Annotated in this window: 43 protein-coding genes (2 of these 43 only partly in view); 28 read left to right on the forward strand and 15 right to left on the reverse strand. The window is 69.4% G+C overall.

What is annotated here, in order from left to right; all coding sequences use genetic code 11:
* The 7 genes from ACZYVJ_RS00660 to ACZYVJ_RS00690 form a co-directional block, all read left to right on the forward strand.
* On the forward strand, nt 1-516 hold the end of the coding sequence (locus ACZYVJ_RS00660) for an argininosuccinate synthase (RefSeq protein WP_463829231.1). It extends 705 nt beyond the left edge of the window; 516 of the gene's 1,221 nt are visible here — the last part of the coding sequence; its start codon lies off the left edge, out of view; it ends in the stop codon at nt 514-516.
* The gene (gene argH, locus ACZYVJ_RS00665) at nt 513-1,931 is read left to right on the forward strand and encodes an argininosuccinate lyase (protein ID WP_463829232.1); all 1,419 of its coding nucleotides are present in this window, start codon (nt 513-515) and stop codon (nt 1,929-1,931) included. Before ACZYVJ_RS00660 ends, argH begins: the two co-directional genes overlap by 4 nt.
* Nucleotides 1,932-2,042: 111 nt before the next feature.
* A complete protein-coding gene (locus tag ACZYVJ_RS00670) occupies nt 2,043-3,104 on the forward strand; it encodes a type III polyketide synthase (RefSeq protein WP_463829233.1) in 1,062 nt (353 codons plus the stop codon).
* A 97-nt stretch (nt 3,105-3,201) separates the two neighbouring features.
* Nucleotides 3,202-9,594 carry an SDR family NAD(P)-dependent oxidoreductase gene (locus ACZYVJ_RS00675; RefSeq protein WP_463829234.1) on the forward strand — a complete coding sequence of 2,131 codons (6,393 nt, stop codon included), beginning with the start codon at nt 3,202-3,204 and terminating at the stop codon, nt 9,592-9,594.
* 19 nt (nt 9,595-9,613) lie between these two features.
* Entirely contained in the window at nt 9,614-15,970 is a 6,357-nt protein-coding gene (locus ACZYVJ_RS00680; RefSeq protein WP_463829235.1) for an SDR family NAD(P)-dependent oxidoreductase, read from the forward strand.
* Nucleotides 15,971-15,972: 2 nt separating this feature from the next.
* Entirely contained in the window at nt 15,973-19,074 is a 3,102-nt protein-coding gene (locus ACZYVJ_RS00685; RefSeq protein WP_463829236.1) for a type I polyketide synthase, read from the forward strand.
* Nucleotides 19,075-19,231: 157 nt separating this feature from the next.
* Nucleotides 19,232-20,293 carry a type III polyketide synthase gene (locus ACZYVJ_RS00690; protein ID WP_463829237.1) on the forward strand — a complete coding sequence of 354 codons (1,062 nt, stop codon included), beginning with the start codon at nt 19,232-19,234 and terminating at the stop codon, nt 20,291-20,293.
* Between the two features lie 38 nt (nt 20,294-20,331).
* On the opposite strand, the gene ACZYVJ_RS00695 is transcribed toward ACZYVJ_RS00690, so the two are convergent.
* The 9 genes from ACZYVJ_RS00695 to ACZYVJ_RS00735 form a co-directional block, all read right to left on the reverse strand.
* Nucleotides 20,332-22,116: an ABC-F family ATP-binding cassette domain-containing protein gene (locus ACZYVJ_RS00695; RefSeq protein ID WP_463829238.1), complete on the reverse strand. Its 1,785-nt coding sequence runs from the start codon at nt 22,114-22,116 to the stop codon at nt 20,332-20,334.
* Between the two features lie 22 nt (nt 22,117-22,138).
* Complete coding sequence (locus ACZYVJ_RS00700; protein WP_463829239.1) at nt 22,139-22,825, reverse strand: PAS and ANTAR domain-containing protein; 687 nt, start codon at nt 22,823-22,825, stop codon at nt 22,139-22,141.
* 102 nt (nt 22,826-22,927) lie between these two features.
* Nucleotides 22,928-24,034: an enolase C-terminal domain-like protein gene (locus ACZYVJ_RS00705; RefSeq protein WP_463829241.1), complete on the reverse strand. Its 1,107-nt coding sequence runs from the start codon at nt 24,032-24,034 to the stop codon at nt 22,928-22,930.
* Entirely contained in the window at nt 24,031-25,047 is a 1,017-nt protein-coding gene (locus ACZYVJ_RS00710; protein WP_463829242.1) for an SDR family oxidoreductase, read from the reverse strand. Before ACZYVJ_RS00710 ends, ACZYVJ_RS00705 begins: the two co-directional genes overlap by 4 nt.
* 31 nt (nt 25,048-25,078) lie before the next feature.
* A complete protein-coding gene (locus ACZYVJ_RS00715) occupies nt 25,079-26,869 on the reverse strand; it encodes a glycoside hydrolase family 15 protein (RefSeq protein WP_463829243.1) in 1,791 nt (596 codons plus the stop codon).
* Nucleotides 26,862-28,559 (reverse strand): GMC family oxidoreductase, encoded by a 1,698-nt coding sequence (locus ACZYVJ_RS00720; RefSeq protein ID WP_463829244.1) that lies wholly within the window; start codon nt 28,557-28,559, stop codon nt 26,862-26,864. Before ACZYVJ_RS00720 ends, ACZYVJ_RS00715 begins: the two co-directional genes overlap by 8 nt.
* Nucleotides 28,559-29,305: a gluconate 2-dehydrogenase subunit 3 family protein gene (locus ACZYVJ_RS00725; protein ID WP_463829245.1), complete on the reverse strand. Its 747-nt coding sequence runs from the start codon at nt 29,303-29,305 to the stop codon at nt 28,559-28,561. Before ACZYVJ_RS00725 ends, ACZYVJ_RS00720 begins: the two co-directional genes overlap by 1 nt.
* An 18-nt stretch (nt 29,306-29,323) precedes the next feature.
* Nucleotides 29,324-29,830: a hypothetical protein gene (locus ACZYVJ_RS00730; protein WP_463832780.1), complete on the reverse strand. Its 507-nt coding sequence runs from the start codon at nt 29,828-29,830 to the stop codon at nt 29,324-29,326.
* A gap of 406 nt (nt 29,831-30,236) precedes the next feature.
* Complete coding sequence (locus tag ACZYVJ_RS00735) at nt 30,237-31,082, reverse strand: SDR family NAD(P)-dependent oxidoreductase (protein ID WP_463829246.1); 846 nt, start codon at nt 31,080-31,082, stop codon at nt 30,237-30,239.
* A gap of 305 nt (nt 31,083-31,387) precedes the next feature.
* Here ACZYVJ_RS00735 and ACZYVJ_RS00740 point away from each other — a divergent pair, with 305 nt between their 5' ends.
* The gene (locus ACZYVJ_RS00740; protein WP_463832781.1) at nt 31,388-32,926 is read left to right on the forward strand and encodes an adenylate/guanylate cyclase domain-containing protein; all 1,539 of its coding nucleotides are present in this window, start codon (nt 31,388-31,390) and stop codon (nt 32,924-32,926) included.
* A gap of 232 nt (nt 32,927-33,158) precedes the next feature.
* Here the strand turns inward: ACZYVJ_RS00740 and ACZYVJ_RS00745 are convergent, their stop codons facing one another.
* Entirely contained in the window at nt 33,159-33,944 is a 786-nt protein-coding gene (locus ACZYVJ_RS00745) for an alpha/beta hydrolase (protein ID WP_463829247.1), read from the reverse strand.
* 9 nt (nt 33,945-33,953) lie between these two features.
* Between ACZYVJ_RS00745 and ACZYVJ_RS00750 the strand changes: the two genes are divergently transcribed.
* From ACZYVJ_RS00750 to ACZYVJ_RS00760, 3 genes are read left to right on the forward strand one after another with little or no spacing between them, the layout of a single operon-like run.
* A complete protein-coding gene (locus ACZYVJ_RS00750; protein WP_463829248.1) occupies nt 33,954-34,136 on the forward strand; it encodes a hypothetical protein in 183 nt (60 codons plus the stop codon).
* Between the two features lie 56 nt (nt 34,137-34,192).
* Nucleotides 34,193-37,219 (forward strand): acyl-CoA synthetase, encoded by a 3,027-nt coding sequence (locus tag ACZYVJ_RS00755; protein WP_463829249.1) that lies wholly within the window; start codon nt 34,193-34,195, stop codon nt 37,217-37,219.
* Nucleotides 37,216-37,431: a Trm112 family protein gene (locus tag ACZYVJ_RS00760; protein WP_463829250.1), complete on the forward strand. Its 216-nt coding sequence runs from the start codon at nt 37,216-37,218 to the stop codon at nt 37,429-37,431. The genes ACZYVJ_RS00755 and ACZYVJ_RS00760 overlap by 4 nt, the downstream gene beginning before the upstream one ends.
* Here ACZYVJ_RS00760 and ACZYVJ_RS00765 read toward each other — a convergent pair.
* The 4 genes from ACZYVJ_RS00765 to ACZYVJ_RS00780 all read right to left on the reverse strand — a co-directional run bounded on the left by ACZYVJ_RS00765 (nt 37,397) and on the right by ACZYVJ_RS00780 (nt 40,909).
* Nucleotides 37,397-38,020, reverse strand: a complete 624-nt coding sequence (locus ACZYVJ_RS00765; RefSeq protein ID WP_463829251.1) for a TetR/AcrR family transcriptional regulator — start codon at nt 38,018-38,020, stop codon at nt 37,397-37,399. The two genes, ACZYVJ_RS00760 and ACZYVJ_RS00765, sit on opposite strands and share 35 nt — an antisense overlap.
* A gap of 16 nt (nt 38,021-38,036) precedes the next feature.
* Nucleotides 38,037-38,855: an ABC transporter permease gene (locus tag ACZYVJ_RS00770; protein WP_463829253.1), complete on the reverse strand. Its 819-nt coding sequence runs from the start codon at nt 38,853-38,855 to the stop codon at nt 38,037-38,039.
* Nucleotides 38,789-39,553, reverse strand: a complete 765-nt coding sequence (locus ACZYVJ_RS00775) for an ABC transporter ATP-binding protein (RefSeq protein WP_463829254.1) — start codon at nt 39,551-39,553, stop codon at nt 38,789-38,791. The genes ACZYVJ_RS00770 and ACZYVJ_RS00775 overlap by 67 nt, the downstream gene beginning before the upstream one ends.
* Nucleotides 39,554-39,631: 78 nt before the next feature.
* Complete coding sequence (locus ACZYVJ_RS00780) at nt 39,632-40,909, reverse strand: ammonium transporter (protein ID WP_463829255.1); 1,278 nt, start codon at nt 40,907-40,909, stop codon at nt 39,632-39,634.
* A gap of 108 nt (nt 40,910-41,017) precedes the next feature.
* Between ACZYVJ_RS00780 and ACZYVJ_RS00785 the strand changes: the two genes are divergently transcribed.
* The 14 genes from ACZYVJ_RS00785 (at nt 41,018) to xerD (ending at nt 54,690) form a co-directional block, all read left to right on the forward strand.
* On the forward strand, nt 41,018-41,662 hold the full coding sequence (locus tag ACZYVJ_RS00785; RefSeq protein WP_463829256.1) for a DNA-3-methyladenine glycosylase: 645 nt from the start codon (nt 41,018-41,020) through the stop codon (nt 41,660-41,662).
* Nucleotides 41,663-41,695: 33 nt separating this feature from the next.
* Nucleotides 41,696-42,967: a tyrosine--tRNA ligase gene (gene tyrS / locus ACZYVJ_RS00790; RefSeq protein WP_463829257.1), complete on the forward strand. Its 1,272-nt coding sequence runs from the start codon at nt 41,696-41,698 to the stop codon at nt 42,965-42,967.
* A 99-nt stretch (nt 42,968-43,066) separates the two neighbouring features.
* Nucleotides 43,067-43,429 carry a DUF732 domain-containing protein gene (locus tag ACZYVJ_RS00795; RefSeq protein WP_459971908.1) on the forward strand — a complete coding sequence of 121 codons (363 nt, stop codon included), beginning with the start codon at nt 43,067-43,069 and terminating at the stop codon, nt 43,427-43,429.
* Between the two features lie 28 nt (nt 43,430-43,457).
* Nucleotides 43,458-44,258: a tetratricopeptide repeat protein gene (locus ACZYVJ_RS00800; RefSeq protein ID WP_463829258.1), complete on the forward strand. Its 801-nt coding sequence runs from the start codon at nt 43,458-43,460 to the stop codon at nt 44,256-44,258.
* Entirely contained in the window at nt 44,258-45,292 is a 1,035-nt protein-coding gene (locus ACZYVJ_RS00805; RefSeq protein ID WP_463829260.1) for an HAD-IIA family hydrolase, read from the forward strand. The genes ACZYVJ_RS00800 and ACZYVJ_RS00805 overlap by 1 nt, the downstream gene beginning before the upstream one ends.
* 23 nt (nt 45,293-45,315) lie before the next feature.
* Nucleotides 45,316-45,501, forward strand: a complete 186-nt coding sequence (locus tag ACZYVJ_RS00810) for a hypothetical protein (protein WP_463829261.1) — start codon at nt 45,316-45,318, stop codon at nt 45,499-45,501.
* A gap of 8 nt (nt 45,502-45,509) precedes the next feature.
* Nucleotides 45,510-46,319 (forward strand): TlyA family RNA methyltransferase, encoded by an 810-nt coding sequence (locus ACZYVJ_RS00815; RefSeq protein ID WP_463829262.1) that lies wholly within the window; start codon nt 45,510-45,512, stop codon nt 46,317-46,319.
* On the forward strand, nt 46,316-47,245 hold the full coding sequence (locus ACZYVJ_RS00820; RefSeq protein WP_463829263.1) for an NAD kinase: 930 nt from the start codon (nt 46,316-46,318) through the stop codon (nt 47,243-47,245). Before ACZYVJ_RS00815 ends, ACZYVJ_RS00820 begins: the two co-directional genes overlap by 4 nt.
* Before the next feature lie 25 nt (nt 47,246-47,270).
* On the forward strand, nt 47,271-49,022 hold the full coding sequence (gene recN, locus ACZYVJ_RS00825) for a DNA repair protein RecN (RefSeq protein ID WP_463829264.1): 1,752 nt from the start codon (nt 47,271-47,273) through the stop codon (nt 49,020-49,022).
* Nucleotides 49,023-49,135: 113 nt separating this feature from the next.
* The gene (gene steA / locus ACZYVJ_RS00830) at nt 49,136-50,317 is read left to right on the forward strand and encodes a putative cytokinetic ring protein SteA (RefSeq protein WP_463829265.1); all 1,182 of its coding nucleotides are present in this window, start codon (nt 49,136-49,138) and stop codon (nt 50,315-50,317) included.
* Nucleotides 50,318-51,262: a copper transporter gene (locus ACZYVJ_RS00835; RefSeq protein WP_463829266.1), complete on the forward strand. Its 945-nt coding sequence runs from the start codon at nt 50,318-50,320 to the stop codon at nt 51,260-51,262. It abuts the gene before it with no gap.
* A 122-nt stretch (nt 51,263-51,384) separates the two neighbouring features.
* On the forward strand, nt 51,385-53,136 hold the full coding sequence (locus ACZYVJ_RS00840; RefSeq protein ID WP_463829267.1) for a CTP synthase: 1,752 nt from the start codon (nt 51,385-51,387) through the stop codon (nt 53,134-53,136).
* Complete coding sequence (locus ACZYVJ_RS00845; RefSeq protein ID WP_463829268.1) at nt 53,129-53,752, forward strand: NUDIX domain-containing protein; 624 nt, start codon at nt 53,129-53,131, stop codon at nt 53,750-53,752. The genes ACZYVJ_RS00840 and ACZYVJ_RS00845 overlap by 8 nt, the downstream gene beginning before the upstream one ends.
* Nucleotides 53,749-54,690 carry a site-specific tyrosine recombinase XerD gene (gene xerD / locus ACZYVJ_RS00850; protein ID WP_463829269.1) on the forward strand — a complete coding sequence of 314 codons (942 nt, stop codon included), beginning with the start codon at nt 53,749-53,751 and terminating at the stop codon, nt 54,688-54,690. The genes ACZYVJ_RS00845 and xerD overlap by 4 nt, the downstream gene beginning before the upstream one ends.
* A gap of 27 nt (nt 54,691-54,717) precedes the next feature.
* On the opposite strand, the gene ACZYVJ_RS00855 is transcribed toward xerD, so the two are convergent.
* Nucleotides 54,718-55,473 (reverse strand): O-methyltransferase, encoded by a 756-nt coding sequence (locus ACZYVJ_RS00855; protein WP_463829270.1) that lies wholly within the window; start codon nt 55,471-55,473, stop codon nt 54,718-54,720.
* A gap of 237 nt (nt 55,474-55,710) precedes the next feature.
* Here ACZYVJ_RS00855 and ACZYVJ_RS00860 point away from each other — a divergent pair, with 237 nt between their 5' ends.
* The 3 genes in view from ACZYVJ_RS00860 to scpB are tightly spaced (at most 52 nt apart) and all read left to right on the forward strand, a layout consistent with a single transcriptional unit that may run on beyond the window.
* Complete coding sequence (locus tag ACZYVJ_RS00860) at nt 55,711-56,574, forward strand: ParA family protein (protein ID WP_007775939.1); 864 nt, start codon at nt 55,711-55,713, stop codon at nt 56,572-56,574.
* The gene (locus ACZYVJ_RS00865; protein ID WP_463829271.1) at nt 56,571-57,398 is read left to right on the forward strand and encodes a segregation/condensation protein A; all 828 of its coding nucleotides are present in this window, start codon (nt 56,571-56,573) and stop codon (nt 57,396-57,398) included. The genes ACZYVJ_RS00860 and ACZYVJ_RS00865 overlap by 4 nt, the downstream gene beginning before the upstream one ends.
* Nucleotides 57,399-57,450: 52 nt before the next feature.
* A protein-coding gene (gene scpB / locus ACZYVJ_RS00870; RefSeq protein WP_463829272.1) for an SMC-Scp complex subunit ScpB crosses the window boundary here: on the forward strand, nt 57,451-57,671 show its beginning. 487 nt of this gene lie beyond the right edge of the window; only the first 221 of its 708 coding nucleotides appear in the window; it begins with the start codon at nt 57,451-57,453; its stop codon lies off the right edge, out of view.

Raw genomic sequence — 57,671 nt, forward strand, 5'->3', positions numbered from 1 at the left:
TCGGTGCTTGGCGCCATCGAGGAACTCAACACGCGCGCCGGCGCCCAGGGCGTCGGCCGCCTCGACGTCGTCGAGGACCGGCTGGTGGGCATCAAGAGCCGCGAGATCTACGAGGCGCCCGGCGCCATGGTGCTCATCACCGCGCACACCGAGCTCGAACACGTCACGCTGGAGCGGGAATTGGGCCGGTTCAAGCGGCACACCGACCAGCGGTGGGCCGAGCTGGTCTATGACGGGCTGTGGTACTCGCCGCTCAAGGACGCGCTGGAAAGCTTCGTCGCCAAGACCCAGGAACACGTGACGGGTGAAGTGCGAATGGTGTTGCACGGCGGCCACATTGCGGTCAACGGCCGGCGCAGCGCGGAATCCCTGTACGACTTCAACCTGGCCACCTACGACGAGGGCGACAGCTTCGACCAGTCGGCCGCCAAGGGTTTCGTCTACGTACACGGGCTGTCGTCGAAGATCGCGTCCCGCCGGGACCAGAACTTCGACAAGGGCCCGGCCGAGGCGTGAGCACTCGCGAGGGGTCCCTGTGGGGCGGGCGGTTCGCCGACGGCCCGTCGGATGCGCTGGCCGCACTGAGCAAGTCCACCCACTTCGACTGGGTGCTGGCCCCCTACGACATCGTCGCCTCGCGGGCCCACACCGTGATCCTGTTCCGGGCCGGGTTGCTGAACGAGGAGCAGCGCGACGGGCTGCTGGCCGGTTTGGATCAGCTCGCCGAGGACGTCGCCGACGGCAGCTTCGCGCCGCTGGTCACTGACGAGGACGTGCACGGGGCGCTGGAACGCGGCCTGATCGACCGGGTCGGGCCCGACCTGGGCGGGCGGCTGCGGGCCGGTCGATCGCGCAACGACCAGGTGGCCACCCTGTTCCGGATGTGGCTGCGCGACGCGGTGCGCCGGGTCGCCGCCGGGGCGCTGGACGTCGTCGGCGCGCTGGCGGCCCAGGCCGCCGCCCACCCGAACGCCATCATGCCGGGCAAGACCCATATGCAGTCCGCGCAGCCGGTGCTGCTGGCCCACCACCTGCTGGCGCACGCCCACCCGCTGCTGCGCGACGTCGACCGGATCGTGGACTTCGACCGGCGCGCTGGGGTGTCCCCCTACGGGTCGGGCGCGCTGGCCGGCTCGTCGCTGGGCCTGGACCCCGACGCGATCGCCGCGGAGCTCGGTTTCGCCGCCGCGGCCGAGAACTCCATCGACGCGACCGCGTCCCGGGATTTCGCGGCGGAGGCCGCCTTCGTGTTCGCCATGATCGGGGTCGACCTGTCCCGGCTGGCCGAGGACGTCATCCTGTGGAGCTCGACGGAATTCGGCTACGTCACCCTGCACGATTCGTGGTCGACCGGCAGCTCGATCATGCCGCAGAAGAAGAACCCCGACATCGCCGAGCTGGCGCGCGGCAAGTCCGGCCGACTGATCGGGAACCTGACCGGCCTACTGGCCACGCTGAAGGCCCAGCCGCTCGCCTACAACCGTGACCTGCAGGAAGACAAGGAACCGGTGTTCGACTCGGTGGCCCAGCTGGAGCTGGTGCTGCCCGCGATGGCCGGCCTGGTGGGCAGCCTGACCTTCGACGTCGAGCGGATGGCCGCGCTGGCCCCGGCTGGCTACACCCTGGCCACCGACATCGCCGAATGGCTGGTGCGCCAGGGGGTGCCGTTCCGGTCCGCGCACGAGGCCGCCGGCGCAGCGGTGCGCGCCGCCGAGCAGCGGGCGGTCGGGCTCGACGAGCTGACCGACGACGAATTGGCCGCCATCAGCCCCGATCTCACGCCAGCGGTCCGTGAGGTCCTGACGATCGAGGGCTCGGTGTCCTCGCGCGATGCGCGGGGCGGCACCGCGCCGGTGCGGGTCGCCGAGCAGATCGAAACCGTCCTGGCCAGCGCCGATCGGCTCAAGAGCCGACTGGGCGGCGGCGGCTGAGATGCGGTTGTTTTCCCTGACGGCCGGGGACGTGCAGACTAGACTTCGGGCTCAAAGCGATCCGGTTGAACGCTACGGACCGGGTCCTCGTCACCAAGGGGTGGGAGAACAATGAGCGTCGTCGCGGGCGTCTTCGGTGCGTTACCTCCGCACCGATACTCCCAGCGCGAACTCACCGACTTCTTCGTCAGCATCCCGGAGTTCGAGGGCTACGAGGACATCGTCCGGCAGCTGCATATCAGCGCCAAAGTCAACAGCCGTCACCTGGTGCTGCCGGTGGAGCAATACCCCGCGCTGACCGACTTCGGCATGGCGAACCGGATCTTCACCGAGCACGCCGTGAAGCTGGGCTGCGAAGCGCTGTCCGGCGCGCTCGACGAGGCGGGTCTGCGGCCACGGGACGTCGACGTGCTCATCACCACCACCGTCACCGGCCTGACCGTGCCGTCCGTGGACGCCCGGATCGCCGCGCAGCTCGGCCTGCGCGACGACGTGCGACGGGTGCCGCTGTTCGGCCTCGGCTGCGTGGCCGGCGCCGCGGGAGTGGCCCGCGTGAACGACTACCTGCGCGGCGCACCGGACGCCGTGGCCGCCCTGCTCTCCGTCGAGCTGTGCTCGTTGACCTATCCCGGATACACGCCGTCGCTGGCCGGCATGGTCGGCAGCGCCCTGTTCGCCGACGGGGCCGGGGCGGTGGTGGCCGTCGGGGAGCGGCGCGCCGAACAACTGGCCGCCGGCGGCCCCACCATCGTGGACTCGCGCAGCCACCTGTACCCCGATTCGCTGCGCACCATGGGGTTCGACGTGGGCGCCACCGGCTTCGAGCTGGTGCTGTCCAAGGATGTCGCGGCCGTCGTCGAGCAGTACATCGAAGCCGACGTCACCCAGTTCCTGCAGGCGCACGGCCTGACCACGGCGGACATCGGCGCCTTCGTGAGTCACCCCGGCGGCCCGAAGGTCATCGAGGCGATCAACGCGGCGCTCAGCCTCCCGCCCGAGGCCCTCGAACTCACCTGGCGTTCACTCGGCGAGATCGGCAACCTCTCGTCGGCGTCGGTGCTGCATGTGCTGCGCGACACCATGGCCAAACCGCCGCCGAGTGGAAGCCCCGGTCTGATGCTCGCGATGGGTCCAGGATTCTGTTCCGAACTGGTGTTGTTGCGTTGGCACTGATCGCGCCGGCGCGCTCCCGTTCCCACGGTAAGGCGTCGGCTTTTTGGGCTTGAATTTGCGGAGGTATCGCTGTGAGTGACACGAGAGGCCGCCTTCGATGAACGGCAACACCGAAGAGCTGATCAAGGCTCTTCGCCAGTCGCTGAAAGACAACGAGCGGCTCAAGCGCGAGAACCGCGAGTACCTGGCCGCCGCGACCGAACCGGTAGCGGTGGTCGGCATGGCCTGCCGATATCCGGGCGGCGTGAATTCGCCAGAGGCTTTGTGGCAGATGGTGGTTGAGGGCCGAGATGTCGTCTCGGAGTTCCCCGCGGACCGCGGCTGGAACCTGACCGGTCTGTTCGATGCGGATCCCGACGCCGTGGGCAAGTCCTACGCGCGGTGCGGCGGGTTCCTCTCGGATGTCGGCGATTTCGATGCCGCGTTCTTCGGGATCGCCCCCAGCGAGGCGCTGGCCATGGACCCGCAACAGCGTCTGCTGCTCGAGGTGTCCTGGGAGGCGTTGGAGCGGGCCGGGATTGACCCCGCCACCCTGCGCGGCTCGGCGACCGGTGTGTTCGCCGGGATATTCCACGGCTCCTACGGGGGGCAGGGGCGGGTGCCGGGACACCTTGAGCGATACGGCCTGCGCGGTTCGACGCTCAGTGTCGCCTCGGGCCGGGTGGCCTATTCGCTGGGGTTCGAAGGCCCGGCCGTCTCGGTGGACACCGCGTGTTCGTCGTCGCTGGTGGCCCTGCACCTGGCGGCGCAGTCGTTGCGTTCCGGCGAGTGCGACCTCGCGCTGGCGGGCGGCGTGACCGTGATGGCAACGCCGGCGATGTTCATCGAGTTCAGCCGGCAGCGCGCGCTGGCCGCCGACGGACGGTGCAAGGCGTACGCGGGTGCCGCCGACGGCACCGGGTTCTCCGAAGGCGTCGGAGTGCTGGTGCTGGAAAGGCTGGCCGATGCCCGGCGGCACGGGCATCCGGTGCTCGCCGTGGTGCGCGGATCCGCGGTGAATCAGGACGGCGCTTCCAACGGCCTGGCGACGCCCAACGGGCCGTCGCAGCAACGGGTGATCCGGGCGGCGCTGGCCAGTGCGCGGCTGGGCACGGCCGATGTCGATCTTGTCGAGGGTCACGGCACCGGCACGATGCTCGGGGATCCCATTGAGGCGCAAGCGGTTCTGGCGACCTACGGGCAGGATCGCCCGGCGGATCAGCCGCTGTGGCTGGGTTCGATCAAGTCGAACATGGGTCACACCTCGGCCGCCGCGGGTGCCGGCGGAGTGATCAAGATGGTGCAGGCGGTCCGCCACGGGGTGATGCCCAAAACGTTGCACGTGGATGAGCCGACGCCGCATGTGGATTGGAGCGCGGGGGCTGTGTCGCTGCTGACCGAGCAGCGGCCCTGGCCGACGGTGGACCGGCCGCGCCGCGCCGGAGTCTCGTCCTTCGGCATCAGCGGCACCAACGCGCACGTCATCGTGGAGCAATACGTCGCGGAGCCAGAAACCGCCACCCGCCCAGGCGATGACGTGGTGGTGCCGTGGGTACTCTCGGCCCGCTCGGGCGAGGCGCTGGCGAACCAGGCGGCGCGGCTGCTGTCCCGGGTGAAGGCCGATCCCGGTGTGCGGGTGCTGGATGTGGGCTGGTCGCTGGTCGCGACGCGGTCGCGCTTCGAGCACCGCGCGGTGATCGTGGGTGCCGACGGCGCGCAATTGCTGCGTGGGCTGACGGCGCTGGCGGCCGGTGAGCAGGCTGCGGGCCTGGTGGTGGGCCGCGCGCAGCCGGCAGGCAAGACGGTGTTCGTGTTCCCCGGGCAGGGTTCGCAATGGGCCGGCATGGGTGCGGAATTGCTAGACAGCTCACCGGTGTTCGCCGAGCACCTGCAACGCTGCGATACGGCTCTCGCCGAATACGTCGATTGGTCTCTGATCGACGTGATCCGCGGCGTCCCCGGCGCACCCGGGTTGGACCGGGTGGACGTGGTGCAGCCGGCGCTGTGGGCGGTGATGGTGTCGCTGGCCGAATTGTGGCGCTCGGTGGGCGTGACGCCCGATGCGGTGATCGGCCATTCGCAGGGCGAAATCGCGGCGGCCTATGTCGCCGGGGCGCTGTCGCTACAGGACGCCGCCCGGGTGGTCGCGCTGCGCAGCCGGCTGCTGGTGCAGTTGTCGGGCCGGGGCGGCATGGTCTCGCTGGCGTGCAGCCTGCCGCGCGCCGAGCAGCTGATCGCCGCCTGGGGCGAACGACTGAACATCGCCACCGTCAACGGCGTTGCGGCGGTGGTGGTTTCCGGCGAGGTGGATGCTCTGGCCGAACTGATGCAGCGGTGTGAAACCGACAACGTCCGGGCCCGCAAGATCGACGTCGACTACGCGTCGCATTCGGCACAGGTGGACGCGATCCGCAATTCCCTGGCCGACGCGCTGCTCGGCCTCGCGCCGCGGTCGTCGGCGGTCGCCTTCTTCTCCACGGTCACCGGTGAGCTGATGGACACCGCGGGGCTCAACGCCGACTACTGGTTCCAAAGCATCCGCCACACCGTGCAATTCGAAAAGGCGGTACGCAGCGCGTGCGACGCCGGCTACCAGGCGTTCATCGAATCCAGCCCACATCCCGTGCTCATGGCCGCCATCGAAGAAACCATGCCCGACAGCGAGCGGGCGTGCGTCATCCCGTCGCTGGGCCGCGAGGACGGCGGCCTCGACCGGTTCTGGCTCTCGGTCGCCCAGGCCCACGTCGCGGGTGTGGCCGTGGACTGGCGCGCCGCGATGGCCGGCCTCGGTGGCCGGGCCGTCGACCTGCCGACGTACGGGTTTGTCCGGCAACGCTTTTGGCTACCGGGCGGGTCGACGGGCTCGCAAGACGTCGCCACGCTGGGCCTGGCCCCGGCCGAGCACGGGTTGCTCGGTGCGGTGGTGCCGCGGCCCGATTCCGGCGGCGTCGTGCTGACCGGCCGGTTGTCGACGGCGGCCCACCCGTGGCTGGCCGATCACGCGGTGGGCGAGACGGTGCTGTTCCCCGGGGCCGGATTCGTCGAGTTGGCCATCCGGGCCGGCGACGAGGTCGGCTGTGGGGTACTCGACGAGCTGACCTTGTCGGCCCCGTTGCTGCTGCCCCCGGCCGGGGGCGTGCAGGTGCAGCTGGTGGTGGGCGCGCCCGACGAGTCGGGGTCGCGGCGGTTGTCGGTGTATTCCGCCGGCGCCGAACCGGATTCGGAGTGGGTGTTGCACGCCGAGGGGCTGTTGCGGCCGGGCACCGTCACGCCGGGCGCGGACTTCTCGATCTGGCCGCCCGCGGGGGCGAACGCGGTGGACATCACCGGCGCCTACGCCCGGCTGGCGCAGCGGGGCTACCACTACGGCGGCGCCTTCCGGGGTCTGCGGGCCATGTGGCAGCGCGGGGACGAGCTGTTCGCCGAGATCGCCGTCCCCGACGACGCCGGAAACCTGGACGGCGGCTTCGGAGTACATCCCGTGCTCCTGGATGCCGCGTTGCACGCGATCGGCGTCGCCGCCGAGCAGGACCAGACCGTGTTGCCGTTCTCGTGGCAGGGTGTGTCGCTGCACGCCTCGGGTGCGTCGCGGGCGCGGGTCCGGATCGCGCCGGCGGGCGCCGGGTCGGTGTCGGTGGAACTGGCTGACGGAGCCGGACTTCCGGTGCTCTCGGTGCGATCGTTGGCCATGCGCCCGGTCTCGGCCGAGCAGTTGACGGCGGCTCCCGCGCAGCGCTCCGAGGGATTGCTCGACGTGACGTGGTCGCCGATCGCACTGGGCGCCGGCGAGGGGAGCGCCGAGGCCACGCTGTGGGAGCTGGGTGATCATGGCGGCGACGTGGTGAAGGCGGTGCATGCCGCGGCCGCCGAGATTCTCGCGGCGCTGCAATCGTGGCTGCGCGACGAAAACGCCGGGGTCCTGGCGGTGCAGACCCGCGGGGCCGTCGCCCTTGCCGGCGAAGACGTTTCGGACCTGGCCGGCGCGGCGGTGTGGGGCCTGGTGCGATCGGCGCAGGCCGAGCACCCCGGCCGGATGGTGCTGATCGACTCCGATGGCTCCGCCGACGCCGCCGCGGTGATCGCCTGCGGCGAGCCGCAAGTGGTGGTTCGCCAGGGCGTGGCGTATGCGGCGCGGCTGCGGCCGGTGCGGATGGACTCCGCCGTCGGGTTGCCCTCCGCCGGTTGGCGGTTGGATGCCGGTGGTGCGGGCACGCTGCAGGACCTGGTCGTGAGTCCTTGCCCGCGCACCGAATTGACCGGCGGGCAGGTGCGGGTGTCGGTGGCCGCGGTAGGCGTCAACTTCCGCGATGTCCTGGTGGCCCTGGGGATGTATCCCGGCGGCGGCCGGCTCGGCGCCGAGGGCTCCGGCGTGGTCGTCGAGGTGGGACCCGACGTGACCGGCCTGGCCGTCGGTGACACGGTGATGGGACTGCTCGGGGTCGTCGGTTCCGAGGCCGTGGTGGATCACCGGCTTGTGACACCGGTGCCGCCGGGCATGCCGCTGGTGGCGGCCGCGGGTGTGCCGGTGGTGTTCCTGACGGCGCTGTACGGGCTGTCGGTCTTGGCCGGGCTGCGCGCCGGCGAGCGGGTCTTGGTGCACACCGCCACCGGCGGGGTGGGCATGGCCGCGGTGCAGCTGGCCAGGTACTGGGGCGCCGAGGTGTTCGTCACCGCCAGCCGTGGTAAGTGGGACACCTTGCGCGCGATGGGATTCGACGACGATCACATCGGCGATTCGCGCACGACGGAGTTCGAGGCGAAATTCGCGAGGCTTGTGGCGGCAGGCGGCGGTGCCGGGTTCGACGTCGTGCTCAACTCGCTGGCCGGTGAGTTCACCGACGCGTCGTTGCGGCTGCTGGCTCCCGGCGGGCGGTTCATCGAGATGGGCAAGACCGACGTGCGCGATCCGCAGGACATCGCCGACGAGTATCGGGGCGCGGTGTATCGGTCATTCGACCTGCTGGAGGCCGGCCCCGACCGCACCGCGGCCATGCTGGCCGAGATCGTGGGGCTGCTGGCCAAAGGAGTGTTGAAACCGTTGCCGCTGAAGACGTTTGATGTCCGCTGCGCCTCGGCGGCCTATCGGTACGTCAGCCAGGCGCGCCACATCGGCAAGGTCGCGCTCACCGTCCCGTCGGGCCCAGGCGAAGTGCTCAGCGGCTGCGGCGGGGGCCTGGCGGGCGCCAGCGTGGTGATCACCGGTGGTACCGGCATGGCCGGTTCGGCACTGGCCCGACACCTCGTCGACCGTTACCGGGTGGCGCACGTGGTGCTGGTGAGCCGGACCGGCGCCCGGTCCGCCGGGGTCGCCGATCTGGTGGCCGGGCTGCAGGAGGCCGGTGCGCAGGTGTCGGTGGTGGCCTGCGATGTCGCCGATCCCGAAGCGGCATCGGCGATGCTGGCCCAGATACCGGCGCAGTACCCGCTGCGCGGAATCGTTCACGCCGCGGGCATTCTCGACGACGGGCTGATCTCGTCGCTGACCCCGGATCGGGTGGACGCGGTCCTGCGCGCCAAGGTGGACGGTGCATGGAACCTGCACGAGCTCACCCGGCACCTGGATCTCTCGGCGTTCGTGGTGTTTTCGTCGATGGCCGGGATCGTGGGAACCCCGGGTCAGGCCAACTACGCGGCCGCCAACAGTTTCCTCGACGGGCTGGCCGCCTATCGGCGCGCCCACGCGCTTGCCGGCCTGTCGCTGGCCTGGGGCCTGTGGGAGCAGGCCTCGGCGATGACGGCACACCTCGGGGATCGCGACAAGGCCCGGATGAGCAGGATCGGGCTGGCGCCGTTGTCCACCGCCCAGGCGCTGGCGGCGTTCGACGCCGCGATGCTGGTCGACGCCCCGGTGCTGGTGGCCGCCCGGGTGGACCGGGCCGCCCTGTCCGACAACATCGCCGCGCTGCCCCCGCTGCTCCGGGAGCTCGTCGCCGGCCCGACCCGGCGCGTCATCGACGACACGGACGTCGCCGTCTCGACGACCGGGCTGTCGGCGCGCCTGCACGGGCTGACCGCCGAGGCGCGACAGCGCGAGCTGGTCGACCTGGTGTGCGGCAACGCGGCGATGGTGCTGGGCGTGCCCAACCCGGCGGACATCGACGCCGGCCGCGCCTTCCAGGAACTCGGGTTCGATTCGCTGACCGCGGTCGAACTGCGTAACCGGCTCAAAAACGCCACGGGCCTTACCCTTTCGCCGACGCTGATATTCGACTACCCGACACCCACCGTGCTGGCCGCGCACCTGGACACCCAACTGGCCGGCACCGCCGGTGCCGAGGGCCAGCCGAACCTGATGGGTCGCTTCAACGACATCACCCGCGAACTACAGGCGCTGCTCGGCGCGCCCACCTGGAATGCCGACGACAAATCGATGCTGCGGGCCCGCATTCACAACCTGCTCGCCGCGCTCCCGCCGGGCGAACTCTCCGATGCCGAACATCTCGACGATGACCTCGACGCCGCCACCGAAAGCCAACTCTTTGCGATCCTCGATGAAGAACTCGGCCGCTGACACCCCGCAAGGAGCAACGATGCCGGGCACCACGCAACACGTCGACTACCTGAAACGCCTCACGGCGGATCTCAGGCGGACCCGGCGGCGTGTGGCGGAACTGGAGGGCCAACTCTCCGAGACCGTCGCCGTGGTGGGCATGGCGTGTCGCTATGCCGGTGGCGTCGAATCGCCAGAAGACCTGTGGCAACTCGTGATCGACGGCCGCGACACGGTGTCGGACTTCCCGGCCGACCGCGGCTGGGACGTCGAGGGGTTGTACGACCCCGACCCCGATGCCAAGGGAAAGATGTACACCCGGCAGGGCAGCTTCCTGCAGGATGCGGGTGACTTCGACGCCGGATTCTTCGGCATCGGGCCCAGCGAGGCGCTGGCCATGGACCCCCAGCAACGAATGATGCTGGAGATCTGCTGGGAAGCGTTGGAGCGGGCCGGCATTGACCCCTTCGCGCTACGCGGCTCGGCGACCGGCGTGTTCGCCGGGGTGATCCACGCCGGCTATGGCGGCGAGGTGAAGGGCGAGCTCGAGGGCTACGGACTGACCGGCTCGACGCTGAGCGTGACCTCGGGCCGGGTGTCCTATGTGCTGGGCCTGGAAGGCCCGGCGGTGTCGGTGGATACCGCGTGTTCGTCGTCGTTGGTCTCCATGCACCTGGCCGCGCAGTCGCTGCGGTCCGGCGAATGCGATCTGGCGCTGGCCGGCGGGGTCACCGTGATGGCCACCCCCGCCGCCTTCGTCGAGTTCAGCCGTCAGCGCGCGCTGGCCCCCGATGGTCGCTGCAAGGTGTATGCCGGTGCGGCGGACGGGACTTCGTGGTCGGAGGGCGCGGGCGTCCTGGTGCTGGAGCGGCTGGCCGATGCGCGGCGCCTGGGGCATCCCGTGCTGGCGGTGCTGCGCGGCACGGCGGTCAATCAGGACGGCGCGTCGAACGGGTTGACCGCGCCCAATGGGCCGTCGCAGCAGCGGGTGATCCGGGCGGCGCTGGCGAACGCCGGGCTGACGGCCGCCGACGTCGATGTCGTGGAGGGCCATGGGACGGGGACGGTGCTCGGGGACCCTATCGAGGCCCAGGCCCTGCTGGCGACCTACGGTCAGGATCGCCCGGCGGACCGGCCGCTGTGGTTGGGGTCCATCAAATCCAACATCGGGCACACCTCGGCCGCGGCGGGGGTGGCCGGGGTGATCAAGATGGTGCAAGCGATCCGGCACGGGGTGATGCCCAAGACCCTGCACGTGGATATCCCGTCGCCGCACGTGGATTGGTCGGCCGGTGCGGTGTCGCTGTTGACCGAGCCGCAGCCGTGGCCGGATCACGGCGGGATACGGCGGGCGGGTGTCTCGTCGTTCGGGATCAGCGGCACCAACGCGCACGTGATCGTCGAGCAGGCCCCCGCGCAACTCGACGGCGGAGCCGAACCGGTTGCGGGGCCGTCGAGCCCGGTGATCCCGTGGGTGATCTCGGCCCGGTCGCCCGAGGCGTTGGCCGGTCAGGCCCAGCGGCTGCGGGACCGGCTGAGCGCCGACGCGGGTGTGCGGGCGGTGGACGTGGGGTGGTCGCTGGCGACCACCCGGGCGGCCTTCGAGCACCGCGCGGTGCTGGTCGGCGCGGATCGTACGGCCTTGACGGCGGGGTTGGCGGCGCTGGCGTCCGAGCGGCCGGACCCGGGCGTGCTGGTCGGCCGGACCCGGTCGGTGGGCAAGCGGGTGTTCGTCTTTCCCGGCCAGGGCTCGCAGTCGCTCGGGATGGGCGCCGAGCTCTACGAGCGGTTTCCCGTGTTCGCCCAGGCTTTCGACGAGGCGGTCGCGGCGGTGGACGCTCACGCTCGGCTGCCGCTGCGCGAGGTGATGTGGGGTACCGACCCGGAGTTGTTGCAGAGCACGGAGTTCGCCCAGCCGGCGTTGTTCGTCGTAGAGATCGCGCTGGCCGCGTTGTGGCAATCCTTCGGTGTGACACCGGATGTGGTGATCGGTCATTCGGTGGGCGAGATCGCCGCCGCCTTCGTGGCCGGCGCGCTGTCGATGCCCGACGCGGCGCGGCTGGTGGCGGCGCGCGGCCGGCTGATGGCCGGGCTGGCGGCCGGCGGGGTGATGGTCGCGGTGAGCGCGACCGAGGCCGAGGTGGCCCCCTTGCTGAACGGAGCTGTGAGCATCGCGGCGGTCAACGGCCCGCAATCGCTGGTGCTCTCCGGCGAGCGGGCCGCGGTGGGGGCGGTCGCGGACCGGCTGGTCGCCGGCGGCGCGAGGGTGCACCGGCTGGCTGTCTCACACGCGTTTCACTCGCCGTTGATGGAGCCGATGATGGGGGAGTTCGCGTCGGTGGCCGCCGAGGTTTCGGCGGGTCAGCCGCGGATCGCCCTGGTGTCCAATCTGACCGGGCAACTGGCCGGTCCCGACTATGGGTCCGTCGAGTACTGGGTCGACCATGTGCGCAAGCCGGTGCGATTCGTCGACGGTGTGCAGCTGGCCGAATCGTTGGGTGCCGGTGTGTTCCTGGAGGTGGGTCCGGGCGCGGCGTTGACGTCCGCGGTGGAGCAATCTCTGACGACCGACCGGGCGACCTCGGTGGTGACCATTGCCAAGGGCCGCCCCGAAGTGGACGCGCTGCTGCGGGCGGCGGGGCAGCTGTTCACGGCCGGTGCCGACGTGCGGTGGGCCGCTGCGTTCACCGACGCCCGCCGCGTCGAGTTGCCCACGTATGCCTTTGTGCGGCGCCGGTTTTGGCTGTCCAGCGATTCGGTGGGTTCGGCCAACATCACCAGCCTGGGTCTGGCCGAGGCCGAGCACGCGCTGCTGGGCGCGGTGGTGGACCGGCCGGATTCCGGCGGTGTGGTGTTGACGGGCCGGCTTTCGGTTGCGGCCCAGCCATGGCTGGCCGACCACGCGGTGGCCGGCACGGTGCTGTTTCCGGGAGCCGGCTTCGTGGAGTTGGCGTTGCGGGCCGGCGACGAGGTCGGCTGCTCGGTGATCGAGGAGTTGACGCTGTCGGCGCCGCTGGTGGTCCCGCCCGCCGGGGTGGTGCACGTTCAGGTCGTGGTGGCCGCGGCCGGCGACGCGGGAACACGCCCGGTCGCGGTGTATTCGCGCGCCGCCCAATCAGATTGGGTGCTGCACGCCGAGGGCGTGTTGAGCGACGGTGCGCCCGCACCGGCCATCGACCTGTCGGTGTGGCCGCCGCTGGGTGCGGACGCGGTGGACGTGACCGGCGCGTACGACGACCTGGCGGGACGCGGCTACGGGTACGGGCCGTCCTTTCGGGGGCTTCGGGCCGTATGGCTACGGGGTAACGAGACTTTCGCCGAAGTGGAGCTTCCACAACAGGCTGGGGTGTCGACCGGTGGGTTCGGCATCCATCCGGTGATCCTGGATGCGGCGCTGCATGCGCTCGGCGTGGCCGACGAGCGGATCGAGACCGTCTTGCCGTTCTCGTGGCAAGGAGTGAGCCTGAACGCTGCCGGCGCGTCGCGGGTCCGGGTACGGCTGGCACCGGTCGGCGTCGGCGCCGTCTCGGTCGAACTCGCCGACTCCTCCGGGCTGCCCGTCCTGTCGGTGCGCGAGCTGGTGACGCGCGCCGTGTCGGCCGATCAGCTGACCTCGGCCGTGGCGGCCCGCTCCGGTAGCGGTGAGCTGCTCGACGTGGTGTGGTCACCGGTCTCGTTGCCCGGCAACGACGTTGGCGACGACGTCACGGTCTGGGAGTCGCCGCCCACCGACTCGGGCGCGGTCACCTCGGTCTACCGGGCCATCCACGAGGCCCTGGGTGTGCTGCAATCCTGGCTGACGGGCGAGGCGGCCGGGGTCCTGGTGGTGTTGACCCGCGGGGCGGTGGGGCTGGCGGGCGAGGACGTCGCGGACCTGGCCGGCGCCGCGGTGTGGGGGCTGACGCGCTCGGCGCAGGCCGAGCACCCCGGACGCGTGGTGCTGGTCGATACCGACGGAACGCTCGATGTCGCAACGGTGATCGGCTGTGGCGAGCCGCAATTGGTGGTGCGCGACGGCGTGGCCTACAGCGCCCGCCTGAAACCGGCCGACGAGCGACCGCTGCTGCGGCTGCCCGACCCGCCGTCGGTGTGGCGGCTGGCCGCCGGCGATGCCGGGACGCTCGAGGAATTGGCGGTGCAGGAGTACCCGCCGGCGGCGCTGGAGGCCGGTCAGGTGCGGGTGAGCGTCGCCGCCGCCGGGGTGAACTTCCGCGATGTGTTGGTGGCGCTGGGCATGTATCCGGGTGCCGCGCAGCTGGGCGCCGAGGGCGCGGGCATCGTCACCGAACTCGGCGCCGGCGTGACGGATGTGGCCGTCGGGGACGCGGTGATGGGGATCTTCGGCCTCGCCGGCTCCGAGGCCACCGTCGATCGCCGGTTGGTGACCCGGGTGCCGCGGGGGTGGTCGATGGCGCAGGCCGCGGCGGTGCCGGTGGTGTTCTTGACGGCCTATTACGGGCTGTCGGTGCTGGCCGGCCTGCGCGCCGGGCAGCGCGTGCTGGTGCATGCCGCCACCGGCGGTGTGGGCATGGCCGCGGTACAGCTGGCGCGGCATTGGGGTGCGGAGGTGTTCGCGACCGCCAGCCGCGGCAAGTGGGACACCCTGCGCGCCATGGGATTCGACGATGCGCACATCGCGGATTCCCGCACCCTGGATTTCGAGCGCAAATTCGCCGGCGGCATGGACGTGGTGCTCAATTCCCTGGCGGGCGAGTTCAACGACGCGTCCCTACGGCTGCTGGGGCCCGGCGGCCGCTTCATCGAGATGGGCAAGACCGATCTGCGTGACCCGGATGCCGTCGCGGCGGCCCATCGCGGGGTGACGTACCGCGCGTTCGACCTGATGGAGGCCGGCCCCGACCGCATCGCCGAAATGTTGGCGGAATTGATGGAGCTTTTCGCCGGAGGTGTCCTTACGCCGTTGCCGGTCAAGGCATTCGACGCCCGCGGCGCCGCCGACGCCTATCGGTTTGTCAGCCAGGCCCGCCACATCGGCAAGGTCGTGCTCACCCTGCCGGACGGGCCCGCCGGGCTGGCCGGCGGCACCGCGCTGATCACCGGCGGCACCGGCATGGCGGGCTCGGCGGTGGCGCGCCACCTCGTCGAGCGACACCGGGTGCCGCACGTGCTGCTGGTCAGCCGCAGCGGTGAACGCGCCGACGGCATGGCCGAGCTGGTCGCCGAACTGCGCGAAAAGGGCGCCTCGGTGTCCGTGGCGGCCTGCGATGTGGGCGACCGGGATGCCGTCGCGGCGTTGCTGACCCGAGTGCCCGCGCAGTACCCGTTGCGCTCGGTGTTCCACGCGGCGGGCGTGCTCGACGACGCGGTGATCGCCTCCCTGACGCCCGAGCGCATCGACACGGTGTTACGAGCCAAGGTGGACGGAGCCTGGAATCTGCACGAGCTGACCAAGGGGCTGAATCTATCGGCGTTCGTGGCGTTTTCGTCGATGGCGGGCATCGTGGGTGCGCCGGGCCAGGGTAACTATGCGGCGGCCAACAGCTTCCTCGACGCGCTGGCGGCGAACCGCCGAGCTGATGGGTTGCCGGGATTGTCGGTGGCGTGGGGGATGTGGGAAGAGACCTCCACCATGACCCAGCACCTCGGCGAGCGTGACAAGGCCAGGATGAGCCGGGCCGGGCTGAGCGCGTTGTCCACTCGGCAGGCGCTCGAGCTGTTGGATAGGGCTTTGCTGGCCGAACACCCGATGGTGGTGGGCACCCGGCTGGACCGGGCAGCGCTGGCGCACCACAGTGACACGTTGCCGCCGCTGCTGAGCCAGCTGGCCACCCGCCCGGCCCGCCGGGTCCTGGAGCACACCGACACGGTGTCCCTGACGGGCCTGCGGGCGCGGCTGGAGGGCATGACCCCCGACCAGCGGCACAGCGAATTGGTGGATTTGGTCTGCAGCAACGCGGCCACGGTACTGGGCCACAGCTCAGCGGACGTGAACGTCGACGACGCGTTCGGCGACCTCGGGTTCGATTCGCTGACCGCCGTCGAACTGCGCAACCGGCTGAAAATTGCGACCGGGCTTACCCTTTCGCCTACGCTGATCTTCGACCAGCCGACGCCGGGCGCGCTTGCCGAACACCTCGGCACCCAGCTGGCCGGCAGCGCTCCCGGCGCCTCGGTGATCGGGGCCGCCGCGGCACCCGATCGCATGGCCCGCTTCAACGACATCGCGCGGGAGCTGCAGGCGCTGCTCAACCAGCCCGATCTGAGCCCCGACGACAAGGCCCAGCTCATCACCCGCCTGGAAGGGCTGTTGACCACGGCGACCGGCCCGGCGCCGGCCCCGCTGCTGGAACACCCCGAGGACGCGTTCGACGACGACATCTCCACCGCCAGCGAGAGCCAGCTGTTCGCGATTCTCGACGACGAAGTCGGCCCCTGACGTTGCCCGCGACAGACGTAGCGATCATCGGGCTGGCATGCAGGTTCCCGACCGCGGCCGGGCCCGGCTCGTTCTGGCGCCTGATCCGCGACGGGCGTGAGGCCACCCGGTTCACCGGGGACGCGGGCCAATTCGACGCCGACTTCTTCAACCTGTCGCCGCGCGAGGCGTGCGCGATGGATCCGCGGCAACGCCTGGCCCTGGAGCTCACCTGGGAATTGCTCGAAGACGCCTTCGTGGTACCGGAAACGCTGCGGGGAGAACCGGTTTCGGTGTTTCTCGGTGCGATGACGGATGACTATGCCGCACTGACGTTGCGCGACCTCGCCGACAATCTGGACCACCACACCTTCACCGGGATCAGCCGGGCGATGATCGCCAACCGCATCTCGTACGCCTTCGGGTTGAGCGGGCCGAGCATGACCGTCGATTCCGGGCAGTCGTCTTCTCTGGTGGCGGTGCACCTCGGCTGCGAAAGCGTGGCCACCGGCCAATCCGCGCTGGCCATCGCGGGCGGGGTCCACCTCAACCTGGCCGACGAATTCGGGATGCTGGAACGGGAATTCGGCGCGGTGTCGGTGTCGGGTCACACGTATGCGTTCGACCGGCGGGCCGACGGCTACGTGCGCGGTGAGGGCGGCGGGCTGGTGCTGCTGAAGCCCTTGGCGTCGGCGCTACACGACGGTGACCGCATCCACGCGGTCATTCGCGGCGGCGCCGTCGGCAACGCCGGGCACAGCGCGACCGCCCAGACCGTGCCATCGGCGCGCGGCGAAGCGGACGTGATCCGGCGCGCGCTCACCGACGCCGGCCTGCAGGGCGGCGACATCGACTACATCGAGGCGCACGGCACCGGGACCAAGGTCGGTGACGCGATCGAAGCCGAGGCGCTGGGGGAGATTTTCGCCGAGCGCGCCCACGATCCGGTGCGGGTGGGATCGGTGAAGACCAACATCGGCCACGCCGGCAGCGCCGCGGGAATCGCGGGCCTGCTCAAGGCCGTGCTGGCGATTGAAAATGCCGCGATCCCGCCCAGCCTCAATTACGCCGATCCCGAGACCGAGCTCAATCACCTTGGGCTACAGGTCAACACCACGCTGACACCGTGGCCGCCGGTAGATCGCCCGCGCCGGGCCGGGGTGTCCTCGTTCGGCATGGGCGGCACCAACGCGCACCTCATCGTCGAGCAGTTCGAGCGGCACCCCGCCCAGCCGGAGACACGGCCCGCGGACGCGCAGCAGGTACTGCCGTGGGTGGTTTCGGGCCGCTCCGAACAGGCGCTGGCCAACCAGGCCCAGCGGTTGTCGGCCTATGTGGCCGACCGGGCCGATCTGAGCCCCCTCGACATCGCCTGGTCATTGGTCAGTACCCGGACGGTCTTCGAGCACCGCGCGGTGGTGGTGGGCGGCGATCGCGGCGCGCTGGCAACGGGTTTGGCGTCCCTCGCGGCGGGGCAGCCCCGGCCGGGCGTGGCGGTGGGCCGGGCCAGGCCGTTGGGTTCGTTGGGCAAGACGGTCTTCGTGTTCCCGGGCCAGGGGTCGCAGTGGTTGGGGATGGGGCGACAACTGTATGAGCGGTTCGACGTGTTCGCTCGCGCCTTCGACGAGGCCGCCTCGGCCGTCGACGCTCATCTTCGGGCGCCGCTGCGTGAGGTGATCTGGGGCACCGACCCGGAGTTGTTGCGTAACACCGAGTTCGCCCAACCGGCGTTGTTCGTGATCGGCATCGCGCTGACGGCGTTGTGGCAATCTTTCGGCGTGACACCGGATGTGGCGATGGGGCACTCGGTCGGTGAGATCACCGCGGCGTGCGTGGCCGGGGTGCTGACGCTCGCGGATGCGTCGCGCGTGGTGGCGGCACGGGGACGGTTGATGGCGAGGCTGCCGGCCGGCGGGGTGATGGTGGCGGTCGGCGCAGCAGAGGCCGAGGTGGCCGGGTTGCTCGGCGACGAGGTGAGCATCGCGGCGGTCAACGGCCCCGACGCGGTAGTGCTTTCGGGCGAACAGGCGCCAGTGGACGCGCTGGCGGACCGCCTGGCCCGGGAGGGCCGGCGCGTGCACCGGCTGGCGGTGTCGCACGCGTTCCATTCTCCGTTGATGCAGCCGATGGAGGCGGAATTTTTCGCGGCGGTGGCCGGCATCGAGGCGGGGGAACCGCGAATCACGTTGGTGTCCAACGTGACCGGGCGGCTGGCGGGCGCCGGCTACGGGTCGCCGCAGTACTGGGTGGAGCACGTCGGCCGGCCGGTCCGCTTCTTCGAGGGGGTGCGCGCCGCCGAGGCGGCCGGCGCCGGGATCTTCGTGGAACTGGGTCCGGGTGCGGCCTTGACGGCGGCGGTCGACCAATCGCTGAGCGCCGAGCGGGCGGTCTCGGTGCCCAGCATGGCCAGGGATCGGCCCGAGACGGAATCGCTGGTCGGCGCGGTCGGCCAATTGTTCACCCTCGGCCTCGACCCGAACTGGGCGGGCGTGTTCGCCGGGCTGAACGCGCGACGCGTCGAGTTGCCGACGTATGGCTTTGCGCGGCAGAGTTTTTGGCTGGGCGGCGAAGGCGCCGGCGCGACGGGGGCTCCGCCCGCGACGGCTCCCCGAACGCCCGACCTGGCACACCGGCTGCTCGGGCTGGAGCCCGACGACCAGCACCGGGTGCTGGTCGAACTGGTCTGCGAGCACGCGGCGGCGGTGTCGGGCCATTCGGGCGGCCACGCCATCGACCCCGACCGCGCGTTCGGCGACCTCGGCTTCGACTCGATGATCGGGGTCGAACTGCGCAACCGTCTCACCAGCCATACCGGCCTGGCTTTGTCGCGAACGCTGATCTTCGATTACCCGACGCCGTCCGCGCTGGCCGATCATCTTCGCCGGCAACTACTCCATGGCGAGCCGGCGGAATCGGACGAGGAAATGATTTGGTCGGCACTGCGCAAGATTCCGGTCCGCGAGCTTCGGAGAACGGGATTGCTCGAGAAACTTCTATTGCTCGCCGGCACTCCGGAAACACCCGTCGCCGACGCAACTGCCGGCCCCGACGACATCGATGCGTTGAGCCCCGATGCGTTGATCGCGATGGCGCTCAGCTCGGCGGATGAGGAAGACACCGAATGATGAATTCCCCGCTGGCGGATATGATTACGCGGACGCACAGCAGCACTAATAAGGCATGTGTTGAATATGCCAAACTTTTGCACCACCAAACGGAACGGCTTAAACTTCCCGCATTAGGGGGATTGTTCACGCTGGTTGGCAATCAAGAAGGTAGAGCATGAGCGTCATCGCGGGTGTTTTCGGCGCGTTGCCGCCCCATCGGTATAGCCAACGCGAAATCACCGACCAGCTCGTCGAGTTCCCGACGCTCAAGGAGCACGAAGAGATCGTCCGGCGGCTGCACGCCGCGGCCAAAGTCAACAGCCGCCACTTCGTGCTGCCGCTGGAGCGCTACCACGAGCTCACCGACTTCAGCGCGACCAATGAGATCTTCATCGACAAGGCTCTGGAGCTGGGCTGCGAGGCGCTGCTGGGCGCGCTCGACGAGGCCGGGCTGCAACCCCAAGACATCGACATGATCGCCACCACGACGGTCACCGGCATCGCGGTCCCGTCCCTCGACGCCCGGCTCGTCGGCCTCCTCGGCCTGCGGCCCGACGTGCGCCGGCTCCCGATGTTCGGGCTGGGTTGCGCGGCCGGGGCCGGGGGCGTCGGACGGCTGCACGATTACCTGCGGGGTGCGCCCGACGGCGTCGCCGCCCTGGTGTCGGTCGAGCTGTGTTCGCTCACCTTCCCGACGGTCAGGCCGACCGTGTCGGGACTGGTCGCCACGGCGATGTTCGGCGACGGCGCCGCGGCCGTGGTCGCCGTCGGCGACCGTCGCGCCGAGCAGCTGAATTCCGCCGGACCCGACATCCTGGATTCGCACAGCCGGCAGTACCCCGAATCGCTGCACATCATGGGCTGGAACGTCGGCTCGGACGGCATGCAGCTGGCCATGTCGCCGGAACTGACCAAGGTCATGGAACGCCACCTGGCCGGCGACGTGAACAGCTTCCTGGCCGCACACGGGCTGACCAAGGGCGACATCGGTGCCTGGATCACGCACCCCGGCGGCCCCAAGGTCATCAACACGATCGCCACCAGCCTCGAATTGCCGCCGGAGGCACAGGAATTGACCTGGCGCTCGCTCGAGGAAGTCGCCAACCTGTCGTCGGCGTCGGTGCTGCACATCCTGCGCGACACCATCGCCAAGCCGCCGCCCAGCGGCAGCCCCGGGCTGATGCTCGCGATGGGTCCCGGCTTCGGCTCCGAACTGGTACTACTGCGCTGGCACTGACCGGCTGACGGCGTCGCGAAAGCTGCTGCGCGCCAGCCTCATTCGAGCAGTTCGGACAGCTCCAGCCAGCGACTCTCCGTCGCAGCCACCTCGTCTTCGAGCGCACGCAACTCCTGGGTGAGCCGGGCGATGCCGACGTGGTCGGACTGGTCGTGCGCGGCGAGTTCGTTGTGTTTGTCCTCGATCCGCTCCGCCAGGCGCGCCAGCTGGCGATCGACGGAGGCCACCTCTTTTTCCGCGGCGCGGCGTTGCGCGCCGGACATCGCTTGGGGGGCGGCCTCGGACGGCCGCGACGATCCGGCGCTCGCCGCGCCGGTCCGCTGCTCGGCCAGCCGCAGATACTCGTCGACACCGCCGGGCAGATGCCGCAACCGGCCGTCGAGCACCGCGTACTGCTGATCGGTGACCCGCTCCAGCAGGTAGCGGTCGTGCGATACGACGATCAGCGTGCCCGCCCACGAGTCCAGCAGATCCTCCATCGCGGTCAGGGTGTCGGTGTCGACGTCGTTGGTCGGCTCGTCGAGCAGCAACACGTTGGGCTCACTCAACAGCGTGAGTAGCAGTTGCAGCCGCCGCCGCTCACCGCCGGAGAGGTCCTCGACGCGGGCGGACAGCTGGCCGCGCCCGCCCAACCCGAGCCGCTCCAGCAGCTGCGCCGGGGTGACCTCGCGGCCGTCAACCTGATAGCCGCCCTGCAGCCTGCCCAGCACATCGGCGATCCGGTCACCGCCGATTGCGGCCAGGGCATCGCCCTGCTGGTCGAGCACCGCCAGCCGCACGGTCTTGCCGCGCTTGACCCGTCCCGAGTCCGGGCTGATGGTGCCATCGATCAGCCCCAACAACGTCGACTTGCCGGCGCCGTTGGCCCCGACGATGCCGGTGCGCTCGCCGGGGGCGATCCGCCACTCGATGTCGCGCAGCACCGGACGGCCGCCGAACGAGACCGACACGTCGAGCAGGTCGACCACGTCCTTGCCCAGCCGCGCGGTGGCCAGCTTGGCCAGCTCGACGGTGTTACGCAGCGGCGGTACGTCGGCGATCAGCTGGTTGGCCGCCTCGATCCGGAACTTGGGCTTGGACGTCCGCGCCGGCGCCCCGCGGCGCAGCCAGGCCAGCTCCTTGCGCATCAGGTTCTGCCGCTTGGCCTCGGCGACGGCGGACATTCGGTCGCGTTCGACCCGTTGCAGGACGTAAGCCGCGTACCCGCCGTCGAACGGTTCGACGATCCCGTCGTGCACCTCCCACGTCGTGGTGGCGACCTCGTCGAGAAACCAGCGGTCGTGGGTCACCAGCAGCAGCCCGCCGGTGTTGCGCGCCCAGCGTTGCCGCAGGTGGCCGGCCAGCCAGGTGATGCCCTCGATGTCCAAATGGTTGGTGGGCTCGTCGAGTGCGATCACATCCCACTCGCCCACCAGCAACCTGGCCAGCTGCACCCGGCGGCGCTGGCCGCCGGACAGCGTGGCAACCGTTGCGTCCCAATCGATGTCGGAGACCAGCCCGGCGACCACGTCGCGGACCCGCGCGTCACCGGCCCATTGGTGTTCGGCCGCCTCGCCGACGAGCGTGTAGCCCACGCTGCGGTCCGGGTCCAGGGTGTCGGCCTGGCTCAGCGCGCCGACCCGCAGCCCGCTGCGCCGGGTGACCCGGCCGGAATCGGGCCGCTGCTGGCCGGTCAGCAGCCGCAGCAGGCTGGATTTGCCGTCGCCGTTTCGTCCGACGATGCCGATGCGGGCGCCGTCGTTGACCCCGAGCGTGATCGATCCGAAGACCACCTGAGTCGGATATTCGAGGTGTACGGCCTCAGCTCCCAGTAGGTGCGCCACCGGGCCGACCCTACTGTCGCCGCTAGCCCAGGGTCAGCAGAGCCTGGTCCACCTGGCTTTGGGTCTCCGACGACGCCTTGCTGGCCACGGCGTCCAGGAAGCGGCTGGCGACGTCGCGCAGTTTGAGGTTCGTCTCCTGGGAACGCCACACCAGGATGTCGAACGCGCGCTCGGCCGAGATGCCGTAGGCGGTCATCAGCACGCCCTTGGCCTGCTCGATGCGCGCCCGGGCCTCGGCCACGGCCGAGAGCACGTTGGTGATGTCGGAGTGCAGTGAGTCGGTGACGTCGACGTAGAACCCGGACGTGCCGGCCAACCCACCACTCTCGTCGAGCATGCGATCGCCGGCGACGACGACGCAGTGGGTGCGGCCGTTGGTGTCGATGATGCGGTGCCGGCTGCTGAACGGCTTGCCCTTGGTCACGCGATCCAGCACGGCGGCCACCCGCTCCCGGTCTTCGGGATGTTTGTGCTGCAGCAGCAGGTCCGTGGTGGGCTCCACCTGTCCCGGCTTGTAGCCGTGCATGCGTGCCACCGCGTCCGACCACTCCCAGCGATGGCCGTCGAGGTAGAACCAGAACCGGCCGACGCGCTGTGGCTCACCGAGACCCAGCACCAGGTCGACCGCGCTCAGGTCGCCTTCCTCGACGACGTCAGCGACCAGCGCCTCGGGGCGCTCAGCGGTTTCGTCGTTGGAGTTCACTGTCATCTCGCGTTTCCCCAATCACCTTTGTGAAAACCCTGGCGTATCGGTTCCCTTTTTTGCGCGCGTTCATTCCTCGCTCTACGGCGCGCGTGAGCTGCCTGACGATCAGGCCGCGCGGTACCGCTCGGCGTCCTGGTGTTTGAACTCCAGGCCGAGTCCCGGCCGGTGTTGATCGGGCCGCAGCGCGCCGCCCTCGGGGGACAGGGCACCGTCGAAGAGCATTTGTTCGATGCGGTGATGGTCGTGGAAGTACTCCAGGTGGCGCAGGTTCGGGGCGGTGCTGGCGACGTGGGCGTGCAGGTTGGGGGCGCAATGCCCGGAGACGTCCACGTTGTAGGAGGCGGCGACGGCCGCGGCGCGCACCCAGTCGGTGATGCCTCCGCAGCGAGTGACGTCGATCTGCAGGCAGTCGACCGCGTCGGCGGCGAGCATCCGGTTGAAGTAGGCCAGGTCGTAGCCGTACTCGCCGGCGGTGACGTCCGGGCTCACCTGGTCGCGCACTTCCCGCAGCCCGTCCAGGTCATCGGAGGACACCGGTTCTTCGAACCACGTGACGCCGTGCTCGACCATGGCGTGGGCCACCCGGATCGCCTGTTTGCGGCGGTAGCCGCCGTTGGCATCCACGTATAGTTCGACGTCTGGTCCGATTACCGTGCGCGCCAAGGCAATCCGATCTAGATCGCGGGTTACGCCGGAGCCCCATGACTCACCGATCTTGATCTTCACCCGGGGGATCTTCCACTCGTCGACCCAGCGTTCGAGTTGGGCGCGGGTGGTGCGCTCGTCGTAGGTGGTGAAGCCGCCGCTGCCGTAGATCGGCACTTCCGCGTGTGCCATGCCGAGCAGGCGGCATACCGGCAGCTCCAGCAGCTTGCCCTTGAGATCCCACAGCGCGGTGTCGACCGCAGAGATCGCGCAGGAGGCCAGCCCGGGCCGCCCGTTGTTGCGCATCGCCGCGACCATCGACCCCCACCGTGCCGGGATGTCCACGGCGCTGTGGCCGGTGAGCACGCCGGCGAGCTTGCCGCCGATCAGCTTGGCGCACGCCCCGTCGGCGTAGGTGTAGCCGATCCCGCGGCGGCCGCCGGCCGCAACCTCGGCCAGCACCAGCGTGGTCGACGTCCAGGACAGGGTTCCGTCGGCTTCCGGTGCGTCGGTGGGGATTTCGTAGACCTGCGCGGTGACCTCCTCGATCCGCGCGTAGGGCGTCATCGTGCCCCCCGGCGGCCCGCCCGGGCCGCGAGCCAGGCACCGACCCCGGCGGCGCTCAGCGCGCCGGTGCCGCTGATGACGGGATGCTGGGTCGCCCACAGTTGCGGGCTGTGCGCGTGCGACTCGTCGTCGAACTGGCCGCGCGGGCCGTGGTCGGTGCCCGGCTCGGAGTCCAGCGGCTGCCAGAGGTTGTTGGGCCGGTCGCGGCTGACGTGTTCCTTGGTCTGCTGGGAGTCGTATCCGGTGCGGCCGAGGTAGCGGTCCAGCAGCGGCGCGACGAACTTCTGCCCCAGCAGGGTCACCATGGTGGAATCGCCGACCCAGAATTGCTTTCGCCCTGGATGATCGGCGGCGTACAGGACGCCGCGGGCGGCGACCTCGGGCTGGTAGATCGGCGGCACGGGCTGAGGATGGCGGGGCAGCCGGGACAGCACCCAGGAGAATTGCGGGGTGTTCACCGCGGGCATCTGCACGACGGTGATCCGAACCTTCGAGCCCTCGTGAAACAGCTCGCAGCGCACCGATTCGGTGAACCCGTTGACGGCGTGCTTGGCGCCGCAGTAGGCCGACTGCAGCGGGATCGATCGCTGGCTGAGCGCCGAACCCACCTGCACGATGGTGCCGCGGTTGCGGGGGCGCATCTTGGCCAGCGCCGCCATGGTGCCGTGCACATACCCGAGGTAGGACACCTCGGTCACGCGTTTGAACTCCTCGGCGCTGATCTCGGTGAACGGCGCGAACACCGACGTGAACGCGACGTTGACCCAGACGTCGATGGGACCGAAGGCGGCTTCGGCCTCGTCGGCGGCGGCGACGACGGCCGAGTGGTCGGCCACGTCGGTCGGGATGGCCAGCGCCTTGCCCCCGCCGGCCTCGACATCACGCGCGGCCCCGTCGAGTCCCGCGGCGCCGCGGGCGAGCAGGACGACGTTGGCGCCACGCCGGCCGAACTGCTGGGCGGTGGCGCGGCCGATGCCCGCGCTGGCTCCGGTGATCACCACTGTCTGTGTCATCGCAGAAATGCCTTTCGCTAGGTCGGCGTGGTCACTCATGGTGGACGTCGTCGTCGGTGAGGGTCGCCGTGCACTCGAGCATCAGCGCGTGCGCGAACGCCTGCGGCAGGTTGCCGCGCAGTTGGCGCTGGCGGACGTCGTACTCCTCGCAGAACAACCCCGGCGGACCGCACGCGGCCCGGTTGCGTTCGAACCAGCGCATCGCGCAATGGCCATGGCCCAGTTGATCTTCGGCCAGCGCCATCATGAAGCCGCAGAGCAGGAAGGCGCCCTCGGCGTCGCCGAGGTCGCGCTCGTCGTGCCGGAAACGGTAGACGAAACCGTCGTCGGTGAGCTCCCGGCGGACGGCGTCCAGGGTGGCCCGGGTGCGGGGGTCGTCGGCGGGCACGGCGCCGCGCACCGGTGGCAGCAGCAGTGACGCGTCGACCCCCGTCAGCCGCGGGCTGCGCTGCCAATAGCCGTGCGGGTGCAGGCCGCTCGACGCCGTGTCGGCCAGGATCGCGTCGGCCAGCGAAGCGCAGGCCGCCACCTCGGGACCGGCGCCGGCCAGTTTCGCAATCGCGCGCAACCCGGCCACGCAGGCCAGCCGGGACTGCGTCCAGTGGTCGTTTTCGATCTCCCAGACCCCGGCATCCGGTTCGCGCCAGCGTTTTTCGATGGCCCGGATGGCGGTCTGCGCGGCGCGCCACCCGTCGGCGTCGAGCCGGTCGGCGGCGCCCGCCTTGGCAAGCAGCTGCAGGGCCTCGCCGAACACGTCGAGCTGGAACTGTTGATTGACCCAGTTGCCGACCTTGTCGGCGCCGCCGGGATAGCCGGGCAGGTCGAGGGTTTCTTCACCGGGCACCGCGCCGCCGGTGACGGTGTAGGCGGGTTTGAGGTTCGGGCCGTCGTCGAGCAGCCGGGCGCCGACGAATTCGACCGCCGCATCCAGCAATTCGGTAGTGCCGACGGCGGCGGCGGCCATGCCGGCGTACACCTGGTCCCGGATCCACGCGTACCGGTAGTCGTAGTTCTGATTGGTGTGTGCGCGTTCGGGCAGGCTCATCGTGGCCGCGGCCACCATGCCGCCCCCGCTGCTGGTCAGCCCGCGCAGCACCGCGTAGGAGTGGCGACCGTCGCGGGGGGCGATGGTGCAATCCAGCCTGGGCATGCTGCGCTGCCAGGCGGCCGCGGTGGCATCCCAGGCCAGATCGGGATCGGGGGGCTGGTCGGGCAGTGCGCGTTCGGACAGCTCCAGCACCAGGTCGTGCTCCTGGCCCTCCTCGAGGGTGATCTCACAGGTGAGCAACTCGCTTTTGTCGTGCGCGGCTTTGATGGTGCGCGCGTCGCAGCCGGCCAGCCAACGCCAGCGCAACCGGCCCGACCGGCCGCTCCACACCCCGCCCTCGGATGTCGGCTGGCCGAGACCGTGCCTGCCGAAGCCCGCGCCCGGTGCCAGCAGCACCCGCACCCGCGCCGTCCCGCGGCACACCGTGAGCCGCCGCAGCAGCACCACCCGGTCCCGGTCGCCCGGAAAGGCCAGCGCCTCACGGCATTCCACGGTGCCGTCGCGGGTGATCCAGCGGTTACGCCAGATCAGGGAGGCCGGCTCGTAATAGCCGCCCCAGACGTGCCGGACGTCAGTCGGAGTGATCGCGTAAACACCGCCGCCGCCAATGAGATTGGAGAAGACGGCGTCGGAGTCCCAATGCGGCGCGCACATCCACGCCACATCGCCCTGCGGCCCGATCAGCGCGCCGCGCTCGCCGTCGGCGAGCAGCGCGTATTCACGCAGCACCCGGGGCGCGAAGGTGGTCTCGACGTCGATCGTTCGGTCAGCCACGGACTCCCGCCTCCGACCTCCGTCCCGCGCTGGTATCGATCTGCCCGGCGGCCAACCGCTCGGCGAGCCGGGAGGCCAGCGCCATGATGGTCAGCGCGGGGTTCGCCGACCCCTGGGTGGGGCACACCGAGCCGTCGGCGAGGAACAGGTTCGGCACGCCCCACACGCGCTGATCGGAGTCGACGACCGAGTTCTCACGGCCGGTGCCCATCCGGGCGCCGCCGATCAGGTGGGCGAAGCGCTCGATGGTGAGCACGTCCTGGGCATCGGCGGCGTGCAGGATGTCGCCGATCACCTTGGTGGAGTAGGCCATGTTGGCCTTGTCGTTGTCGCACAGCGTGTAGTCGAACCGGGCCACCGGGATGCCGTACGGATCCTTCTCGTCGGCCAGCGTCACGCGGTTGTCCCGCAGCGGCAGCAGCTCGTTGAGCACGCCGACGGTCGCCCAGTGGTTGTAGTCGCGCATGTACTCTCGCAGGGCACGGCCCCAATGCCCGTCGGCCAGCACGTGTTCGGCCCAGCCGATGGGCATCGGCGACACGGTCTGGATGGCGAAGCCGCGGGCGAAGCCCCGCGAGAGGTCGGTCTCATAGAACTGCTCGGAGGTCACCTCCGGGGGAGGCGCCTTGTACATCCGGACCTCCTCGGACCACCGGCCCGCGGACTGGGTGGCGCCCTGCACCATCACGTAGCGCCCGACCTGATCGTCGTTGTTACCCAGCCCGTTCGGGAAGCGGTCGCTGGTCGAGTTCAACAGCAGTCTCGGCGTCTCGATCGAATACCCGGCCACGGCAACCACTTTGGCGCGTTGCAGCCGCTCCTTGCCGCCGATCTCGTCGTAGTAGACCACGCCCCTGGCCGCGCCGCTCTCGTCGAGCTCCACGCGGGAGGCCATGCAGTTGGCGCGGATCTCCACGGCGTGGGCCAGTGCGTCGGGAAGGTGCGTGACGTACGGGCTGGCCTTGGCGTTGACCTTGCAGCCCTGCAGGCAGTAGCCGCGGTAGATGCAGTGCGGACGGTTGCCGAAGGTGCCGTTGACGATGCCGACGGGCCCCACCCGCATCTCGATGCCGAGCTTGAGCGCACCCCGCCAGATCTTGGCGGCGGCACCCGAAATGGGGTGCGGTGCAAAGGGATAGCGGTGCGGATCACCCCAGGGCCAGTTCTGGCCGGCCACCGGCAGCTCCAGCTCGACCTGCTCGTAGTGGCGGCGGATGTCCTCGTAGCGGATGGGCCAGTCCGCCCCGACCCCGTCCCGGGTGTAGGTCTCGAAGTCGCTGGGGTGGAAGCGCGGGGTGTACCCGGCGTAGTGCACCATGGACCCACCCACGCCGCGCCCGGAGTTGTTCTTGCCCAGCTCGATTGGGTCGTCGCCGCCGATGATGCGTTTCTGCGTCCAGTACAACGCGTGGGAGCCGGCCTCGTCGGACACCCAGTCCTCGTCGGGGTGCCAGAACGGGCCGGCCTCGAGGATCACGACCCGCCAGCCCTGCCGGGCCAGCCGCTGCGCCAGCACCGAGCCGCCGGCCCCGGCGCCGACTACAACCAGATCGACCTCGTCGTCGTCGGCGTAGCGGCGCATGGTCTTCTCGCCGGGCAGGTCGCGCGTGTGCACGTCGAGCAGGAATCGTGAATCGTTGTCCTTCGGTTCGATAGCGCCCTTGAACAGCCCACGCAAGAAGTCGCCCATCACAACTCCCCGTTGTTCACGATCTGCACCGGATCCTCGTCGGTGGCGCCGCGGGTCTCGTACGGTTCGCGCGCGGCGGCCGGCCCGGTGGCACCACCGAGGCGCATGAAACCGCGCGGGTAGGCCGGGCCGCCGAACCCGATCTCGTTCCACGCCCATGGGTGGGAGTAGAAGCCCGACAACGTCATTCGCATACACACCGACCATGCCCGCTTGACGTTCAGGCTCTCCCACGCCCCGCCTTGCAGGTCCGCCTGCGAGAACTTGTCCACGATCGCCTCGCGGGTGGTGATGTCGGCCTCGGCGAACGAGGGTTTGCCGTAGTGGGTCGACGCCGTCTCGTCGAGCCCGCGCAGCACGAGTCGCCAGGTGTCGCGGTCGTCGGGCATGTCGGCGTACTGGTAGCCGTCGAGGCGTCCGTCGGCGAGCTTCGAGTCGACGGATTCCGCCGCGGGCACCCGCGGGTCGACGTCCTGCGCCAGCACCGTGTCGCAGAACGCGCGCAGGCACGGCTCCTCTTCGGGCGTGAAAAACCGCAAGTGCTCGGGTGGTTCGAGCCGGGCCAGCACCACCTTCCGCGTGGCCTCGTCCCACGTGTCGGCGGTTTCCAGCACGTCGTAGTCGGGGTAGCGCCCGATCATCTGCGGCGTGACGCCACGGCGTTGCTTGGGCAGCCAGGACGGGTGCGGCGGCTTGCCGTCGGGGCGCAGGTGGGGCAGGTGGTCGGGGCGTGAGGTGTTGGCCATCTCAGAAATCCCAGCGTCCTAACCGCGGAACCGTTCGCGGCGCAGGATCGACGCGAGCAACCCCATCCCGCCGACCATGCACATCAATCCCGGCGCCGCGATGGGCGGCCCCATCGGCACGTTGTACGAGGCGTTCTTCCAGCCGCCCGGCTTGCGCGCGACGCCGCGGGCGTGCAGGTATTCGCCCATCAGTCCGTTGGCCGTATAGATGCCCGCGGTGATGGGCAGCCAGAGTTTGGCCCAGCGCCGCGAGAACACCCCACCGATTCCGGCGACCACCACCGGCGGGGTCACCACGATGGGGCTCCACATCCATTTGTTGCCGAAGCTGGCTTTGTAGTGCTCGAAGTAGATTTCGGCCGTCGTGACCAGTGCCGCCACTGCGGTCAACCCGGACAGCGAGCGTTCGAATCGGCCGTGCGCGACGTCGTACAGCGCTCGCCCGGCCAATTGTTGGACCTCGCCGAGTCCGTCGCTGCCGGCGGTGCGGCCCTGGTGCCGTCCGCCGTTGCCCAGCAACAACATGTGCATCCCTTTCTCGCTCGCGCTCGTGCCCGGCCGGTGCTTACCGGCCCGGTGTGACGTGGTTGATGAGCTGATTGGCCGCCGTGGGCGCGCCGAAGGCACCGCCGAGCGAATCCGCCGTCGTCGTGCCCATAGGCCACCTCGCCTTCGCGTTGGAAGGAACACGGTCCGGCAAGCTTCGGCCCGGCACTGTGATGCAGTGCGGTCGCCAAAGCCCGCGCAGAAAACTGGAAGCGCCCAGCTGTGTCTTTCAACCGAGAAGGCCCCGACGAAATGTCGCGACCGAAGCGCAACGGGTGTGTACCCGGCGTTCTGCTGCGCAAACGACGCCACAGCCGGTTCTCAGCGTGCTTTCAGGAGCGCGGGCCGAGACGACGAACGGAACAATTTCAGCGCAGCCGGCGCGTCACGATGCGGCGGAACTCATGTTGCGCAATCGGTTAAGAGTCAGACGCGCGAACCGCGTCGAAAGAGTCGTCGAAAACCGGTCCAGGTACCACAGCGTCTTCCACCAGGCCGGCACGATGATGATCGCTTTGTTACGCAGCACGGCACGAAGCACGCGGGCGGCGAATTTGTCGGGCGCCATCGGCCTTGTCGGCTCCCAGGATTTGAGTATGGCCTCTTCGCTGGCCCCGGTCTTCTCCATCCGTCCGTAGACGCCGCCGGTGAGGATCGGTGTCCGGATCGCGCCGGGACACAGCACCGACACCTTCACGTTGTGGCGCTCGGCCTCCAGCCGCATCGCCTTCGACAGCGCGACGACGGCGTGCTTGGAGGCGGTGTAGCTGGCGGTGCCCGGGCCGGCCAGCAGACCCGCCATCGATGCCGTGTTCACGATGTGGCCCGAATGCTGCCGGATCATGATCGGGTACACCGCCTGGATGCCGTGCACCACGCCGTGCAGGTTCACGGCCAGGACGTCGTTCCAGTCGTCGAGGCTGTAGGAGTCGACCTCGCCGCCGACCCCGATGCCGGCGTTGTTGAAAAGGTAGTCGATGTGCCCGGATGTCTGCATCGCCTCGGCGACCGCGCCCTCGAACGCGGGGTAGTCGCGGACGTCGAGTTCTATCGCGTGGGCCTTCGCGCCGCCGCTGCTGAGGCGTTGCGCGAGCTCTTGCCCCGCGGCCAGTTGGCGATCGGCGAGCCAGACCTCGGCGCCGCCCTCGACCAACTTGGTGGCCAGCGCGGCGCCGATACCCGAAGCGCCGCCGGTGATGAATGCGACCTTGCCCGACAAGCTCGTCGTCATGAGGGAAGGATAGGCGTCGTCTGCGCAGTTAGGACCGCTGGTGGCACCGACGGGCGCCGAAACCCCAAGGCGCTGTGCCGCACTCGCCACCCCATAAAACCTCTTCTGGACAGCTTGCATGCAGACGACCCCTCCGGCTTGAACGATTAGGCGACGTACCGCCTTAGCGCGCTCGCCGCGTGAATGAATGCCCTCGCCACATTCGCCGCGAGGAGCAGCGCAACCAGCGGCCAGCAATTATCGGCCGCGCGACAGCCTGCGCGTATGCGGGTACGGCTAGCCCCGGGCCGCAGTACGCTCATGCGATGCCAGAAACGTCGTACACATCGTGCGGTGATCTGAGCCTGGCGTATCAGGTGTTCGGCGACGGGCCGGTCGAGCTTGCCTTCGTCGGACCGATGGTCTTCCACGTCGAGCTGTTCTGGGCCATGCCCGAGTTCAAGGCCTTTTTCGATCAGCTCGCCACGTTTTGTCGCGTCGTCATGTTCGATAAGGCCGGGGTCGGCCTGTCGGACCCCATCCCGAAAGTTCGTTTGCTTGAAGAGCGAGCGGCCGAGATCGAGGCCGTCATGGACGCCGTCGGCTTCGCAAAGCCCGTCGTGTTCGGTATGAGCGAGGGATGCCCACAGGCCATCGTGTTTGCGGCAAGACGACCGGAGCGAACGCGGGCGCTGATCCTCTACGGCTCTCTCGCGTTCGCAGGCGGTGGCTGGGACGACTTGGATCTCGACGCGGGCTTGCTGCGGGTGCGCATCCTTGCCGAGCTGGGTGAGGACTACACGCCGTCGACGAAGCAGTTGGCCCGGTTCCAGGAAATGGGCCGCCTCGCGCGCTCGGCGTGGGGCAGCGGCGCAACAGCAAAGGTTTTTTTCCCGTCGGTCCGGTCCATTCGACAGCTCGCCATGGTCGAGCGCATGTGCGCCAGCCCGGGCATGTTACGAGCGACGATGGAATCGAATTTCCGGGTCGACGTGCGGCCGATCCTGCCGACGCTCTCCACACCGACCCTAGTCATCCATGCCCGCGAGGATATCGCTCCGGTGCAGAACAGCCGCTACCTCGCTGACCATATTCCCGACGCGCGGTACCTCGAGGTCGAGGGCGTGGACCACGCGCCCTGGTTCACCGAGCCCGACAAGATCCTCACCGGGATCGAGGAGTTTCTCACCGGCAGCCGTGCGGCGCCCGCACAATCGCATCGCGCGCTGCGTACGGTGTTGTTCACCGATATCGTCGCGTCGACGCAACACGCCGCGGCGACAGGCGACGAGCGATGGCGTGCGGTGCTGCACCGGTTTGGTGAGGTCACCGCCGACCTCACGCAACGATTCGGCGGCACAGTGGTCAAGAGCACCGGCGACGGCTACCTCGCCACGTTCGAAGGCCCGACGCAAGCCATTCGCTGCGCCGAGGCGTTGCGTGCGGACGCCGAGACACTGGGCATCGAGATCCGCGCCGGCATCCACACCGGCGAATGCGAGCTGCTCGACGCCGACATTGGTGGCATTGCAGTACACATCGCGGCGCGGATCTGCGGCCAGGCCAGCGCCAGCGACATTCTCGTCTCGCGCACTGTGCGTGATCTGGTCGTAGGCTCAGGCACGGGCTTCGAGGACCGCGGCAGCGTCGAACTGCGTGGCGTGCCCGGCATCTGGCAATTGCTGGCGGTCGACCGCCACGGCGCGCGGGCGGGATCTGCCGAGGCAGAGCTGGCATCAATGCCGACCCCCGGCCGTCGGACCGCGATGCGCCGCTCGGACCGCGCCGTGGAGGTAATCGCCAGGTGGACACCGTGGATCATGCGCGGGATGGCCCGACTCGCCCCGGCAACCGACCGCAGATGAACAGAGATACATTGAGCCGAAAGGCGGTTTACGCCCTCACATCGTGCGGAATAGCCACCGCCGCAACGTAAAAGCCGGGTGCCGGGCGGGCCTCGGTCCCGGAAGTCAAAACGTCTTCCACAATGTCGTGCCACCATTTGATGAAAACGTTCTGGGCCTGGCGCGAACCGCCGGCTGCCCGACGGCACGGGAAATCTTCTGAGATACCCCTGACTGTGTCCGCCGGGGGCAGCTAGGCAATCGCGAGCAGGTGATTTCTAGCAATCCAGTCGTCGATCTGGCCCATGGTGAGGGGTAGCGCTTTCCCTGAAAACACCATGTGGTCGGAACGCGGAATTTCGACGTGGGTGCCCTGCTGATACTTGGCGGCGGTCTTGCGCACGACTCCGGTTGGCACGATGCGGTCGCACTCGCCCCCTATCACCAGCACGGGGCCTGTCACCGCTGCGAAGTCGACAACGGTTGGCTTGGAAAGCTTGAGCACCGCAAGGGCCATCTCCCAGAATGCTCGTCCGGATTCGCAGACCAAGCCGTCATATATCTCGCGGGCGGTGTCCTCAGTCTGAGAGTTGGCGATCCACCGTTGACATTGCTCCAACGTCGGGGGATGCACCGGCTTGGCCCACGCGCGTGGCCGTAGCAAGGACGGCAGGGACATCCGCATGTTTGTGGGAGTCGTACCGAAGATGCCCGCTGCTAAGCCAGGACAGGCTGCGACCAACCCAGCGTGGTGTGTGCGCGCGGCAACCAATTGCGCCAGCAGCCCTCCCATCGAATGACCTATTAGAAGCGCTGGGGAATCCAGCGAATTCACGTATGCCACCAGGTCGTCGGTGTAGTCGCTAAGGCTTAGCGACGCGACCTTCATCGCACCTTCGCGCATTGGTAGTTCGTGATGACGCAGCGTCGGGGTGTGCACCGTGTAGCCACGCTCTTCGAACGCGGTGCGGGCCGGCATCAGCTGCTCGCCACGGCTCCACGCGCCATGAATGAGGACGACGTGCTTGGCATCGGACATGGACCCAGAATGACAGCCGATGGGGGACACGTGCCCCGTAAGCGTCATTTTGGGTACACCTCCGCGACGGCACGCATCGCCATCGAGCGCAAGCACAATCGCGAGGCGCGGCAACCGAAACGTCGAGAGCGCGAGGCCGCCTACTTCGGTCCCGCACGACCCGCCGACGAGGACGAGCCGCCACCGTTCTGACGGGGTGCAGCGGCTAACACCTAATCGGGGGAACCACCGCCCTTCTAGCTGCCCTGATGTGCCATGATGTCCAAGCTGTCAAGACTCAGGGAGCAGCAGTGGATCTCAATTTTTCGATGGTCACACGACCGGTCGAGCGGCTGATCGCCACCGCGCAGAACGGGCTGGAGGTCTTGCGGCTGGGGGGCTTGGAAACCGGTAGCGTGCCGTCGCCGTCTCAGACCGTCGAGAGCGTGCCGATGTACAAGCTGCGGCGGTATTTCCCGCCGGACAGCCGGCGCGGCCAGTCGCCCGTCGGGCCGCCGGTGCTGATGGTGCACCCGATGATGATGTCGGCGGACATGTGGGACGTCACGCGCGACGAAGGCGCGGTGGGAATCCTGCACGCGCACGGGCTCGACCCCTGGGTCATCGACTTCGGCGAACCCGACAAGGTCGAGGGTGGCATGCGCCGCACCCTGGCCGACCACATCGTCGCGCTCAGCCAGGCCATCGACACGGTCCGGGAAACCGCCGGCAGCGACATCCATCTGGTCGGCTATTCGCAGGGTGGCATGTGGTGCTATCAGGTCGCCGCCTACCGGCGCTCGAAGAGCCTGGCCAGCATCGTCACCTTCGGTTCGCCGGTGGACACCCTGGCCGCCCTGCCGATGGGCATCCCGGCAAACTTCGCCGCGCCCGCCGCGAACTTCATGGCCGACCACGTCTTCAGCCGGTTGGCCATCCCGAGCTGGATGGCGCGCACCGGATTTCAGATGCTCGACCCGCTCAAGACCGCCAAGGCGCGCGTCGACTTCGTGCGCCAGCTGCACGACCGCGAGGCGCTCCTCCCGCGCGAGCAGCAGCGCCGGTTCCTCGAACGCGAGGGCTGGATCGCGTGGTCGGGCCCCGCGATCTCCGAACTGCTCAAGCAGTTCATCGCCCACAACCGGATGATGACCGGTGGGTTCGCCGTCAACGGTCAAATGGTCACCCTCACCGACATCACCTGCCCGGTGCTGGCGTTCGTCGGCGAGGTCGACGACATCGGGCAACCGGCATCGGTGCGCGGTATCCGGCGCGCGGCGCCGGACGCCGAAGTTTACGAATCCACTATCCGCACAGGGCATTTCGGTTTGGTCGTCGGATCCAAGGCGGCGCAACAGAGCTGGCCGACCGTCGCCGAATGGGTGAGGTGGCTGTCCACCGGCGGCGACAAACCGGACGGCATCGACCTGATGGCCGATCAGCCCGACGAGCACACCGACAGCGGGGTCGCGTTGAGCTCCCGGCTTGCGCACGGCCTCGGGGAAGCCTCCGAGGCGGCGGTGGGACTGGTGCGCGGCGCGGCCAACACCGTCGTCGCCGCCAACAAGTCGGTGCGCACCCTGGCCGTCGAGACGGCCCGCACGCTGCCACGCCTGGTCCGCCTGGGCCAGATCAACGACCACACCCGGATCTCGCTGGGCCGCATCATCGAAGAGCAGGCCCACAACGCGCCGCAGGGCGAATTCCTGTTGTTCGACGGCCGTGTGCACACCTACGACGCGGTGAACCGGCGCGTCAACAACGTCGTTCGCGGCCTGATCGACGTCGGGGTGCGGCAGGGCGACCGGGTCGGCGTGCTGATGGAGACCCGGCCCAGCGCGCTCGTGGCCATCGCCGCGCTGTCCCGGCTCGGTGCCATCGCGGTGGTGATGCGGCCCGACGCCGATCTGGCCGCCTCGGTGCGGCTAGGCGGAGTGACCGAGCTGCTCACCGACCCCACCAACCTCGAGGCCGTGCTGCGGTCCGACCGCCAGGGACTGCGCCAAGTGCTGGTGCTCGGCGGCGGCGAGTCGCGGGATCTGCACCTGCCGGAGGACTCCGACGTCATCGACATGGAACAGATCGACCCGGACGCCGTCGAGCTGCCCGGCTGGTACCGCCCCAACCCGGGACTGGCCCGGGACCTGGCGTTCATCGCGTTCAGCGCGGCCGGCGGCGAGCTGGTGGCCAGGCAGATCACCAACTACCGGTGGGCGGTGTCGGCCTTCGGTACCGCCTCGACGGCCGCCCTGGACCGCCGCGACACCGTCTACTGTCTGACGCCGCTGCACCACGAGTCGGCGCTGCTGGTCAGCTTGGGCGGCGCCGTGGTCGGCGGCACCCGCATTGCGCTGTCGCGCGGCCTGGACCCGATCCGATTCGTTCAGGAGGTGCGCCAGTACGGCGTCACCGTGGTGTCCTACACCTGGGCCATGCTCCGCGAGATCGTCGACGATCCCGCATTCGTGCTGCAGGGCAATCATCCGGTGCGGCTGTTCATCGGTTCCGGCATGCCGACCGGGCTGTGGGGGCGCGTCGTCGAGGCGTTCGCGCCCGCCCACGTCGTCGAGTTCTTCGCCACCACCGACGGGCAGGCGGTGCTGGCCAACGTGTCCGGAGCCAAAGTCGGCAGCAAAGGCCGCCCGCTGCCGGGCGCGGGGCGGATCGAGCTGGGCGCCTACGACGCCGAACACGACCTGATTCTGGAGACCGAGCGCGGCTTCGTGCAGATCGCCGAACCCAAACAGGTCGGGGTGCTGCTCGCCGTGTCCAACGGCCCGATCGATCCCAACGCCTCGGTCAAGCGTGGCGTCTTCGCCGCCGGCGATACCTGGATCTCGACCGAGTACCTGTTCTACCGCGACGACGACGGCGACTTCTGGCTGGCGGGCCGGCGGGGCTCGGTGGTGCGCACCGCGCGTGGCCTGGTCTTCGCCGAGCCCGTCACCGACGCGCTGGGTTGCATCAACGGCGTGGACCTCGCGGTCACCTACAACGTGCCGGTGGGCGATCACGAGGTGGCGTTGTCGGCGGTGACGCTGTTGCCGGGCGCCTCGATCACCGCGGCCGACCTGACCGAGGCCTTCGCCAAGATTCCGATCGGCCTGGGACCCGACATCGTGTGCGTGGCGCCGGAGATGAACCTGAGTGCGACGTTCCGGCCCACGGTCAGTGCCCTGCGGGCGGCGGGGATTCCGAAGGCCGGGCGCCACGTCTGGTACTTCGACCCCGACACCGACCAGTACCGCCGCCTGACTCCCGGGGTTCGTTCCGGTTTGATCGGGGCGCAGTCGTGATCGACGAGGCACTGCTGAACATCCTGGTGTGCCCGGACGATCGGGGCCCGCTGGTGCTGGTGGGGTCCGAACTGCTCTACAACCCGCGGCTGCGGCGGGCCTACCGCATCGAGGACGGCATCCCGGTGCTGCTCATCGACGAGGCCCGCGACGTCGACGACGACGAGCACGCCCGCCTCATGGCACAAGGCCGTCCGGCAGATCCCCGGTGAGGTAGCGCTGCAGGTTCGGCGCGATGGTCTGCGCGATCTGCTCGGGCGGCAGCGACGCGAACGGTTCCAGTCGCAGGATGTAGCGCGCCATCACCACGCCCACCAGCTGTGAGGCGACGAACTGGACGCGGGTGGTGCCGCTTCCCGGCGGATTGTCCACGCGTGGGCCGACTTCCACGGTGATCACGTCCTCGATGAACGTGCGGAACAGGTTGATCTCCTCGCCGGCCAGGACGGACCGCAGCGTGGCGATGAACGCCGCGCCGATCTCGGATTCCCACAGCGGCAACAACATCGACGGGATCCGATAGCCGAGTTCGTCAACCGGCATCTCGCGCAACTGTCCGACGATGTCCATCGGGTCGATCGGGATGTGCACGGCCGCGGCGAACAGCTTCTCCTTGGTGCCGAAGTAGTGATGCACCAACGCCGAATCCACCCCGGCCGCCGCGGCCACCGCGCGGATCGAGGTGTTACGAATCCCGTTGCGCGCAAACAGCTCCCGAGCGCTGACGAGGATGCGGTCGCGGCTGCCGGAATTGCCGGCCGGGCGCCCCCGCCGCCGGTGCCCGGCGCTGGTGGCCGTCACTGGCAGCGACCCGCCACTAGGGCGTCCGCCGCCGCAGCGTGGCCGCGGCCAGACACAGCGCCGCCAGGGCGAAGCCCAGCACCACGACGATGTCGCGCACCGCGATGAACGTCAGTTCCGGGTGCGCACCCACCTGCTGCAACGCCTCCAGCGCGTAGCTGGCCGGCAGCACATTGCTGATCCATTGCAGCCAGTGTGGCATCAGCGCCCGCGGCACGATGATGCCGGCCAGCAGCAGCTGCGGCACCATCACCAGCGGGATGAACTGCACGGCCTGAAACTCGGTGCGGGCGAACGCACTACACAGCAGGCCCAGGCCGACGCCCAGCACGGCGTTGACGATCGCGATGACGAACACCCACGCCGGGCTGCCGGCCGTGTCGAACCCCAGCAGCCAGAACGACACGATGCACGCCAGAATCGCCTGTGCCGCAGCGGCAATGGAGAAGGCGGTGCCGTAGGCGATCAGCAGATCGAGGCGGCGCAGCGGCGTGGTCAGAATGCGCTCCAGCGTCCCGGAGGCCCGCTCGCGCTGCATGGTGATGGCCGTGATGATGAACATCACGAACAGCGGGAACAGGCCCAGCAGGATGAGACAGGCGTTGTCGAACGGGGTCGGCGCGCCGGGGCGGTGCGGGGCGTTCTGGAACATGAAATACATCAGGCTGATCACCAGGACCGGCACCAACAGGATCATCGCGACACTGCGATGGTCGGCGACCAACTGGCGCAAGATCCGCGCCGTGGTCGCGGTGTACCCGCGCAGGCTCAGCCCGCTTCGCGCATGGTGCTGCGCTTGATGATGGACAGAAACGCGTCCTCCAGTGACGTGCATCCGGTGTCCTCTCTCAGTTGGGACGGGGTGGTGTGGGCGACCAACCGGCCGTCGCGCATCAGCAACAGGTCGCCGCAGTGGTCGGCTTCGTCCATCACGTGGCTGGAGACCAGCAGCGTGGTCCCGGTGCGGGCCAGCTCGGCGAACTGCTCCCAGAGATCCGCGCGCAGCACCGGGTCCAGGCCCACGGTGGGCTCGTCGAGCACCAGCAGGTCGGGCTGGCAGACCAGCGCGCACGCCAGCGACACCCGAGTGCGCTGGCCGCCGGAGAGGTTGCCGCACAAGGCGGTCCGGTGATCGGTCAACCCGACGCGGTCGATGGCGGCGTCGGCGGCCTGGCCGTCGAACCCGTACAGCGCCGCGAAATAGCGGACGTTGTCCACGATCCGCAGGTCGTTATAGATCGTCGGGTCCTGCGGCAGGTAGCCGATCCGGTGCCGCAGTTCGGCGCTGCCGGCCTGCTGGCCGAGCACCGTGACGGTGCCCTTCGTGATGATCTGGGTGCCGACGATGCAGCGGATCAGTGTGGTCTTGCCGCAGCCGGACGGCCCGAGCAGGCCGGTGATGCTGCCCTTGGCGATGCGCACGGAGAAGTCGTGCAGAGCTGGGCGTTTGCCCCGGACGACGCGCAGGCGATCGATGTGCACCGCGGGTTCCGCTGGGCCGGTATTTAATTCATCGTAGGATGAACTCATCATGCGATGAATAATCGTCCCGTCGCGTGGGGTTGTCAAGGTCTCTCGAGCATCTGAGGAGGCTCGAGGGTTTCTGGCGCGCTAGTTGAAGCGTTCGCCGGTGGCCGGGCGGCTCTGCGGCAGGTGTCCGTGCACACCTTCGGCGTAGGCGGTTTCGGCGTGCTGCGTGAGGTCGACGCCGGTGGTCTCGTCTTCGGCGCTGACCCGGAAACCCATCAGCCGGTCGATGACCTTGCCCAGCACGAACGTCATGGCGAACGCGTAGAGCGCGACGACCGCGATCGCCAGCGCCTGCTTGCCCAGCTGGCCCAAGCCGCCCCCGTAGAACAGGCCGCGCGGGCCCGCGGTCATCACCGCGGTGGCGAACAGGCCGATCAACGACACCCCGACCACGCCGCCGACGAAGTGTACGCCCACCACATCGAGCGAATCGTCATAGTTGAAACGCAATTTCGCGCCCACCGCGAACGCGCACACGACGCCCGCCGCCAGCCCGACGACCGTCGCGCCGAGCGTGTTGACCGTCCCGCAGGACGGGGTGATGGCGACCAGGCCGGCGACCACCCCCGATGCCGCACCGAACGTGGTGGGCCGACCGTCGCGGATCTGCTCGACCGACAGCCAGCCGAGCATGCCCAGGCAGCCGGCGACCAGGGTGTTGAGGAAAATGGCCGCGGCAGTTCCGTTGGCGGCCAAGGCGGAACCGGCGTTGAACCCGAACCAGCCGAACCACAGCAGCCCGACACCGACGAACAGCAACGGCAGGTTGTGCGGCCGCATCGCGTCCTTCTTGAAGCCGATGCGCGGCCCGAGCACCAGCGCCAGCGCCAGCGCGGAAGACCCGGAGACGATCTCGACGACGAGCCCGCCCGCATAGTCGAGGACGCCGAGCTTGGCCAGCCAGCCACCCGGTCCCCAGACCCAGTGCGCGACAATCGAATACACGGCGATCGCCCAGACCGGGACGAAGACCATCCAAGCCGTGAACTTGGCGCGGTCGGCGATTGCGCCGCTGACCAGAGCGGCCGTGATGATCGCGAACGTCAACTGGAACGTGGCAAAGAGCAGTTCGGGGACCGTGCCGTGGGCGGTGTCGGGTGTGATGCCGAGCATGCCGAAATGCCTGAGGTTGCCTGCCAGCCCGTTGACCCCATCCTCGGAGAACGCGATGGTGTAGCCGACCAGCAGCCAGGCCACCGTCACCAGCGGGATGGAGATGAAGCTCATCATGATCATGTTGAGCACACCGGTGGTGCGGACCATGCCGCCGTAGAAGATCGCTAGGCCGGGGGTCATCAGCAACACCAGTGCGGTGCTGGCCAGCAGCCACGCGGTGGCGGCGGGATCGATCGCATGCATGAGGTGGGCTCCTTCTCGCGGCCCTGAGGTCACGGGACACCGGGATACTGCCATGGTTGGCCTGTCGGTAGGTTCGTTGGGTTCAGAAAACAGGATTCAGGATCTGATGTGGTCGAGGCTCGAGGACGGTTTCGCGAAGGCACGGCTGCGGCCCAGCTGTTAGCCGACCCGGTCGAGGCCGCCCGCCGGTTACTGGGCGCAACCCTCACCGCGCGCGGTGTCAGCGGGATCGTCGTCGAGGTCGAGGCCTACGGGGGAGTCTCGGACGGTCCTTGGCCCGACGCTGCCGCGCACTCGTACAAGGGCCTGCGCGCCCGCAATTTCGTGATGTTCGGGCCGCCGGGGCGGCTCTACACCTACCGCAGCCACGGCATCCACGTCTGCGCCAACGTCTCGTGCGGACCCGACGGCACCGCCGCCGCGGTCTTGCTGCGCGCCGCTGCCATCGAGGACGGGACCGACGTCGCGCGTGCCCGCCGCGGTGAGCTGGTGCACACCGCCGCCCTGGCGCGAGGACCCGGCAACCTGTGCTCGGCCATGGGAATCACCATGGACGACAACGGGATTGATCTGTTCGCGCGCGACAGCTCGGTGACCCTGGAACTGCACGAACCGCTGACCGCGACAGCCGGCCCCCGGGTCGGCGTCAGCCAGGCCGCCGACCGGCCGTGGCGGTTGTGGCTGCCCGGCCGTCCGGAGGTCTCGGCGTACCGCCGCAGCCCCCGCGCGGCCGCGCCGGGCGACAGCGACTAGCCGGACCGATCTCGGGTGGAAGGATCTTGGATCATGGGCGAAATGATCATCGACGAGCTGGGCTGGCGCGGGCTGATCGCGCAGTCCACCGACCTCGATGCGCTGACCGCCGAGGCGCGGCGTGGGCCGATGACGGTGTACGCCGGCTTCGACCCCACCGCGCCCAGCCTGCACGCCGGACACCTGGTGCCGCTGCTGGCGCTGCGCCGATTCCAGCGCGCCGGCCACCGCCCGATCGTGCTCGCCGGCGGTGCCACCGGCATGATCGGAGACCCGCGCGAGGTCGGCGAGCGCACCCTCAACGAGGCGGACACCGTCGCCGATTGGACCGAGCGGATCGGCGGGCAGCTGCGGCGCTTCGTCGACTTCTCGGACTCACCCACCGGCGCCATCGTCGTCAACAACCTGGACTGGACCCGCCCGCTGTCGGCGATCGAGTTCCTGCGCGACCTCGGCAAGCACTTCTCGGTCAACGTGATGCTGGACCGCGACACCGTCCGGCGGCGCCTCGAGGGCGACGGCATCTCCTACACCGAGTTCAGCTACATGCTCCTTCAGGCCAACGACTACGTCGAGTTGCACCGGCGCTACGGCTGCACCCTGCAGCTCGGCGGCTCCGATCAGTGGGGCAACATCGTCGCCGGCGTCCGGCTGGTGCGCCAGCAGCTCGGCGCGTCGGTGCACGCGCTGACCGTGCCGCTGGTGACCGCGGCCGACGGCACCAAGTTCGGCAAGTCCACCGGCGGCGGCAGCCTGTGGCTGGATCCCGAGCTGACCACGCCGTACGCCTGGTACCAGTACTTCTTCAACACCGCCGACGCCGACGTGATCCGGTACCTGCGCTGGTTCACCTTCCTGAGCGCCGACGAGCTCGGCGAGCTGGAGCAGGCGACGGCAGAGCGGCCCCAGCAGCGCGCCGCGCAGCGGCGACTGGCGCACGAACTGACCGTGCTGGTGCACGGCGAGGCGGCCACCGAGGCCGTCGAGCATGCCAGCCGGGCGTTGTTCGGGCAGGGCGAACTGGACCGCCTGGACGAGGCCACGCTGGCGGCGGCACTGCGCGAGACATCGGTCGCCGAGCTCAAACCCGGTGGCCCCGACGGGATCGTCGACCTGCTGGTCGCCAGTGGCCTGTCCGAGAGCAAGAAGGCTGCGCGGCGCACCATCGGCGAGGGCGGCGTCTCGGTCAACAACGTCCGCGTCGACAGCGAGGAGTGGGCGCCGCAACCGTCCGACTTCCTGCACGGCAGGTGGCTGGTGCTGCGCCGCGGCAAACGGACCGTCGCCGGGGTCGAAAAGGTGTAACCGCGCCGGCGCCCTACGGGCGCCCGCAAAACGCGTGCGTGCACAGATCTTTACCTCACCGTGTCGTTGACGTGACCCTCGGCGACCACTGTTGTCACGGTGATTTTCGCGACGCGTGTGCGGTTGACCGTCCTGCCGATTCTGGGGGTGATCACCGGCCTGGTGTCGCTGGCCGCGGTCCTGTCGGCGCCGATCCGCGCCGACATGCTGGGCAACGCCTTCCTGTCGGCGCTGACGAACGCCGGGATCACCTACACCCAACCGGCCAGCACCACGGCGATGGGACAGTCGGTATGCCCGATGCTGTTCGAGCCCGGCGGGTCGTTCGACGAGGTGACCTCCAAGATGGCCGAGGGCAACGGATTGTCATACGAGATGGCGGGCAAATTCACCATCGTCGCGATCGCGACCTATTGTCCGGCGGTGATCGCGCCGCTGCTGGGTAACCGGCTGCAAAGCTAGGCGCGGGGCTGCCCGTATTCTCGGCTGCGTGGTCGACGACAGGCAAAGGCAGCGCGGTGAACGGCGCGGGCGGCCGGCATCCAACGGATGGTCGGGTCCGGGCCGTGCGCGCCCGGCCCAGCCGCAGGGCCGCGCGCGCCGGGATGACCGGGCCGATCGCGCGCCGCACGACGGGCCGCCGATTCCGCCCGGCGTGGAAGCCAACCAGCTGGCACCCGACATCCGCCGCGAACTGAGCACCCTGGACCGTGCCACCGCCGACGCCGTGGCGCGACACCTGGTGGCCGCGGGCGAACTGCTCGACGAGGACCCAGAGGCCGCCCTGCGGCACGCCCGGGCGGCGCGCGCCCGGTCCAGCCGGATCGCCACCATCCGGGAAGCGGTCGGCATCGCCGCCTACCACTGCGGCGACTGGGCGCAGGCACTCGCGGAGTTGCGCGCGGCCCGCAGGATGGGCAGCAAGTCCTCGCTGGTGGCCCTGCTCGCGGATTGCGAACGCGGGCTTGGCCGCCCGGAGCGGGCGATCGAGCTCGCGCGGGGGCCGGAGGCCGCCGAGCTCAGCGGGGACGACGCCGACGAGCTGCGCATCGTCGCGGCCGGGGCGCGCGCGGACCTCGGCCAGCTGGAACAGGCGCTCACCGTGTTGTCCACGCCGCAGCTGGATCCGACCCGCACCGGCACGACGGCGGCGCGGTTGTTCTACGCCTACGCCGACACACTGCTGGCGCTCGGCCGCGGGGACGAGGCGCTGCAGTGGTTCCTGCACTCCGCGGCCGCGGACGTCGACGGCGTCACCGATGCCGAAGACCGGGTCAGTGAACTCGGCTGATGACGGGGCCGAATCACACCAAAACCCTTGCGCAGCAATATGACTGCCTGCTGATCGATCTGGACGGCACGATGTTTCGCGGCCGTCGGCCCACCGAGGGCGCGGTGCAGGCGCTGGCCAAGGTGCGCAGCCGCGCGTACTTCGTCACCAACAACGCCTCGCGCAGCGCCGACGAGGTCGCCGCGCACCTGACCGATCTGGGCTTCACCGCCGTCGCTGACGACGTCGCCTCCAGCGCGCAAAGCGCGGCGCGGCTGCTGGCCGACCAGCTGCCGCCGGGCTCACCGGTGCTGATCGTGGGCACCGAGGCCCTGGCCAACGAGATCACGGCCGTCGGACTGCGCGCCGTGCGCAGCTACGACGACGATCCGGCCGCCGTCGTGCAGGGCCTGTCCCAGACCATCGGGTGGCCGGAACTGGCCGAGGCGGCGCTGGCCATCCGGGCCGGCGCGCTGTGGGTGGCGTCCAACGTCGACCTGACCCTGCCCACCGAGCGCGGGCTGCTGCCCGGCAACGGATCGTTCGTGGCCGCGCTGCGGGCGGCCACCGGCGGCGAACCTCAGGTGGCGGGCAAGCCGGCGCCCGGACTGCTGCGGGATGCGGCGGCCCGCGGCGACTTTCACGCCCCCCTGGTGATCGGGGACCGGCTCGACACCGACATCGAGGGCGCCAACGCCGCCGAGCTGCCCAGCCTGATGGTGCTCACCGGGGTCAATTCCGCGCGGGACGCGGTATACGCCAAGCCCGCCCAGCGCCCCACCTATATCGGCCTTGACCTGCGCTCGCTGCACACCGGCGGCGAGTCGCTCGCGGTCGGGCCGCAGCCGGGCTGGCGGGTCGACGCGGCGGACACGACGATCACGGTCAGCGGCGCCGACGCGGTAGACGACGGGGATGGCCTGTCGATCGTCCGCGCGGTGGCCGCCGCGGTGTGGGATGTAGCCGACTCCGACTCCGGCGAGGCGCGCATCGAGGCCGGCGACGACCGGGCGCGCGCCGCGCTGGGGCGCTGGTCATTGGTGCGCACCGACTGACGGGTGACTAGCGTAGTAACGCGATGACTATCGATCCCGATCAGATTCGCGCTGAAATCGACGCCCTGCTCGCCCGCCTGCCCCAGCCCGGGGAAGGCGAGGACCCCGAGAAGGTGCCGTCGCTCGATGAGCTCGAAGAGATAGCACGCCGCCTGTCCGAGGCGCACGACGTGCTGCTGGCTGCGCTGGAGTCGGCGGAGAAGGGCTGAGTGCGCGGATGTCTCGACGCGCCCGCGTTGACGCCGAGTTGGTCCGGCGCGGCCTGGCCCGGTCCCGTCAACAGGCCGCGGAGTTGATCGGCGCGGGAAAGGTGAGCATCGACGGGATGCCGGCGCGCAAGCCGGGCACTGCCGTCGCCGTCACCGCGGCCCTGACCGTGGCCGAGGACGGCGAGCGCGGCTGGGTCTCGCGCGGGGCGCACAAGCTCATCGGGGCGCTGGACGCCTTCGAGATATCGGTCGCGGGCCGGCGCTGCCTGGATGCCGGCGCGTCGACGGGGGGCTTCACCGAAGTCCTGCTGGATCGCGGGGCCACCGAGGTGGTCGCCGTCGACGTGGGATACGGCCAGCTGGCCTGGTCGCTGCGCAGCGACGCTCGGGTGGTCGTCGTCGAGCGGACCAACGTTCGCGACCTGACGCCGGACGCGATCGGCGGACGCGCCGACCTCGTGGTGGCTGACCTGTCGTTCATTTCGCTATCAACGGTGTTGCCGGCGCTGGCTGGATGTGCCGCACCCGACGCGGATATCGTTCCCATGGTGAAGCCGCAGTTTGAGGTGGGCAAGGGTCTGGTCGGTGCCGGGGGTGTCGTGCACGACCCGGGCCTGCGCGCCGACGCCGTACTGGCGGTCGCCGGCCGCGCGGGCGAGCTGGGCTGGCGCACCGTCGACGTCACCGCCAGCCCGCTGCCGGGCCCGTCGGGCAATGTCGAGTACTTCCTGCGGTTGCGCGCCCGGACCGATCGGCCGCTCGCCGGCGACGAGCTGGTGAGCGCGGTGCGGCGCGCGGTGGAAAGCGGGCCACAGTGAACGAAGACGCTCCCCGCACCGTCTTGATGGTGGTCCATACCGGCCGCGAGGAGGCCACCGAGACCGCGCGACGCGTTCAGAAAGTGCTGGGCGACAACGGAATCGGGCTTCGCGTGCTGTCCGCCGAGGCGGTCGACAAGGGCCCGCTGCGGCTGGCCCCCGACGACATGCGCGCACTGGGCATCGAAATCGAGGTGGTCAACGCCAACCCGCAGGCCGCCGAGGGCTGCGAACTGGTGCTCGCGCTGGGCGGCGACGGCACGTTCCTGCGGGCCGCCGAACTGGCCCGCAATGCCAACATTCCGGTACTCGGCGTCAACCTGGGCCGCATCGGCTTTCTCGCCGAGGCCGAGGCCGAAGCCATCGACCGGGTGCTGGATCATGTTGTCGCACAGGACTATCAGGTCGAGAACCGATTGACGCTCGACGTGATGTTGCGCCACGGCGGCGACGTCTCCGTGCACGGGTGGGCGCTGAATGAAGTCAGCCTGGAAAAGGGTCCCCGGCTGGGCGTGCTCGGGGTGGTCCTCGAGATCGACGGGCGCCCGGTGTCGGCGTTCGGCTGCGATGGCGTGCTGGTGTCCACCCCCACCGGGTCCACCGCCTACGCGTTCTCCGCCGGCGGCCCGGTGCTGTGGCCGGACCTCGAGGCGATCCTGGTGGTACCCAACAACGCTCACGCGCTGTTCGGCCGCCCCATGGTCACCAGCCCGGACGCCACCATCGCGATCGAGATCGAGGCCGACGGGCATGACGCCCTGGTGTTCTGTGACGGTCGGCGCGAAATGTTGATCCCGGCGGGCAGCCGGCTGGAGGTAAAACGTTGCGACACACCGGTGAAATGGGCCCGGCTGGACAGCGCCCCGTTCACCGACCGACTGGTCCGCAAATTCCGGTTGCCGGTGACCGGGTGGCGCGGGAACTGACGGTTTCAACCCTGGTGCTGACTGAATGCTGACCGAAATCCGCATCGAGTCACTCGGTGCCATCAGCGCCGCGGTCGGGGAGTTCGACCGCGGCCTGACCGTCCTGACCGGCGAGACCGGTACCGGTAAGACGATGGTGGTGACCGGGTTGCACCTGCTCGGCGGTGCCCGCGCGGACGCCACCCGGGTACGGTCCGGGGCCGATCGGGCGGTCGTCGAAGGCCGGTTCACCACAGCCGATCTCGATGAGGCCGTGATCGTGAAGCTGGACGACATGCTGGACGCGTCGGGCGCCGAACGCGACGAGGACGGCAGCGTGATCGCGCTGCGCTCGGTCAGCCGTGACGGACCGTCGCGCGCCTACCTCGGCGGCCGCAGCGTGCCGGCCAAGTCGCTGGGCGACTTCACCGCCGGGCTGCTGACCCTGCACGGGCAGAACGACCAGCTGCGACTCATGCGGCCCGAGGAGCAATGCGGCGCGCTGGACCGATTCGCGAAGGCCGGCCCGGCGCTGGAGCGCTACTGCAAACTGCGCGACGCCTGGCTATCGGCGCGGCGTGACCTCCTGGACCGCCGCAACCGGATGCGCGAGCTGGCGCTGGAGGCCGACCGGCTGAACTTCGCCCTCAACGAGATCGACGCCGTGGACCCGCAACCCGGCGAGGACGACGCCCTGGTCGCTGAGATCGTGCGGCTCTCCGAACTGGACACCCTGCGCGAGGCCGCGGCCGGGGCGCGCGCGGCCCTGTCCTCGGATGAGGCGGACGGGTCCGGGTTCAGCGCGACCGACAGCCTGGGAAAGGCAAGGGCCGCACTGGAATCCACGGACGATGCGAAGCTGGTGGCGTTGGCCGGGCAGATCGGCGAGGTGCTGACCGTGGTCATCGACGCGGCCGGCGAGCTGGGCGGCTTCCTCGACGAGCTGCCGGTCGATGCCAGCGCGCTGGAATCGAAACTGGCCCGGCAGGCCGAACTGCGCACGCTGACCCGCAAGTACGCCGCGGACATCGACGGCGTGCTCGCCTGGGCCGCCGAGTCGAGGGAACGGTTGGCCCAACTCGACGTCTCCGAGGAGGGGCTGGCGTCGCTGGCGGCGCGGGTCGAGGAGCTGGCGCGTGAATTGGCCAGTGCAGCAGTCGATCTCAGCAACATCCGGCGCAAGGCCGCCAAGCGGCTGGCCAAGGAGGTCACCGGCGAGCTGTCCGGGCTGGCGATGGCCGACGCACAGTTCAGCATCGACGTCTCTGTCGATACCGCGTCGGCCGCCGACGACGCGGCCACGCTGAGCCTGCCGTCGGGCGAGCTGGCCCGCGCCGGCGCCGACGGCATCGACCAGGTGGAGTTCGGCTTCGCGGCGCACCGCGGGATGGACCAGCTGCCGCTGGCCAAGAGCGCCTCCGGTGGCGAGCTGTCCCGGGTGATGCTGGCGCTGGAAGTGGTGCTGGCCGCCTCGGCGGCGGGCACCACCATGGTGTTCGACGAGGTCGACGCCGGGGTGGGCGGCCGGGCGGCGGTGCAGATCGGCCGGCGGCTGGCGCGGTTGGCGCGCACCCACCAGGTCATCGTCGTGACGCACCTGCCACAGGTCGCGGCGTACGCCGACGTGCACCTGGTGGTGCACGGCGCGGGGCCGAAGGGGACCAGCGTGGTGCGGCGGGTCGCCGACGACGAGCGGGTGGCCGAGCTGGCTCGGATGCTGGCCGGGCTGGGCGAATCCGACAGCGGCCGCGCGCACGCCCGCGAACTGCTGGATGCGGCGCAGAAGGATGAGATCTAACCGTCGGGAACAAGTAATACAGATGTGACTAATGGGACTCTAGATAACTTATGAGGCTAATGTTACGGCGCGCCTCCCGTCTTCGCCGCAGCTTCGCGGACAGAATCGCCCCCATGAAGATGTCAGGCCTGCTCTCCCGTAACCCCGCCCGGCCCGGCCTCGTCGGCACCGCCCGCGTTGACCGGAACATCGACCGCCTGCTGCGCCGGGTCTGCCCCGGCGACATCGTGGTGCTCGACGTCCTGGATCTGGACCGCATCACGGCGGACGCGCTGGTGGAGGCCGATATCGCCGCGGTGGTCAACGCGTCTCCGTCGGTGTCGGGGCGCTACCCGAACATGGGCCCGGAGGTGCTGGTCAACAACGGGGTGACCCTGATCGACGAGGCCGGACCCGACATCTTCAAGAAGGTCAAGGACGGCTCCAAAATCCGCCTGCACGAGGGCGGCGTGTACGCCGGTGACCGCAGGCTGGTCCGCGGGACCGAGCGCACCGACCACGACATCGCCGACCTGATGCGCGAGGCCAAGAGCGGGCTGTCCGCGCACCTGGAGGCCTTCGCCGGCAACACGATCGAGTTCATCAAGAGCGAGAGCCCGCTGCTGATCGACGGCATCGGCATCCCCGACGTCGACGTCGACCTGCGCCGCCGGCACGTGGTGATCGTCGCCGACGAGCCCAGCGCCGCCGAGGATCTGCGCTCGCTCAAGCCGTTCATCAAGGAGTATCAGCCGGCGCTGATCGGCGTCGGCAGCGGCGCGGACGTCCTGCGCAAGGCGGGCTACCGCCCCCAGGTCATCGTCGGCGACCCCGACCAGATCAGCACCGACGCGCTCAAGTGCGGTGCCCAGGTGGTGTTGCCCGCCGACGCCGACGGGCACGCACCCGGGCTGGAACGGATCCAGGATCTCGGCGTCGGGGCGATGACGTTTCCGGCCGCGGGCGCGGCGATCGACCTGGCCCTGCTGCTGGCCGATCACCACGGCGCCGCGTTGCTGGTGACGGCCGGCCACACCGCCAACATCGAGACGTTCTTCGACCGCACCCGCGCGCACAGCAACCCGTCGACCTTCCTGACCCGGCTGCGGGTGGGGGAGAAGGTGGTGGACGCCAAGGCCGTGGCGACTCTGTACCGCAACCACATCTCGGCGGGCGCCATCGCGCTGCTGGCGCTGACCATGCTGATCGCCGTCATCGTCGCGCTGTGGGTGTCGCGCACCGACGCCGCAGTGCTGCATTGGGTCACCGACTACTGGAACCACTTCTGCCTGATGGTGCAGAAGTGGGTCACATAAATGATCTCGTTGCGTCAACATGCCTTGTCGCTGGCAGCGGTCTTCCTGGCGCTGGCCGTGGGGGTCGTGCTGGGCTCCGGGTTCTTGTCGGACACCCTGTTGTCCAGCCTGCGCGACGAAAAGCGGGACCTGAACGCCCAGATCAGCGGGCTCAACGACCAGAAGAACGTGTTGAACGAAAAGCTCAGCGCCGCAAATAATTTCGACACCCAACTGGCCGGCCGGATCGTGCATGACGCGCTGGGCGGCAAGACGGTGGTGGTGTTCCGCACCCCGGATGCCAAGGACGACGACGTGGCCGCGGTGACGAAGTTCATCGGCCAGGCCGGCGGGACGGTGACCGGCACGGTGTCGCTGACGCAGGAGTTCGTCGAGGCCAACTCCGCGGAGAAGCTGCAGACGGTGGTGAACTCCTCGGTGCTGCCCGCGGGTCAGCAGCTGAGCACCAAGCTCGTCGACCAGGGCTCGCAGGCGGGTGACCTGATGGGCATCGCTCTGCTGGCCAACGCCAACCCGGCGGTGCCCGCCGTGGACGACATCCAGCGCAACACCGTGCTGGCGGCGCTGCGCGACACGGGCTTCATCACCTATCAGGCAACCGATCACATGGGCGCGGCCAACGCCGCGCTGGTGGTCACGGGCGGCTCGCTGCCCCAGGACGCCGGCAACAAGGGCGTCAGCGTGGCCCGGTTCTCGGCCGCGCTGGCCCCGCACGGCTCGGGCACCCTGCTCGCCGGGAGCGACGGTTCGGCGACCGGAGGCGCCGCCGTGGCGGTGACGCGTGCCGACGCCGGGATGAACTCTGCGGTCAGCACGGTCGACGACGTCGACGCCGCACCGGGCCGCATCACCGCGGTCTTGGGCCTGCACGACCTGCTGGGCGGCGGGCATGCCGGGCAGTACGGCACCGGTCACGGGGCGACGTCAATCACGGTGCCCCAGTAGCGGGCGTGTTAGCCGCGGCACAGCGCGGTGGATGTTAGGGTGGATTTCCGTGGGTCGGCAGGCCCATCTAGTTATTCGCTAGAACAATTTTCACGCCCTGCCCGTCTTCACGGAGGTCGCCTGTGCGAAAGCACCCGCAATCCGCCACCAAGCACCTCTTCGTCAGCGGGGGCGTCGCTTCCTCGTTGGGCAAGGGGCTGACCGCCAGCAGCCTTGGTCAGCTACTGACGGCCCGCGGGTTGTACGTGACGATGCAAAAGCTCGATCCGTACCTCAACGTGGATCCGGGCACCATGAACCCGTTCCAGCATGGCGAGGTCTTCGTCACCGAGGACGGCGCCGAAACCGACCTCGACGTCGGCCATTACGAACGGTTCCTGGACCGCGACCTGTCCGGCTCGGCGAATGTCACTACGGGGCAGGTCTATTCGACGGTCATCGCCAAGGAGCGGCGCGGCGAATACCTCGGCGACACCGTCCAGGTGATTCCGCACATCACCGACGAGATCAAAGCGCGCATCATGTCGATGGCGCAGCCCGACGCCCAGGGCAACCGGCCCGACGTGGTCATCACCGAGATCGGCGGCACCGTCGGCGACATCGAGTCGCAGCCGTTCCTGGAGGCTGCGCGGCAGGTTCGTCATGACGTCGGCCGGGAGAACGTCTTCTTCCTGCACGTCTCGTTGGTGCCCTACCTGGCCCCGTCGGGCGAGCTCAAGACCAAGCCGACTCAGCATTCGGTGGCCGCGCTGCGCAGCATCGGTATCACCCCGGACGCGCTGATCCTGCGTTGCGACCGTCCCGTCCCCGAGGCGCTGAAGAACAAGATCGCGCTGATGTGTGACGTCGACATCGACGGCGTCATCTCCACGCCGGATGCGCCGTCGATCTATGACATTCCGAAGGTGCTGCACCGCGAGGAACTCGACGCCTACGTGGTGCGCCGGCTGAGCCTGCCGTTCCGGGACGTCGACTGGACCGAGTGGGACGACCTGCTGCGCAGGGTGCACGAGCCGCACGAGACGGTGCGAATCGCCTTGGTGGGCAAGTACGTTGACCTGTCCGACGCTTACCTCTCGGTGACCGAGGCGCTGCGCGCCGGCGGGTTCAAGCACCACGCAAAGGTGGAGCTGCTGTGGGTGCCCTCCGACGCCTGCGAGAGCGCGACCGATGCCGCGTCGGCGCTGGCCGACGTGCATGGCGTGCTGATCCCCGGCGGCTTCGGCATCCGCGGCATCGAGGGCAAGATCGGCGCCATCCATTACGCCCGCACCCGGGGGTTGCCGGTGTTCGGCCTGTGCCTGGGGCTGCAATGCATCGTGATCGAGGCGGCCCGCTCCGCCGGTCTGGCCCAGGCCAACTCGGCCGAATTCGACCCCGAGACGCCCGATCCCGTCATCTCCACGATGGCCGACCAGGTCGACATCGTCGCCGGCGAAGCCGACCTGGGCGGCACCATGCGGCTGGGCGCCTACCCCGCGGTGCTGGAACCGGAATCGATTGTGGCCCAAGCCTATGGCGCCACCGAGGTGTCCGAGCGCCATCGGCACCGCTACGAGGTCAACAACGCCTATCGCGACAAGATCGCGGAGAGTGGGCTGAGGTTCTCCGGGACGTCTCCGGACGGCCACCTGGTGGAGTTCGTCGAGTACCCACCGGACGTGCACCCGTTCATCGTCGGCACCCAGGCTCACCCCGAGCTGAAGAGCCGGCCCACCCGGCCGCACCCGTTGTTCGTCGCATTCGTCGGCGCGGCCATCGACTACAAGGCGGGCGAGCTGCTGCCGGTGGAGATTCCGGAGCAGTCATCGAACGGCATCCAGCACCGGGACAGCGCCGCGCGGCCTATACCTGAGCCCGCGACCCGTGGCTGACCACGTCTTCGAGACGGTGTCATCCGAAACGCTGTACACCGGAAAGATTTTCGCGCTGCGCAGCGACCGGGTGCGAATGCCGGGCGGCAAGGTGGTGACCCGGGAGATCGTCGAACATTTCGGCGCGGTCGCCGTGGTCGCGATGGACGACGACGGCAACATTCCGATGGTCTACCAATACCGGCACGCGTTCGGCCGGCGGCTGTGGGAGTTGCCCGCCGGACTGCTCGATATCCATGGCGAGGCAGCCCATCTCACCGCGGCCCGCGAGCTGATGGAAGAGGCGGGGCTGAAGGCCGAGACCTGGAAGGTGCTGGTCGATCTCGACTCCACACCGGGCTTCAGCGACGAGTCGGTGCGCGTCTATCTGGCCACCGGCCTGACTCGGGTCGACCGGCCCGAGGCGCACGACGAAGAAGCCGACATGGCTCTTCAGTGGTATCCGCTGGCCGACGCCGCGCGCAAGGTGCTCAGCGGTGAAGTCGTCAATGCCATTGCCGTGGCAGGGATTCTGGCCGCCCACGCCGTGAGCACAGGGTTCGTGCAGCCGCGCCCGGTGGACAGCCCGTGGCAGGACAAGCCGACGGCGTTCGCCGCGCGAAAGGCCGCGCAATGACAACGGTGGCGCTGGACACGCAGTTGCAGGGCTACCTTGACCATCTCACGATCGAGCGCGGCGTCGCCGCGAACACCCTGAGCTCGTACGGCCGCGACCTGCGCCGCTACACAAAACACTTGTCGGACCGGGGAATTCACGACCTGGCCAAGGTGGGCGAGAACGACGTCAGCGAGTTTTTGGTGGCGCTGCGCCGCGGCGATCCCGACACCGGGGTCGCCGCGCTGTCCGCGGTGTCGGCGGCGCGGGCGTTGATCGCGGTGCGCGGCCTGCATCGATTCGCCGCCGCCGAAGGGCTGGCCGAACTCGACGTGGCGCGCGCCGTCCGCCCGCCGACGCCGGGCCGCCGGCTGCCCAAAAGCCTGACCATCGACCAGGTGCTGGCGCTGCTGGAGGGCGCCGGCGGCGAGAGCCCGGCCGACGGCCCGCTGACGCTGCGTAACCGGGCGTTGCTCGAACTCCTGTATTCCACCGGCGCACGGATCTCCGAAGCCGTCGGCCTCGACGTCGACGACGTCGACACGCATGCCCGTTCGGTGTTGTTGCGCGGCAAGGGCGGTAAGCAGCGGCTGGTGCCGATCGGGCGTCCGGCCGTCGCCGCGCTGGATTCCTATCTGGTGCGGGGCCGTTCGGAGCTGGCCCGCCGCGGGCGCGGGACGCCGGGCATCTTCCTCAATGTGCGCGGCGGGCGGCTGTCGCGGCAGAGCGCGTGGCAGGTGCTGCAGGACGCGGCCGCGCGCGCCGGGATCACCTCCGGGGTGTCGCCACACATGCTGCGGCATTCCTTCGCCACTCACCTGCTGGAGGGCGGCGCCGACGTGCGGGTCGTGCAGGAGTTGCTCGGACACGCCTCGGTGACGACGACGCAGATCTACACCATGGTCACCGTGCACGCGCTGCGCGAAGTGTGGGCCGAGGCCCACCCCCGGGCGCAGTAGGTCTTCACCGCGGCCGTCCCGGCCGGCTCAGCCGCCGAGGTAGTCGGACTCCAGCACCAGGTCGGACAGCATCGTCTGGTATTCCAAATGCGCCTTGTGCTCGACGGTGTTGAACCGCTTGCCCTGCTGCCGGTGCATGTACTGGCGGTACTTCGGCGCGCCCGGTACCCGGACATTGTCGGCGACCACGATCGAGCCGGGATGCAGCCAGCCGCGCTCCAGGATGCTGTTCAGGTCGTCGAGGTAGGCGTCCTTGTCGTGGTCGAGGAACACGAAATCGAGTGTGCCTTCTGCAAAGCCGTGCTCGGTGGTCAGCGCATCCAGAGTGCGACCGCCGTCGCCGATGGTGCCAACCACGCATGTCACCCGGTCGGCGACGCCGGCGTGCGCCCAGATCTGGCGGGCGTTGGCGGCGTTGGCCTCGGCGAGTTCGACCGAGAACACCTTGGCCGTCGGGGCGGCCCTGGCGATGCGCAGGGCGCCGTAGCCGCAGTAGGTGCCCAGTTCGAGCGCGAGCGCGGGATCGGCGCGCCGCACGGCAGCATCGAGCAGCAGCCCCTTCTCGTCGCCGACGTTGATCAGCAGCGATTTCTCGTAGGCGAACTTGTCGATGGTGGCCAGCACGTCGTCGATGTCACCGGCCCGCGCGTTCTGCAGGACGTACTCGACGGCCGCCGCTTCGCGCCCGTCACCGATCTGGCCCGTCGTGGTGATGTTCTGAGCGCCGGCGGCCATGCGCCAGACCGACCACCGCAGTAGAGGTATCCGTCGCTTCAGATTCATAGCCGCCACGATAGGCCGTTTCCGGAAACCGACAGCGCCGGTGCTGGCACGTTCCGGAACCCGCATTTGCCCTCGGAAATTGGTGCTGCTGTGACTGAAGTGAACAGGCTGTCGGGATGTGCGTTCTACCACCGATTTTTCCCCATATTGGCTGGTTAATTGCCTGCGGGTCGCCGGGTTTCGTGCGACGAACCCGTTAGACTTTCCGACGATGTTCACTTCCCGAACACCCCCGCCATGACTGAGCAGCCGGACAACGGCGTCGAGCTCGGTCTGACCGGGCGGCCGCCGCGGGCGATCCCGGAGCCACAGCCGCGCACCTCGCACGGCCCGGCCAAAGTCGTCGCCATGTGCAACCAGAAGGGCGGCGTCGGGAAGACCACGTCCACTATCAACCTGGGCGCCGCGCTCGCCGAGTACGGCCGCCGCGTGCTGCTGGTGGACATGGACCCGCAGGGCGCGCTGTCCGCCGGCCTGGGCGTCCCGCACTACGAGCTGGAAAAGACCATCCACAACGTCCTGGTCGAGCCGCGGGTGTCGATCGACGACGTGCTGCTGCAGACCAGGGTCAAGCACATGGATCTGGTGCCCAGCAACATCGACCTGTCGGCCGCCGAGATCCAGCTGGTCAACGAGGTGGGCCGCGAGCAGACGCTGGGCCGCGCGCTGCACCCGGTGCTGGACCGCTACGACTACGTGCTGATCGACTGCCAGCCGTCGCTGGGGCTGCTCACCGTCAACGGCCTGGCCTGCGCCGACGGCGTGGTGATCCCGACCGAGTGCGAGTACTTCTCGCTGCGCGGGCTGGCGCTGCTGACCGACACCGTCGACAAGGTGCGCGACCGGCTGAACCCGAAGCTCGAGATCAGCGGGATCCTGCTCACCCGGTACGACCCCCGCACGGTCAACTCGCGCGAGGTGATGGCCCGGGTGGTTGAGCGCTTCGGTGACCTGGTCTTCGACACCGTGATCACCCGGACCGTCCGATTCCCGGAGACCAGCGTCGCCGGCGAACCCATCACCACGTGGGCCCCGCGGTCGACCGGCGCCATCGCCTATCGCGCGCTGGCCCGCGAATTCATCGACCGATTCGGCGCGTGAACGGGACCGAAACCGGTGAGGCGCCACAGCAGAACGGCCACGGAGCTGGCTTCCAGGTCCGCCTGACCAATTTCGAGGGCCCGTTCGACCTGCTGCTGCAGTTGATCTTCGCCCATCGCCTCGACGTCACCGAGGTGGCGCTGCACCAGGTCACCGACGACTTCATCGCCTACACCCGCGAAATCGGTCCGCAGCTGGAGCTGGAGGAGACCACGGCGTTCCTGGTGGTCGCCGCGACCCTGCTGGATTTGAAGGCGGCGCGGCTGCTGCCGGCCGGACAGGTGGACGACGACGAAGACCTCGCGCTGCTGGAGGTGCGTGACCTGCTGTTCGCCCGGCTGCTGCAGTACCGCGCGTTCAAGCACGTCGCCGAGATGTTCGCCGAACTCGAGGCCGCGGCGCTGCGCAGCTATCCGCGCTCGGTGTCGCTGGAGGATCGGTTCACCGAACTGCTCCCCGAGGTGATGATCGGCGTCGACGCCGAACGGTTCGCGCAGATCGCCGCGATCGCGTTCAGCCCGCGACCCGTCCCGACCGTGTCCGTCGGGCACCTGCACCAGGTCCAGATCTCCGTTCCGGAGCAGGCCAAAAAGCTGCTGGCGATCCTGGAAGCGCGGGGCAGCGGGGCGTGGGCGACGTTCTCCGAACTGGTCGCCGACTGTGAGGCGTCGATGGAGGTGGTCGGTCGCTTCCTGGCGCTGCTCGAACTGTATCGGTCCCGGGCGGTAGCATTCGACCAGTCAGAGCCGCTTGGCGTGCTCCAAATCTCGTGGACCGGGGAGCGTCCGGCCAGTGAAGCCTTGGTAGAAGTGCGGGACGAATAAGTGACTTGCGCCGCGACGATGCAGAGCGAAGCGATGAGGAGGAGCGGCGCTCATGAGTGAAGATATGCCGGACGTCGATCTGGAAACGGATCTCGACGTGGGCATCCCCGACATCGCCGAGGTCGCGCCCATGGAATCCGAGGAACTCGGTTCCGTGCTCGAGGCGCTGCTGCTGGTGGTGGACACCCCGGTGACCGCGGAGGCGCTGGCGTCGGCCACCCAGCAACCGGTGTACCGGATCGCCACCAAGTTGCAGGAGATGGCCGAGCAGCT

The sequence above is a fragment of the Mycobacterium sp. IDUB_3 genome, from assembly GCF_055419585.1.

What these genes read in the sequence shown, in the direction of transcription:
- ACZYVJ_RS00670 (WP_463829233.1), top strand. Translation starts at nt 2,043, where the DNA reads ATGAGCGTCGTCGCGGGCGTCTTCGGTGCGTTACCTCCGCACCGATAC.
- ACZYVJ_RS00675 (WP_463829234.1), top strand. Translation starts at nt 3,202, where the DNA reads ATGAACGGCAACACCGAAGAGCTGATCAAGGCTCTTCGCCAGTCGCTG.
- ACZYVJ_RS00680 (WP_463829235.1), top strand. Translation starts at nt 9,614, where the DNA reads ATGCCGGGCACCACGCAACACGTCGACTACCTGAAACGCCTCACGGCG.
- ACZYVJ_RS00690 (WP_463829237.1), top strand. Translation starts at nt 19,232, where the DNA reads ATGAGCGTCATCGCGGGTGTTTTCGGCGCGTTGCCGCCCCATCGGTAT.
- ACZYVJ_RS00700 (WP_463829239.1), bottom strand. Translation starts at nt 22,825, where the DNA reads ATGACAGTGAACTCCAACGACGAAACCGCTGAGCGCCCCGAGGCGCTG.
- ACZYVJ_RS00705 (WP_463829241.1), bottom strand. Translation starts at nt 24,034, where the DNA reads ATGACGCCCTACGCGCGGATCGAGGAGGTCACCGCGCAGGTCTACGAA.
- ACZYVJ_RS00710 (WP_463829242.1), bottom strand. Translation starts at nt 25,047, where the DNA reads ATGACACAGACAGTGGTGATCACCGGAGCCAGCGCGGGCATCGGCCGC.
- ACZYVJ_RS00720 (WP_463829244.1), bottom strand. Translation starts at nt 28,559, where the DNA reads ATGGGCGACTTCTTGCGTGGGCTGTTCAAGGGCGCTATCGAACCGAAG.
- ACZYVJ_RS00725 (WP_463829245.1), bottom strand. Translation starts at nt 29,305, where the DNA reads ATGGCCAACACCTCACGCCCCGACCACCTGCCCCACCTGCGCCCCGAC.
- ACZYVJ_RS00730 (WP_463832780.1), bottom strand. Translation starts at nt 29,830, where the DNA reads ATGTTGTTGCTGGGCAACGGCGGACGGCACCAGGGCCGCACCGCCGGC.
- ACZYVJ_RS00735 (WP_463829246.1), bottom strand. Translation starts at nt 31,082, where the DNA reads ATGACGACGAGCTTGTCGGGCAAGGTCGCATTCATCACCGGCGGCGCT.
- ACZYVJ_RS00740 (WP_463832781.1), top strand. Translation starts at nt 31,388, where the DNA reads ATGCCAGAAACGTCGTACACATCGTGCGGTGATCTGAGCCTGGCGTAT.
- ACZYVJ_RS00745 (WP_463829247.1), bottom strand. Translation starts at nt 33,944, where the DNA reads ATGTCCGATGCCAAGCACGTCGTCCTCATTCATGGCGCGTGGAGCCGT.
- ACZYVJ_RS00750 (WP_463829248.1), top strand. Translation starts at nt 33,954, where the DNA reads ATGACAGCCGATGGGGGACACGTGCCCCGTAAGCGTCATTTTGGGTAC.
- ACZYVJ_RS00755 (WP_463829249.1), top strand. Translation starts at nt 34,193, where the DNA reads ATGTGCCATGATGTCCAAGCTGTCAAGACTCAGGGAGCAGCAGTGGAT.
- ACZYVJ_RS00770 (WP_463829253.1), bottom strand. Translation starts at nt 38,855, where the DNA reads ATGCACGTCACTGGAGGACGCGTTTCTGTCCATCATCAAGCGCAGCAC.
- ACZYVJ_RS00775 (WP_463829254.1), bottom strand. Translation starts at nt 39,553, where the DNA reads ATGATGAGTTCATCCTACGATGAATTAAATACCGGCCCAGCGGAACCC.
- ACZYVJ_RS00780 (WP_463829255.1), bottom strand. Translation starts at nt 40,909, where the DNA reads ATGCATGCGATCGATCCCGCCGCCACCGCGTGGCTGCTGGCCAGCACC.
- tyrS (WP_463829257.1), top strand. Translation starts at nt 41,696, where the DNA reads ATGGGCGAAATGATCATCGACGAGCTGGGCTGGCGCGGGCTGATCGCG.
- ACZYVJ_RS00805 (WP_463829260.1), top strand. Translation starts at nt 44,258, where the DNA reads ATGACGGGGCCGAATCACACCAAAACCCTTGCGCAGCAATATGACTGC.
- ACZYVJ_RS00810 (WP_463829261.1), top strand. Translation starts at nt 45,316, where the DNA reads ATGACTATCGATCCCGATCAGATTCGCGCTGAAATCGACGCCCTGCTC.
- ACZYVJ_RS00815 (WP_463829262.1), top strand. Translation starts at nt 45,510, where the DNA reads ATGTCTCGACGCGCCCGCGTTGACGCCGAGTTGGTCCGGCGCGGCCTG.
- recN (WP_463829264.1), top strand. Translation starts at nt 47,271, where the DNA reads ATGCTGACCGAAATCCGCATCGAGTCACTCGGTGCCATCAGCGCCGCG.
- steA (WP_463829265.1), top strand. Translation starts at nt 49,136, where the DNA reads ATGAAGATGTCAGGCCTGCTCTCCCGTAACCCCGCCCGGCCCGGCCTC.
- ACZYVJ_RS00835 (WP_463829266.1), top strand. Translation starts at nt 50,318, where the DNA reads ATGATCTCGTTGCGTCAACATGCCTTGTCGCTGGCAGCGGTCTTCCTG.
- xerD (WP_463829269.1), top strand. Translation starts at nt 53,749, where the DNA reads ATGACAACGGTGGCGCTGGACACGCAGTTGCAGGGCTACCTTGACCAT.
- ACZYVJ_RS00855 (WP_463829270.1), bottom strand. Translation starts at nt 55,473, where the DNA reads ATGAATCTGAAGCGACGGATACCTCTACTGCGGTGGTCGGTCTGGCGC.
- ACZYVJ_RS00860 (WP_007775939.1), top strand. Translation starts at nt 55,711, where the DNA reads ATGACTGAGCAGCCGGACAACGGCGTCGAGCTCGGTCTGACCGGGCGG.